This window comes from Pseudomonas sp. Irchel 3H3, from assembly GCF_900187635.1.
Classification (GTDB): Bacteria; Pseudomonadota; Gammaproteobacteria; order Pseudomonadales; family Pseudomonadaceae; genus Aquipseudomonas.
Window position 1 is genome coordinate 129,982 of record NZ_FYEC01000009.1, and the last position, 56,427, is coordinate 186,408.

Annotated in this window: 54 protein-coding genes; 28 read left to right on the top strand and 26 right to left on the bottom strand. The window is 60.8% G+C overall.

What is annotated here, in order from left to right; genetic code table 11:
- Positions 1-130 precede the first annotated feature (130 nt).
- The 4 genes from CKW24_RS12775 to CKW24_RS12790 all read left to right on the top strand — a co-directional run bounded on the left by CKW24_RS12775 (position 131) and on the right by CKW24_RS12790 (position 5,236).
- Entirely contained in the window at positions 131-679 is a 549-nt protein-coding gene (locus CKW24_RS12775) for a fimbrial protein (protein WP_095168420.1), read from the top strand.
- A 94-nt stretch (positions 680-773) separates the two neighbouring features.
- Entirely contained in the window at positions 774-1,529 is a 756-nt protein-coding gene (locus tag CKW24_RS12780; protein WP_095168422.1) for a molecular chaperone, read from the top strand.
- Between the two features lie 37 nt (positions 1,530-1,566).
- Positions 1,567-4,080, top strand: a complete 2,514-nt coding sequence (locus CKW24_RS12785) for a fimbria/pilus outer membrane usher protein (protein WP_095168423.1) — start codon at positions 1,567-1,569, stop codon at positions 4,078-4,080.
- A 73-nt stretch (positions 4,081-4,153) separates the two neighbouring features.
- The gene (locus CKW24_RS12790; protein ID WP_095168425.1) at positions 4,154-5,236 is read left to right on the top strand and encodes a fimbrial protein; all 1,083 of its coding nucleotides are present in this window, start codon (positions 4,154-4,156) and stop codon (positions 5,234-5,236) included.
- Between the two features lie 36 nt (positions 5,237-5,272).
- On the opposite strand, the gene CKW24_RS12795 is transcribed toward CKW24_RS12790, so the two are convergent.
- The 5 genes from CKW24_RS12795 to CKW24_RS12815 form a co-directional block, all read right to left on the bottom strand.
- Positions 5,273-6,769, bottom strand: a complete 1,497-nt coding sequence (locus CKW24_RS12795; RefSeq protein WP_095168427.1) for a hypothetical protein — start codon at positions 6,767-6,769, stop codon at positions 5,273-5,275.
- A gap of 229 nt (positions 6,770-6,998) precedes the next feature.
- On the bottom strand, positions 6,999-9,206 hold the full coding sequence (locus tag CKW24_RS12800) for an autotransporter outer membrane beta-barrel domain-containing protein (protein ID WP_095168428.1): 2,208 nt from the start codon (positions 9,204-9,206) through the stop codon (positions 6,999-7,001).
- Between the two features lie 232 nt (positions 9,207-9,438).
- Complete coding sequence (locus CKW24_RS12805; RefSeq protein WP_095168430.1) at positions 9,439-11,433, bottom strand: hypothetical protein; 1,995 nt, start codon at positions 11,431-11,433, stop codon at positions 9,439-9,441.
- 198 nt (positions 11,434-11,631) lie between these two features.
- On the bottom strand, positions 11,632-12,774 hold the full coding sequence (locus CKW24_RS12810; protein ID WP_095168431.1) for a glycerate kinase: 1,143 nt from the start codon (positions 12,772-12,774) through the stop codon (positions 11,632-11,634).
- A 124-nt stretch (positions 12,775-12,898) separates the two neighbouring features.
- Positions 12,899-14,020, bottom strand: coding sequence for a sugar diacid recognition domain-containing protein (locus CKW24_RS12815; RefSeq protein ID WP_095168433.1), 1,122 nt, complete (start codon positions 14,018-14,020; stop codon positions 12,899-12,901).
- A 166-nt stretch (positions 14,021-14,186) separates the two neighbouring features.
- On the opposite strand from CKW24_RS12815, the gene CKW24_RS12820 reads away from it, so the two are divergent.
- The 3 genes from CKW24_RS12820 (at position 14,187) to rarD (ending at position 17,582) form a co-directional block, all read left to right on the top strand.
- Positions 14,187-15,497 carry an MFS transporter gene (locus CKW24_RS12820; protein ID WP_095168434.1) on the top strand — a complete coding sequence of 437 codons (1,311 nt, stop codon included), beginning with the start codon at positions 14,187-14,189 and terminating at the stop codon, positions 15,495-15,497.
- Between the two features lie 114 nt (positions 15,498-15,611).
- Positions 15,612-16,625 (top strand): aldo/keto reductase, encoded by a 1,014-nt coding sequence (locus CKW24_RS12825; protein WP_095168436.1) that lies wholly within the window; start codon positions 15,612-15,614, stop codon positions 16,623-16,625.
- 75 nt (positions 16,626-16,700) lie between these two features.
- Positions 16,701-17,582: an EamA family transporter RarD gene (gene rarD / locus CKW24_RS12830; RefSeq protein ID WP_095168438.1), complete on the top strand. Its 882-nt coding sequence runs from the start codon at positions 16,701-16,703 to the stop codon at positions 17,580-17,582.
- 63 nt (positions 17,583-17,645) lie between these two features.
- Here the strand turns inward: rarD and hppD are convergent, their stop codons facing one another.
- Entirely contained in the window at positions 17,646-18,722 is a 1,077-nt protein-coding gene (gene hppD, locus CKW24_RS12835; RefSeq protein ID WP_095168439.1) for a 4-hydroxyphenylpyruvate dioxygenase, read from the bottom strand.
- 247 nt (positions 18,723-18,969) lie between these two features.
- Complete coding sequence (locus CKW24_RS12840; RefSeq protein ID WP_095168441.1) at positions 18,970-19,911, bottom strand: DMT family transporter; 942 nt, start codon at positions 19,909-19,911, stop codon at positions 18,970-18,972.
- A gap of 78 nt (positions 19,912-19,989) precedes the next feature.
- Between CKW24_RS12840 and CKW24_RS12845 the strand changes: the two genes are divergently transcribed.
- The 3 genes from CKW24_RS12845 (at position 19,990) to CKW24_RS12855 (ending at position 23,122) form a co-directional block, all read left to right on the top strand.
- Positions 19,990-20,862 (top strand): LysR family transcriptional regulator, encoded by an 873-nt coding sequence (locus tag CKW24_RS12845; RefSeq protein ID WP_095168442.1) that lies wholly within the window; start codon positions 19,990-19,992, stop codon positions 20,860-20,862.
- A gap of 115 nt (positions 20,863-20,977) precedes the next feature.
- Positions 20,978-22,537: a cyclic diguanylate phosphodiesterase gene (locus CKW24_RS12850; RefSeq protein WP_095168444.1), complete on the top strand. Its 1,560-nt coding sequence runs from the start codon at positions 20,978-20,980 to the stop codon at positions 22,535-22,537.
- A 222-nt stretch (positions 22,538-22,759) separates the two neighbouring features.
- Positions 22,760-23,122, top strand: coding sequence for a histone-like nucleoid-structuring protein, MvaT/MvaU family (locus tag CKW24_RS12855; protein WP_095168446.1), 363 nt, complete (start codon positions 22,760-22,762; stop codon positions 23,120-23,122).
- Positions 23,123-23,319: 197 nt separating this feature from the next.
- Here CKW24_RS12855 and CKW24_RS12860 read toward each other — a convergent pair whose 3' ends face one another.
- Positions 23,320-23,880 carry a DUF4946 domain-containing protein gene (locus CKW24_RS12860; RefSeq protein ID WP_095168447.1) on the bottom strand — a complete coding sequence of 187 codons (561 nt, stop codon included), beginning with the start codon at positions 23,878-23,880 and terminating at the stop codon, positions 23,320-23,322.
- Positions 23,881-24,079: 199 nt separating this feature from the next.
- Between CKW24_RS12860 and gloA the strand changes: the two genes are divergently transcribed.
- On the top strand, positions 24,080-24,607 hold the full coding sequence (gene gloA / locus CKW24_RS12865) for a lactoylglutathione lyase (RefSeq protein WP_095168449.1): 528 nt from the start codon (positions 24,080-24,082) through the stop codon (positions 24,605-24,607).
- 409 nt (positions 24,608-25,016) lie between these two features.
- Here gloA and ahpF read toward each other — a convergent pair whose 3' ends face one another.
- Both ahpF and ahpC read right to left on the bottom strand, forming a co-directional pair.
- Positions 25,017-26,579 (bottom strand): alkyl hydroperoxide reductase subunit F, encoded by a 1,563-nt coding sequence (gene ahpF, locus CKW24_RS12870; protein ID WP_095168451.1) that lies wholly within the window; start codon positions 26,577-26,579, stop codon positions 25,017-25,019.
- Between the two features lie 121 nt (positions 26,580-26,700).
- Entirely contained in the window at positions 26,701-27,264 is a 564-nt protein-coding gene (gene ahpC, locus CKW24_RS12875; RefSeq protein WP_095168453.1) for an alkyl hydroperoxide reductase subunit C, read from the bottom strand.
- A gap of 260 nt (positions 27,265-27,524) precedes the next feature.
- Between ahpC and CKW24_RS12880 the strand changes: the two genes are divergently transcribed.
- On the top strand, positions 27,525-28,577 hold the full coding sequence (locus tag CKW24_RS12880; protein ID WP_095168455.1) for a DNA-binding protein: 1,053 nt from the start codon (positions 27,525-27,527) through the stop codon (positions 28,575-28,577).
- On the opposite strand, the gene gorA is transcribed toward CKW24_RS12880, so the two are convergent.
- Both gorA and galU read right to left on the bottom strand, forming a co-directional pair.
- Entirely contained in the window at positions 28,574-29,932 is a 1,359-nt protein-coding gene (gene gorA / locus CKW24_RS12885; RefSeq protein WP_095168457.1) for a glutathione-disulfide reductase, read from the bottom strand. The genes CKW24_RS12880 and gorA overlap by 4 nt on opposite strands.
- 129 nt (positions 29,933-30,061) lie before the next feature.
- The gene (gene galU, locus CKW24_RS12890) at positions 30,062-30,901 is read right to left on the bottom strand and encodes a UTP--glucose-1-phosphate uridylyltransferase GalU (protein WP_019690034.1); all 840 of its coding nucleotides are present in this window, start codon (positions 30,899-30,901) and stop codon (positions 30,062-30,064) included.
- A gap of 211 nt (positions 30,902-31,112) precedes the next feature.
- Between galU and CKW24_RS12895 the strand changes: the two genes are divergently transcribed.
- Both CKW24_RS12895 and CKW24_RS12900 read left to right on the top strand, forming a co-directional pair.
- Positions 31,113-31,301 carry a hypothetical protein gene (locus CKW24_RS12895; RefSeq protein WP_095168458.1) on the top strand — a complete coding sequence of 63 codons (189 nt, stop codon included), beginning with the start codon at positions 31,113-31,115 and terminating at the stop codon, positions 31,299-31,301.
- Between the two features lie 136 nt (positions 31,302-31,437).
- A complete protein-coding gene (locus CKW24_RS12900; protein ID WP_095168460.1) occupies positions 31,438-31,719 on the top strand; it encodes a hypothetical protein in 282 nt (93 codons plus the stop codon).
- Between the two features lie 11 nt (positions 31,720-31,730).
- Here CKW24_RS12900 and CKW24_RS12905 read toward each other — a convergent pair whose 3' ends face one another.
- From CKW24_RS12905 to CKW24_RS12920, 4 genes are all read right to left on the bottom strand, one after another.
- Positions 31,731-31,961: a hypothetical protein gene (locus CKW24_RS12905; protein WP_095168462.1), complete on the bottom strand. Its 231-nt coding sequence runs from the start codon at positions 31,959-31,961 to the stop codon at positions 31,731-31,733.
- A gap of 103 nt (positions 31,962-32,064) precedes the next feature.
- A complete protein-coding gene (locus CKW24_RS12910; RefSeq protein WP_095168464.1) occupies positions 32,065-32,988 on the bottom strand; it encodes a c-type cytochrome in 924 nt (307 codons plus the stop codon).
- Positions 32,985-33,632 carry a cytochrome c gene (locus tag CKW24_RS12915; protein ID WP_095168465.1) on the bottom strand — a complete coding sequence of 216 codons (648 nt, stop codon included), beginning with the start codon at positions 33,630-33,632 and terminating at the stop codon, positions 32,985-32,987. Before CKW24_RS12915 ends, CKW24_RS12910 begins: the two co-directional genes overlap by 4 nt.
- Before the next feature lie 240 nt (positions 33,633-33,872).
- Complete coding sequence (locus CKW24_RS12920; RefSeq protein WP_095168467.1) at positions 33,873-34,223, bottom strand: hypothetical protein; 351 nt, start codon at positions 34,221-34,223, stop codon at positions 33,873-33,875.
- Between the two features lie 209 nt (positions 34,224-34,432).
- Here CKW24_RS12920 and CKW24_RS12925 point away from each other — a divergent pair, with 209 nt between their 5' ends.
- The 5 genes from CKW24_RS12925 (at position 34,433) to ada (ending at position 37,629) form a co-directional block, all read left to right on the top strand.
- The gene (locus CKW24_RS12925; RefSeq protein WP_095168468.1) at positions 34,433-34,735 is read left to right on the top strand and encodes a DUF1883 domain-containing protein; all 303 of its coding nucleotides are present in this window, start codon (positions 34,433-34,435) and stop codon (positions 34,733-34,735) included.
- A 34-nt stretch (positions 34,736-34,769) separates the two neighbouring features.
- Positions 34,770-34,940, top strand: coding sequence for a hypothetical protein (locus tag CKW24_RS28250; RefSeq protein ID WP_095168470.1), 171 nt, complete (start codon positions 34,770-34,772; stop codon positions 34,938-34,940).
- Between the two features lie 110 nt (positions 34,941-35,050).
- Positions 35,051-35,815, top strand: coding sequence for a 2OG-Fe(II) oxygenase (locus CKW24_RS12935; protein ID WP_095168471.1), 765 nt, complete (start codon positions 35,051-35,053; stop codon positions 35,813-35,815).
- Positions 35,805-36,482, top strand: a complete 678-nt coding sequence (gene alkB, locus CKW24_RS12940) for a DNA oxidative demethylase AlkB (RefSeq protein WP_095168473.1) — start codon at positions 35,805-35,807, stop codon at positions 36,480-36,482. The genes CKW24_RS12935 and alkB overlap by 11 nt, the downstream gene beginning before the upstream one ends.
- 85 nt (positions 36,483-36,567) lie before the next feature.
- Complete coding sequence (gene ada, locus CKW24_RS12945; protein WP_095168474.1) at positions 36,568-37,629, top strand: bifunctional DNA-binding transcriptional regulator/O6-methylguanine-DNA methyltransferase Ada; 1,062 nt, start codon at positions 36,568-36,570, stop codon at positions 37,627-37,629.
- Here the strand turns inward: ada and CKW24_RS12950 are convergent.
- Positions 37,626-38,084, bottom strand: coding sequence for a GyrI-like domain-containing protein (locus tag CKW24_RS12950; RefSeq protein ID WP_095168476.1), 459 nt, complete (start codon positions 38,082-38,084; stop codon positions 37,626-37,628). The two genes, ada and CKW24_RS12950, sit on opposite strands and share 4 nt — an antisense overlap.
- 165 nt (positions 38,085-38,249) lie before the next feature.
- On the opposite strand from CKW24_RS12950, the gene CKW24_RS12955 reads away from it, so the two are divergent.
- From CKW24_RS12955 to CKW24_RS12985, 7 genes are all read left to right on the top strand, one after another.
- Positions 38,250-39,314, top strand: a complete 1,065-nt coding sequence (locus tag CKW24_RS12955; RefSeq protein WP_095168478.1) for a nitronate monooxygenase family protein — start codon at positions 38,250-38,252, stop codon at positions 39,312-39,314.
- A 246-nt stretch (positions 39,315-39,560) separates the two neighbouring features.
- Positions 39,561-40,328, top strand: coding sequence for a molybdate ABC transporter substrate-binding protein (gene modA, locus CKW24_RS12960; protein ID WP_095168480.1), 768 nt, complete (start codon positions 39,561-39,563; stop codon positions 40,326-40,328).
- The gene (modB, locus tag CKW24_RS12965) at positions 40,329-41,009 is read left to right on the top strand and encodes a molybdate ABC transporter permease subunit (protein ID WP_095168482.1); all 681 of its coding nucleotides are present in this window, start codon (positions 40,329-40,331) and stop codon (positions 41,007-41,009) included.
- Between the two features lie 3 nt (positions 41,010-41,012).
- A complete protein-coding gene (gene modC, locus CKW24_RS12970; protein ID WP_095168484.1) occupies positions 41,013-42,101 on the top strand; it encodes a molybdenum ABC transporter ATP-binding protein in 1,089 nt (362 codons plus the stop codon).
- A gap of 67 nt (positions 42,102-42,168) precedes the next feature.
- Positions 42,169-43,206, top strand: a complete 1,038-nt coding sequence (locus CKW24_RS12975; protein WP_095168486.1) for a DNA topoisomerase IB — start codon at positions 42,169-42,171, stop codon at positions 43,204-43,206.
- A 144-nt stretch (positions 43,207-43,350) separates the two neighbouring features.
- Positions 43,351-45,003, top strand: a complete 1,653-nt coding sequence (locus CKW24_RS12980; RefSeq protein WP_095168487.1) for an ABC-F family ATP-binding cassette domain-containing protein — start codon at positions 43,351-43,353, stop codon at positions 45,001-45,003.
- A 246-nt stretch (positions 45,004-45,249) separates the two neighbouring features.
- On the top strand, positions 45,250-45,480 hold the full coding sequence (locus tag CKW24_RS12985) for a hypothetical protein (RefSeq protein WP_095168489.1): 231 nt from the start codon (positions 45,250-45,252) through the stop codon (positions 45,478-45,480).
- 45 nt (positions 45,481-45,525) lie between these two features.
- On the opposite strand, the gene CKW24_RS12990 is transcribed toward CKW24_RS12985, so the two are convergent.
- The 9 genes from CKW24_RS12990 to CKW24_RS13030 form a co-directional block, all read right to left on the bottom strand.
- Complete coding sequence (locus CKW24_RS12990) at positions 45,526-46,497, bottom strand: XdhC family protein (protein ID WP_095168491.1); 972 nt, start codon at positions 46,495-46,497, stop codon at positions 45,526-45,528.
- A gap of 1 nt (position 46,498) precedes the next feature.
- Positions 46,499-47,746: a cytochrome c gene (locus tag CKW24_RS12995; RefSeq protein WP_095168493.1), complete on the bottom strand. Its 1,248-nt coding sequence runs from the start codon at positions 47,744-47,746 to the stop codon at positions 46,499-46,501.
- 2 nt (positions 47,747-47,748) lie between these two features.
- On the bottom strand, positions 47,749-48,288 hold the full coding sequence (locus CKW24_RS13000) for a (2Fe-2S)-binding protein (protein ID WP_095168494.1): 540 nt from the start codon (positions 48,286-48,288) through the stop codon (positions 47,749-47,751).
- Complete coding sequence (locus tag CKW24_RS13005; protein WP_095168495.1) at positions 48,281-51,112, bottom strand: xanthine dehydrogenase family protein molybdopterin-binding subunit; 2,832 nt, start codon at positions 51,110-51,112, stop codon at positions 48,281-48,283. The genes CKW24_RS13000 and CKW24_RS13005 overlap by 8 nt, the downstream gene beginning before the upstream one ends.
- 279 nt (positions 51,113-51,391) lie before the next feature.
- Positions 51,392-52,090, bottom strand: a complete 699-nt coding sequence (locus CKW24_RS13010) for an alpha/beta hydrolase (protein ID WP_095168497.1) — start codon at positions 52,088-52,090, stop codon at positions 51,392-51,394.
- Positions 52,091-52,104: 14 nt separating this feature from the next.
- Complete coding sequence (locus CKW24_RS13015) at positions 52,105-52,338, bottom strand: hypothetical protein (protein WP_095168498.1); 234 nt, start codon at positions 52,336-52,338, stop codon at positions 52,105-52,107.
- Between the two features lie 95 nt (positions 52,339-52,433).
- A complete protein-coding gene (locus tag CKW24_RS13020; protein WP_095168500.1) occupies positions 52,434-52,667 on the bottom strand; it encodes a hypothetical protein in 234 nt (77 codons plus the stop codon).
- A 644-nt stretch (positions 52,668-53,311) separates the two neighbouring features.
- Positions 53,312-53,491 carry a ribbon-helix-helix protein, CopG family gene (locus tag CKW24_RS13025; protein ID WP_095168502.1) on the bottom strand — a complete coding sequence of 60 codons (180 nt, stop codon included), beginning with the start codon at positions 53,489-53,491 and terminating at the stop codon, positions 53,312-53,314.
- A gap of 180 nt (positions 53,492-53,671) precedes the next feature.
- Positions 53,672-53,977, bottom strand: coding sequence for a hypothetical protein (locus CKW24_RS13030; RefSeq protein ID WP_143501192.1), 306 nt, complete (start codon positions 53,975-53,977; stop codon positions 53,672-53,674).
- A gap of 252 nt (positions 53,978-54,229) precedes the next feature.
- On the opposite strand from CKW24_RS13030, the gene CKW24_RS13035 reads away from it, so the two are divergent.
- Both CKW24_RS13035 and CKW24_RS13040 read left to right on the top strand, forming a co-directional pair.
- Entirely contained in the window at positions 54,230-55,567 is a 1,338-nt protein-coding gene (locus CKW24_RS13035; RefSeq protein WP_095168505.1) for an MFS transporter, read from the top strand.
- Between the two features lie 236 nt (positions 55,568-55,803).
- On the top strand, positions 55,804-56,280 hold the full coding sequence (locus tag CKW24_RS13040; RefSeq protein WP_095168507.1) for a hemerythrin domain-containing protein: 477 nt from the start codon (positions 55,804-55,806) through the stop codon (positions 56,278-56,280).
- Positions 56,281-56,427 lie beyond the last annotated feature (147 nt).

Genomic DNA, 56,427 nt, shown 5'->3' on the forward strand with positions numbered 1-56,427 from the left:
CGCGCTTTCTAGAATCGCCCCCCATCGAGACACCCGGTGTTCCTCACACCTCACTTCTCAAACAGCGATGCCACGGCATTGTCTCGACCCTTCAACGCCGGGCGCCATTTGACCTAAAAGGATTTACACATTGAAAAAGTCTCTACTCGCACTTTCGTTAGGCCTGACTGCCGGTTTGATCGGCACTTCGGTATTCGCCAACACCGGTACCATCAAGTTCGAGGGCAAGATCACCAGCAGTACCTGCCCGATTCAAATCGTCAACCCGGAAGATGGCCAGGTCGGCGACCTGGTGAAAATGGGCAGTGTCGATTCCAGTCGCTTTACCGCCGCGGGCCAGGAGCATGGCGGTAAACGTTTTGCGCTTCGCGTCAGCGGCGATCCAGGCTGCAACATCACAGCTGGCAGCGTGGCCAATACCACCTTTAACGGTACCGCCGACCCAACCGGCTCCTATTTTGCGGTAACGCCGGGACTGGACGGCGCGAAAAACGTGGTCATTTCCCTCAGGGACAAACTCGGTGCCTCGATCGCACCAGGGGCCGCCTCGGCCGACTATGACCTGAACGTCGGCACAACGACCGACCTGGAGTTCAACGCCTACTACCGGTCGACAGCCACCGCTGTCACTGCTGGCGCGGCTTCGGCCGATGTCCAGTTCATTGTCGCCATCAACTGATACCCGCTCTCGGCCCCTTGCTCACGATCGTGAACAAGGGGCTGCTCACGACAGTCCAGGTCTGCATTTTCTCCTGGGCAAAAGGTAAAGACCTATGTTCGGCTTGATCAAGCAGGCGGCCACTTCCCGCCCGACCCTTGCTGCCTGCATGACTGCGCTCATGCTGACATCCTACCTGCCAGCCAGCCAGGCAGCCTTGACGCTCAATGGTACCCGCGTGGTATTCGACAGCGACAAGCGCAGTGCTTCACTGATCGTCGCCAACCCCAGCGACCGGACTTTCGCGGTACAAACCTGGGTCAACACGGCCGCCGATGATACGACCACCGCAGTGCCATTCATCCCGTCCCCCCCCTTGTTCCGCCTCAATCCAGGCAAGGAGCAGCACATCCAGATCAATGGACTGCCCAATACGCTGCCCACGGATCGAGAGTCGTTGTTTTACTTCAATGTCCAGGAAATCCCCCAGGCCAATGCCAACGAAGGCAATGTCCTGAACATCGCGTTGCGCACTCGCATCAAACTGTTTTATCGGCCCGCCCAACTCAAGGACAACCCCGTCACAAGCCTGAAGCAACTGCAGTGGTCGATCGAACTGGCCAACGGTAAACCGCAATTGCGGGTGAACAACCCAACACCTTTCCATGTGTCCTTCGCCCGCATCGAAGTGAAGGGCAATGGCCAGCAGCTTGCCCTGCATAACGCCGAAATGCTCGCTCCCTTGTCCAGTCAGACCTATGCACTGGACGGCATCAAGCCGCAAGCAGGATTGCAGGTGGAGTTCTCGGCCATCAACGACTACGGCGGCTACACCCTGGCGTTGACCCTGCCGATTCAGACGGCCCCTTGAAACAGTGCCGACTGCGTTCACGGCCAGGAATATACCCATGACTCTATTGCCCGGGCGCCCATGGGCGCCTTTTCGACTCCGCCTTGCCCATTTGTTCGTGACCGGCGTAAGCGGTGCCGCCCTGGTTGAAACCCGGCTCGTTATGGCGGCGCCCACCGTGGAATTTCAATCCAGTTTCATGCGCCAGAGCACAGACCATGCCAGCGACGCGGGGGTGTTGGCCCTCAGTGCGCTGACCCAGGGTAACGACGTGGGACCCGGACGCTATCAGGTCGATATCCAGGTCAATCAGGTGTATTTCGGCCAGCGTGAAATCGAGTTCGTGCTCAGCCCCGAAGATGATCGACTGCTGCCTTGCCTGTCCGCCGACCTGTTGAGTCAGATGGGCGTGCGACTCGACAGCCTGGCGGAGCCTGCACTCACGCAGTCCAGTTGTGTCGATCTGTTGACGCTGATCCCGGGGGCCATCCTCGATTTCGATAGCAGCAAGCTGCTACTGAGCCTTTCCATTCCACAAATCGCCATGCGTCGCGACGTACTCGGTCAAGTCGACCCAGAGCGCTGGGACCACGGCATCAATGCCGCCTTTGTCAGCTACCAGGCGTCCACGCAGCAGGGCAGCAACCGCTATCGCGGCCGCCAGAACAGCGATGACCTGTACCTCAACAGCGGGATCAACCTGGGCGCCTGGCGCTTGCGCAGTAACCAGTCACTGCGCCAGGACGCAGAGGGCGATCGTCAATGGACCAGTGCTTATACCTATGCCCAGCGCGACCTGCCGGGTACTCAGGCCAATCTGACGCTGGGTGAAACATTCACCAGCGGCGATGTGTTCAGAAGCCTGCCGATCAGGGGCGCGCTCATTGCTACCGACCTTGGCATGCTGCCCGATGTTCTGCAGGCCTATGCACCGATTGTCCGTGGCGTCGCGCAAACCCGAGCGAAACTCGAAATTTTTCAGAACGGTTACCCGATCTACTCCACTTATGTCAGTGCTGGCCCATACGAGATCGACGACCTGAGCACCAACGGTGGCAGCGGTGAACTGGACATCGTCCTGACCGAGGCTGACGGCCAGGTCCGGCGATTTAGCCAATCCTTCGCCACCCTCAGTAATCTGTTGCGTGAGGGGGTATGGCGTTACAGCGCCGCCTTGGGTCGCTACAACGGCGCACATGGGCTTGAGGATCCCCTGCTCTGGCAGGGCACCCTGGCAGCCGGCACCGCGTGGAACTCAACCTTGTACGGTGGCCTGATCGCCAGTGACTTCTACCGCGCCGGCAACATGGGAGCGTCCAAGGATCTGGGCCCCTTCGGTGCGTTGTCCCTGGACCTGACCCACTCCAGCGCCGACATCGATAGTCGAGACACCCAGAGCCTGCAGGGCATGAGCTATGCACTGAAGTACGGCAAGTCGTTTGCCACTAACACCAATCTACGCTTCGCCGGCTATCGCTACTCCACCGAAGGCTATCGCGACTTCGATGAAGCCGTCCGCCAACGCAGCCACGACTCGAGCTGGCACGGCAGTCGACGCAGCCGACTGGAGGCTTCGGTCTACCAGAATATCGGCGCGCGCAGTTCGTTGAGCTTGACAATGTCTCATCAGGACTACTGGCAAAACAGCGAAGTGCAGCGTCAATTCCAGTTCAACGTCAGTACTCACTACAAAGGCGTGGGCTACAACCTGTTTGCGTCGCAATCGTTGAACGACACCCGTGGTAATGATCGACAACTTGGCCTGAGCATGACCATGCCCCTGGATTTCGGGCACTCGGCCAACGCGACCTTCGATATCCAGAAGAGCGGCGAGCATTTCAGTCAACGCGCGAGCATGAGCGGCAGCATCGATGAGACTCGGCTGAATTATCAGGCGTCTGTCAGCAACGATAACCACAAGCAGCGAGCGGGGGCGCTTTCTCTCGGTTATCAGGCGGCCTTCGGCAGCGTCGGCGCAGGACTTACCCAAGGCACCGACTACCGCAACCTGTCACTCAACGCCAACGGAGCACTACTGCTGCATGCCGGCGGCATTGAGTTGGGGCCTTATCTGGGGGAAACCACGGCCCTGGTGGAAGTTCCGAACATTGCCGGCGTCGGCATACAGAATGCCACTGGAGTAAAGACCAATGAACGCGGCTATGCGTTGGCGCCTTACCTGCGACCGTACCGGGTCAATCATGTGGTGCTGAAAACCGACGACCTGGGTCCCGAGGTGGAAATCGACAACGCCACGACCCAGCTCGTGCCTCGACGCGGCGCTGTGGTCAAGGCCACATTCCCTGCCCGCTCCGTCACCCGTCTGGTTATCACCGCCCGAACCGCAACGGGCCAACCGCTCCCCTTCGGTGCACAGCTGAGCAATACCGAACACGGCGTAATCGGCATTGTCGGTCAAGCCGGCCAGGTCATGCTGTCAACTGGCATAGAGCCACAAATACTCGATGTGCACTGGGGAGAACAGGCCGAGCCGCAATGTCAGTTGCTCATCGACCCCCAGGCCATGGAACAAGCGCAAGGCTACCGCTTGCAGGAGCTGACATGTCGGTGACTGCGACCACGCCTGAGCACTCAAGAAGAGCCGCAGCCGTCTATACCCACCCGGCCCATTTCGGAGAGACCACATGAAACCATCCATCCGCTGCCTGACCACCGTCCTGGGGCTGGCCGCCAGTTGTCAGGCGCCGTGGGTCATGGCAAACGCCACCAATACATGTGAATGGCGGACCGGCAGCGGGCCCATGACATTTACCCAGGATATGGGCAGCGTCTACGTTCCGCGGGACGCGCCTGTCGGAAGCGTCATTGGCAGGGAACGACAGTTCAAAAGAACCGACAATCGTGAGGGGCTAGCCATACTCTGTGACAACGATGGCAATGTCAGGCTGACGTTCGATGCCCAAAGTACCGCGCCTCCCCTGGATGGGATACTCAATGGCATACCGGGGTTCACCGTCAGGCAGACCAATATCCCGGGGGTGGGCGTCCGGATCTCGCTGGGTTTCCCGTTCGATGGTTCGGCCTCCAACGCATTCACCCCCGACCATGGAGACACCACGGTTCCCTTCAGTGCGCATCACGAGCAGGGCATGGGATCGGCACAGATGAATTTTTCCGTCCTGGAAAGTCACGTCACCCTGATAAAAACCGGGCCGATCGCCCCCGGGCCGCAGACATTCGACAGGACAGAGTTGTTCAGCGGCAGATTCTCGGGAATCCCCGGCAAGGCCTTCAGTGCCGGACTCAGCGGCACCGTGATCCAGGCCCATTGTGGCAGTAACACCGTCAGCGCCGATCCAGTACAACTCGGAGACTGGGACCAGAAGGACTTTACCCATACCGGCTACACCACCGCCGCAATTCCTTTCAGCATCACCCTCAGCGACTGCGAAGCGGATGGCTCGGATGTCAATATCGCCACGGCCAACATCCGCTTCGAGGACGCCAGTGCGCTCCCCTTCGTGGAGTCGGCTCCTGGCGTCTTCGGCCTGACGCCTGATTCCACCGCCAAGGGTATCGGGATACAGATCCTGAAAAGTGATGGTTCAACGCCGGTGGAACTCAATACGGAAGTTCCACTCAAGCCCATCAGTACCAGCGGCACTGTTCTGGACTTTACCGCGCGCTTCTACCAGACCGATCCGAGCAGCGACGTCCATCCCGGCATTGCCAAAGGCGCCCTGAATTTCACGCTCACATACAGATAGCCAGACCCGGCCCTTTAGCCAGGGCCGGCGAACGCTTCAATCGATCAGTGTCAGCAATAACATCGGGAAGTTGGGGGCCAATAAAGAGGGCCATGTCCGCCCGCCGTCAAAACTCACGTAAACCTTCCCAGTCAGGGAATCGTTACGCCGCAGCGTATTGAGAAATGCTTTTGATACTCGAACCTGATTACCCTGGCCGATCCCCCCGATGGCTTCCTGTTCTGTGACCGCGCGCTTGGCGATCACAGGAAGAACAGAGTCCTGTCCATTGGAACCGACACCCGTCATCGTAATCATGATCCAATGGTCCGTTGTCATTAAGGGCCATGTCGTCATCTTGAGAATTGCGCCCTCAGGCGCAACGGTCCGGTAACTCAAGTTTCCACCCCTGAGCCCATTGCATTGAACCGTCGGCAATCGGTTCATGGGCAGGGTTTGAACCCGCAGTTTACGCGGTACAGAGGGTATTTCATTAGCATCCTCATCAATGACGTAGTACTGCACCCACAGGGTTCTACCTATATGGGCAGCCACCGGCCGCATGGGAATCTGGTAGCGCCGTTGCCCTGGATTGATAGGCTGGTCAACCCGATGCGCACCCACCTGGCCGGGCTCCCCCCATTGCACCCAAGCCCGCTCTGGTGGGTAGATAACCGCAGCTTGCGGAATCTCGACAACGACTCCGGAACTTGCCTGCAAGGGGTCCAGTACCTGTTGCTCACCCGCCCCCGTTGCCTTGTCAGTTGAAGGCCAGGGCAATAAACGCGGAATCGGTGTTGCGGCGACATCCAGTTCGACATAGTCGGAATATGCACTTGGATTACCCGCACGATCCAATACCCGGTAACTCACAGAGCGCAAGCCATCCCCACGCCCGCGAATCAACTCGCCAGGAATACTGAGCACTAGCAGGTCGGTGTAGTTTTGCTCGTCCAGCTCGAGAAAACCACCCTCGTCCAGATCCCCGGGACTGCGCCCCCAATACCAGACAATACGATCCCCTGGCGCTGGCGTCGCGAAAACCGGGACAGTGACCTGGAGTCGATCCTCATTGCGATCAAGGTAATAGGCCGTGAGTTGATTGGGCGGGAGAACAGCACTCGGCATGCTCAACCTACTGTCTGGGCTGGCCAACAACGGCGCACGAATGTCGACGGTAATAATCTCGGTGTCCGACGGCTCCGGATTATCTGGATCCCCGGACCAGTTCAGCGCCTCGTAATGCAAAACCCGCACACCGTGAACATTCAGCACTTTGTCGAGAGGAATCTCGACGAACAAATCACTGCTTTCGATAGGCCCTGCGGTCCACACTTTGTATGCAACTTCAGCACCGTCCAGAAACATCCGTACGCTTTCCGGAAACGCAATCGAGGGCAAGGAATTTTTCCAGAGAGGGAAAGTGACCTTCAGGTGCTGACGCCCAGGATCAACGGGAACAAGATTCTTTTCCCCGCCCTCTATGTCTGGAAGCACATCCGGCACGCTGGGGGCGCCAAGTTTTTCCTCTGCATCAGATCTGGATCCGGACATTGTCGCTCTCCCTTACATAGACGCGAAGGGACACAATGCCTACCCGGCAGGGCCTACTTCACATGGACTATATAAACCGGGATTAGACGACAGTTTGACGCTGTCTGATACTGTCAGAGTTGACAGGTAGGCAGGATAAAAATGCAAACGAACCTGTCACCCTCCCCTAAGGCTTGACTGCGCTCGGACACACAATCAAACCAGAGGGGCACAGGCTGATGCCAGGCGATTACCAGCTGTAGCGCACGCCGATGTTAGCCCCCCACGGCTGATCGATCTTGTCACCCTGGCTGTAATCGAAGTCGGCATGGATCGACACCTTGTCAGTCACCGTCATCGCGACCCCGACACCCAGCTCACCGCGGGAACCAGAAAGGTCGTTGTTGAACACATTGCTGTTGACCTTGACTTCGTTGTTCTCGGAGAACTCATGTACATAAGCCGCACGTACATACGGCTGCACAGCCTTGCCTGCACCCAGATTGAAATTACGTCCGGCGGTGGCACCTACCTTGCCCAGCAAGGAGCGAGTGCTATCGCCATCGGCAGCCAAACCGTTGTCCAGATCGTAATCCTTGCCTTGAACTATCACGCCCGACAGCTGGGTATACGGCTCAATAAAATAGCCGTCGTCCAGGGTTATATGCCGGCCGAACTCCACAGAGGCACCAATGCCGCTGTTGTCGTAATCACCTTTGGTTTTTTTGCCGTCGCTCAACTGAACATCGGACGAGTTCTGGAAGCGGTTGTACTTGAGGACGCCGTCAACGTAGTAACCGCTCTCGTCATCCAGCCAGGTGGTGTAGGCACCGACATAATAACTGTCGACCTTACCGCTGGTGCCGCGCCCCAGGTCCAGATCGGACTTGCTGTAACCGCCGAGCAGGCCAACCAGCCATTGCCCATCGCCGATCGGCAGCGGTGCGTCGGCACCGAACGAAATACCCTGCTGAATTTGTTGATAACCGACGCCTGCACTGGCATCGACCTCAAATTTGTTGCCGTAGCCGCGCATCCACCCACCCGCCTTGCCTGCGTCCATCCGCAATTCGCCCATGCGGCTGCGCAACGTGCTGAGTTCGCCGTACCAGACGGTCGGCGCGGCGTTGAACAGTGCCATGACCGATTGAGTACCAGGGCTGACGACGCGTGTCGTGGTGTCCAGATACCAGTTGTTGCTGTCTCGCTGAACCAGATCGTAAGAGAACGCGCCCAGGTCGACCGGACCGCCCTGCAACGTAAAATCGGCGTCGCCGCTGCCGATGCGCACCATGTGCAGATTGCTGGTGTCGGAAGGATCTGCACCGCTACTGCTGACGGCGATGCTGTGATTTCCACTGGCAGCGCCCGTCACGTCGAGGAAGTCGACACTGCCGGTGGCGAAATCGGCACCCATGATGAACGTACCGTTGCCGGACAGGTTGCCGACCGACAAGGTGTAGAACTCATTCACATCACCGAACTTGATTGCACCACCGCTCATCGACAGCGTCGCGATATCACCATCACCCACCATGGCCCAGGTGGCATCGCTATTGACCGTCAGGCGCTCGACATTCTCCAGGTGCCCGGTGAATGTCGCAAAATTTTCCAGCTGCACCGTGGCGGCGCTGCCAGCCTCGACGACCACATTGCCCTCCAGCTGGCTGTTACTCACGAGCAGGTTGGCCAGCCCCCCACCCTTGACTTCAAGCAAGGTGTCGTTGCTGGCAGCCAGGGTGGAGTTGTTGCGCACTTCGATATTGGCGGTGGGCGTACTGATATCGAAACCATCGACGAGGACTGCCGAACCGTTTTGTCCGGTGACGCTCGACTGGTTGTCCAGTATCAGTGTGCCGGGGGCCGAGACTTGCGGGTCGAACACCATCAGCACCCCGTTTTTGCCGCCACTGATTGAACTGCCGTTGGCCGTGACATTGCCACTGGACATCAATAGGCCAAATCCGTCCGCGTTAGTACCGCTGAGGGAAGATCGGGTCAGATTCAACTGACTACGCCCGTTGACGAGGCCACCATTGCGCCCGCCCGAGATCGCACTATCAACCACGCTCACCGTTGAACTGACCGCGCCATTGTCGCCGGCGGACACTCCCGTAGCATCGACACCGGCAACGATCGCGCTGGAGGTAATACTCGCCGTACTGCCATGGACTCCGACACCATCGTTGAAACCACTTGCCGTGACCTGACTGCGATCAAGGTTCAGGGTCGAGCCACTGCGAACCTGGATATCGAAGGTACGTGCATCGATTGCGGTCAGGCTGGACTGGTTGCGAAGTAGATAATTGTCTGGAGAGTTACCTGCACCAATCGTTGCATTTTCATTGTTCATATCCCGCGCAAGCGCGTGCGGACTGACCCATAACAACGGTGCAATGGACAATAGTTTGATCGCGCCAGCCAGTTGGCGCACAGCAAAAGGAGTTATCGAAAACATGAAAGGATCACCACGAAATTAGAGTCGCCAGTAGAATTAGTTCATTGCTTCTCGCGACGAACTTGGCTTGTACTTACAAGGGCGGCGAACAATATCGAGATACAGCCCCACCGAATGTAGGACTAATCCTGTAATGGAGCGGAGTCATCCACAGAATCAGCGATCCACCCGGCCAGGTGCACAAAAGGGGCTGCGTGCCCCTTTTGTGTCCATGTAACGACTTATCGCCTCATTACGGGTGAGGGGGTATCGGGCATGTGCCTGTACCCGTGCCCAACGCGACATTCAACGTCGCGTCCGGCGAAGGTGGCGTCACGCCGCTAACCGTATAGCTGACGATGCCCCGACCAATCTGGTCCGACTCGCCGCCGTACAAGGGCAGGATTTTTGTCGCATACGGCCGCACGATCCAGTCAAGACCGTTAACCACTTGCGCCGCAGTCAGGGGTGGGAAGGTATGTTGCAAATCAGTGCCCACGATGGGGTCGGCAGGGAGCGGACCCGAAGGATCGTAGCCTTTATGCCCCTGCCACTTGACGGTGACTACCACCCCTAACTTCAAGTAGCGGGCGTTGGCCGGAATATGCACCTTGATCCCGAGGCCTTCCACCGGGTCCCAGTCCAACAAGTGACAGAACATGAAGCCACTTGCATTCCCGGGAAACTCCACGACATCCGGGACAATGGTATGGACTTCCACCTTGACCGGCTTGGGCTTGGAATGCTCGGCGTTGATATAGCCAGCACGACGCAGCCAGTAAAACACCGGCAACCCAGGAGCCGTACTGTTACTGCGTTGATCAATCACACTCCACGGGATTGGAAGGACCATCGCCTGACCCGCAACCTCAGTTGTGATGACGTGCACGGGTAGCACAGGCAGGTTGTCCCACATCAAGTGGATTTCATCACCGGCCGTCGGCGAGTCGTACAACGTAAACCTGGCCTCGGCGTCGAAAGTCGCATCCGACAGATTCAGTTCATCCTTAAGGTCCGATTCACCCCAGACTTCAACTTCGTGCAGGTTCGGGTTGGTAATGTCCGGCCAATCTGGGTTAACGGGGCCGATCCTGGAAAAATCCACCTGGACGGTAATGCCTGGTGCGTCGAACGCCCGCAACCCCCGGCGAACCTCATACTTGACCGGGGTGGTTTGCTCGCCTGTAGTCTGGGTGTATTGAGCCAGCAACACCGCCAGCGGAACCTTGACCAACGTTTGCGCACGCGGCACGAGAGGATGGGGCTCGAGTTCCTGAGTCCCCCAGATGAGATGAATTTTGTCGGAGCTCTTGCCGTTGGTCACTGCAGGAATCACCACGGTGACCTCTCGAGTGGCGGCGTCGAGTTGATCGATCAAGCCGTCGTCGTCTGCCAGCGGTACGCTGGGAGGATCCAGAGGAGCAATGGGTAGCGCTCCGAGCGCGACGTTGCGCAGACGCATCCGGGACAACCGGCTCGGGTTGCCGGCCTTGTCGAACAAGCGGTAGGCACAGAAGACCGGGCCATCGCCAGCGTCCTGAATCCACGGCAAGGGAATTTCGAACAGGCGATTCGCAGGAATAGTGACCGGAACCGGAGTAATCGGCACGATGTCTTCCGGGTTGATCGGTTCGACTTTTTGCCAGCCGTAGGAAATCGTGTCGCCCGGCTCATAATCCGTATAAGCGGGTAACTCGACGAACACTTGGTTGCCGTTGGCAGCCAGGTAGGCATCGTTGATTTCATTGGTAGCGAGTATGAATTCCGGCGGATTTTGCAGGTCGTGCGGAGGCGTGCGGTCAATTCTCAGCGGCGTGGTGGTTGACTCTTCGACGAACCCCGGAGCACTCCAGATTTTCAACCTCCATCGAAGATTGAATTTGCCTTCAATCTCCTTATCGAACACATCGAGAGTGACCGCCTTGGGGAAATCCGGACGGTTTTGCGGGTAGGGAAACGGTTGCTCCTTGAGCACTTCCCAGACGCCGCTGCCAACCCTGGCCATTTCAATACGAACCGTGTCAGCCTGGCCGGGGATCGGCACAAGATTATCCCAAGCCGGAATATTCACCACCAGCGGCTGGTCATTGCTCACCGCCGGTCGTAGTCCCTCGGTATCTCCCGGCATCAAGCCGTTCACGGTAAGGGGGTCGAGCGGCCCCGCAGTTGGAGCGTCACGCTGGGCCAACCGTTCGCGATTGGCCCAGCGCACCTGCTCGGCATTTAGCTGCTTGTCTGAACGTGCCATGTGCTTTCTCCAGTACTGTTCATAGTCAACCGTGACCTGAGCCAAGGCGATGAAACCTGTCTGGCAGTTCGAACTTTGAAAGCACTGCACACTACGCCTTATCGTTCTGCCGGACCTGAGCAACCCGGAGCAAATTAGGCACTAGTTTTTTATCTGCCGATAGCTGTCAGAGTTGACAGGTACCCGCTGTGTGGAGGGTCATGCCTGGCGCAACGCCAACCGCCAGACCCGGGCAATATCCCGTGCCCGCTCACGCAATAGTTGCGCGGCATTGGCACACGCCCGAGCCAGGCTTGTTGGCCCGGAAGGTAACGCAAAGGCGGCATCGACCCCCTGTTCATACATCTGCTCGTAACCCTCGCCCAGGGTGCCGGCGATCACGATCACCGGTACACGGTTTTGGCGGGCGATACGCGCCACCCCGAAGGGGGTCTTGCCCCTTAGCGTCTGCGCATCAAAGCAACCTTCGCCGGTGATCACCAGATCGGCTCCCCGCACGGCGTCCGCCAACCCGACCAGTTCAGCCACGACTTCCACGCCCGGACGAAATTGCGCGTTCAAAAACGCCTTGGCCGCAAACCCCAGGCCCCCCGCCGCACCGCTGCCGGGTTCGTCACGCAGGTCCTTGCCTAGCACGTGCGCACAATGATCGGCAAAGTGCCCCAGGGCAAGATCGAGTTGCTGCACCTGCTCAGGCGAAGCACCTTTCTGTGGGCCGAAAATCGCTGAGGCGCCATGGGGGCCGCAGAGTGGATTGTCGACGTCGGCGGCGATCTCGAAACGGACCTCGGCCAGGCGCGAGTCGATGCCCTTGAGTTCAATACGGGCCAGGTCTTCGAGCGCCAGGCCACCGTGACGGATCGCTTGCCCCTGGGCATCGTTCAAGCGCACGCCCAAGGCGTGCATCGCGCCCGCTCCACCGTCATTGGTGGCACTGCCGCCAATGGCCAGGATGATACGTCGGGCACCCGCATCCAGCGCCGCACGAATCAACTCGCCGGTGCCAAAGGTGCTGCTGATGCACGCATCACGCTGCTCCAGCGGCACCAATTGCAGACCGCTGGCTTCGGCCATCTCGATGATTGCAGTGTGGCTGTCGGGCAACCAGCCCCAACGGGCCTCGACCGGCTCGCCCAATGGCCCTTGCACCCGGGTACTGCGCAACTCGCCAGCGCAGGCCGCGAGAATCGCTTCGACCGTGCCCTCACCGCCGTCGGCCATCGGACATTTGACCAACTGCGCATCCGGCCAGACCTCGGCCAGCCCCTGGGCAATGGCATCCGCCACACCAATAGCACTCAGGCTGTCCTTGAACGAGTCGGGGGCGATGACGATCTTCATGTGATTTCTCCGGTTGTTATGCAGAGCATGCTGCCAGTTGCCCCAGACGATGACGCCAGTCCGCTGCACAAGGGTGGAGGGGGTTTATTGTTCATTTCTACAAAACCCAACTCAAGCCCTGCTCCTACACGTCTGCACAGGGCTGGGGTAATAGCTGCACACCGAGGTACAGCGCCAGCATGCCGTCCAGCCGCAGCGGATCGACTCCGCTGAGCTCGGCCACCCGCTCCATGCGATAGCGCAGGCTGTTGCGGTGGATCCCCAGAGCATCGGCACAGGCCTGGCTTTGGCCATCGTGCTCGCACCAACTGCGCAAGGTCGCCAGCAACTGCCCGTTGCTATCCTTGGCGATGACCTTGCGCAAAGGGCTGAGTAGCTCATCCAGCGCATCATCGTTGCGATGGCGCCAGAGCATCACCGGCAGGCGGTAGCGGTTGAGGGTCAACAAACGACTGTGCGGCAATACATCGCGACCGTAGGCCAGCAAGTCGCCAACCCGCCGATAGCAGCGGCGCAAGCCCTGCAGACCGTCGGCCTGGCCACCGACCGCAATGCGCAGGATGTTCCAGCCCAGGCCATCGAGTTTCTCCAGCAAGCGCTCGTTCTCCACCGTATGAGTGGTCGGGCGGCACCACAGCAACGAGGACTTGGCCGAACTTACGCACCAGCTATCGGGGTAGCGCGAACTCAGCCAGGCACTCAAGGCTTCGGCGGTCTGGCCGTTGCCGTGTTCCAGGCCCAATTCAAACAAATAGGGGGTACGTGACAATTGCGGCTTGAGGCCCATTTGCTGGGCTTCGTCGATCAACCGCGGCGAGTCCCCGGCCTCACTGAGCAATAGCGCCAACAGATCATCGCAGCGCTGGCGGCGCCATTGCTGCTCGGCCTGCTGGTTGCGCTGGGCCACCAGCATTTCGGCGGTCATGCGCACCAACTCGGCGTAGGTGCGCAGTTGCTCGGGTTCACCGGTGATGCCGAGTACGCCGATCAGGCGCTGATCGAGCAGCAACGGCAGGTTGATCCCCGGCTGCACGCCCTTGAGGTGCACTGCCGTCTGGGCGTCGATTTCCACCACCCGACCATTGGCCAGCACCAACTGCGCGCCTTCATGCCGGGTGTTGACCCGCTCCGGCTCGCCACTGCCCAGGATCAGCCCCTGGCTGTCCATGACGTTGACGTTGTAGGGCAGAATGGCCATCGCCCGGTCGACGATATCCTGGGCCAGGTCGTGATCAAGTTCGAACATGAGGCGTATTCCTGGAAAAGCTGGGGCTTTGGTTGTTCACCCGCACAGGCGCTTGGCGTAATCGCTGTGCTCAGGCACAAAGACATCCGCCAATGGGTGACCGAGACTCTGCATGCGGTCACGTTACCCTCGCACCGCAAAAAATCATAATAAAGAGAGACCCGCCATGTCACAGAGCGCCGCTGCCACCCTGGCCACCGATGACGATAAAAACGCCGTCTACAAGCGCATTACCCTGCGCCTGATCCCCTTCATCTTCATTTGCTACCTGTTCAACTACCTGGACCGGGTCAACGTTGGCTTCGCCAAGTTGCAGATGCTCGATGCGCTGAAATTCAGCGAAACCGTGTACGGCCTCGGGGCCGGGATTTTTTTCATCGGTTACGTGCTGTGCGGCGTACCGAGCAACCTGGCGCTGACCCGCTTCGGCCCACGGCGCTGGATTGCGCTGATGATGATCACCTGGGGCACGTTGTCCACCTGCCTGCTGTTCGTCACCACGCCCACCGAGTTCTATACCCTGCGCCTGTTCACCGGTGCCGCCGAAGCCGGATTCTTCCCCGGCGTGGTGTTGTACCTCTCGCAGTGGTTCCCGACCTTCCGCCGTGGCCGCATCATGGCGCTGTTCATGTCGGCGATCCCGGTCTCGGGTCTGCTCGGCAGCCCATTCTCCGGCTGGATCCTCAACCACTTCGCCGCGGGCCAAGGTGGCCTCGCCGGCTGGCAGTGGATGTTCCTGCTGCAGGGCATTCCGACGGTAATCCTCGGTGCACTGGCGTACTTTCTGCTCAGTGACGACTTCGCCAGCGCCAAATGGCTCAAGCCGCACGAGCGTGCGGTGCTTGAGGCGGACCAGGCAATCGACCGCGCCAACAAGCCGAAGACGGCCACCGACTCGCTGCTGGCCGTGTTCAAGAATCCGGCGATCTGGGCGTTCGGCCTGATCTACTTCTGCATCCAGAGCGGCGTGTACGCGATCAACTTCTGGCTGCCGTCGATCATCAAGAACCTCGGTTTCAGCGACAACCTGGTGATCGGTTGGCTCAGTGCGATTCCCTACCTGCTGGCGGCGGTGTTCATGCTGCTGGTCGGACGCTCGGCGGACCTGCACAAGGAGCGCCGCTGGCACCTGGTGGTGCCGATGCTGATGGGCGCGCTGGGCTTGCTGATCGCGGTCAACTTTGCCGCTCACCCGGCCATCGCGATTCTCGGCCTGACCATCGCCACCATGGGCGCCCTCACCGGCCTGCCGATGTTCTGGCCGGTGCCAACCGCCATGCTCAGCGCCGGTGCCGCCGCCGGTGGTCTGGCGCTGATCAACTCCATGGGCCAGATGGCCGGCTTCCTCAGCCCGTACCTGGTGGGCTGGGTCAAGGACACCAGTGGCTCCACCGATGCCGCGCTGTATGTGCTGGCCGCGGTGATTGTCGGCGGTAGCCTGCTGGCCTTACGCATGACCCGCACCCTGCGCGTCTGACCCCAGCCACGGTGGGAGCGGGGTCGCCCGCCCCCACCATTGGATAATTGCGGTTGCCCACATCGCCCTTCTGGTATTTGATTGAGCCTTTCCCACCGGTAAAAGGAATTCGTCATGAGCTACCGCACACTGGGCCATTCCGGACTGCAAGTGTCTACGCTGACCCTGGGCACCATGATGTTTGGCGAGCAGACCAGCACCGAAGACTCGCTGCGAATCATCGACAAAGCCTGGGATCAAGGCATCAATTTCATCGACACCGCCGACGTCTACACCAATGGTCGCTCCGAGGAAATCGTCGGCGAGGCGATTGCCGGCAACCGGCATGAGTGGGTGGTGGCGTCCAAGGTCGGCTTTGGCCCGGTGGACGGCCTGCCGAATCGCAGCGGCCTGAGCCGCAAGCACATTTTCAATGGGATCGATGCCAGCCTGACCCGCCTGGACACCGACTACCTGGACATCTATTACCTGCACCGCGAAGACCACAACACCCCGCTGCACGTCACGGTGTCGGCCATTGGCGACCTGATTCGCCAGGGCAAGATCCGCTATTGGGGCCTGTCCAATTATCGTGGCTGGCGCATCGCCGAGGTGATTCGCGTGGCCGAGCAACTGGGCGTCGACCGGCCGGTGATCAGCCAGCCGCTGTACAATATCGTCAACCGTCAGGCCGAAACCGAACAGATCACCGCCGCCAACGCCTACGGCCTTGGTGTCGTGCCCTACAGCCCGCTGGCCCGTGGCGTGCTCAGCGGCAAGTACGCCCCCGACATTCGCCCCGACGCCAACAGCCGCGCCGGCCGCCAGGACAAACGTATCCTGGAGACCGAATGGCGGGTCGAGTCGCTGCGCATCGCCCAGCAGATCCAGGCCTACACCCAGCAACGTGGTGTTGGCATGGTCGAGTTCGCCATTGCCTGGGTCCTGAACAACGCCGCGGTGACCTCGGCCATCGTCGGCCCGCGCACCGAAGAACAGTGGGACGCCTACACCAAGGCCCAGGACGTGAAGATCAGTGCCGAGGACGAAGCCTTCATCGATTCACTGGTGACCCCGGGGCATGCCTCGACACCGGGGTTCAATGATGTGAGCCATTTTGTCTCGGGGCGCAAGGCACTGAGTAGCTGAGGCCATTGCAACGATATTCGTCGCTCAAACCACGTATCCTTCCCCTCTGTTTATGTTCAGTGTCGCGAGGACAGCTTGTCTAAAGGAATTGCTCTATCGGTGTCGGCCTCGGTGCTGTTTGCCGTCATGTATTTCTACACCTCACTGCTGTCGCCGCTCGACGGTGTGGAAATTTTCGGCTGGCGCATGCTGCTGACTGTGCCGTGCATGACGGTGTTCATGCTGGTATCCGGTGAGTGGCAACGGGTGGTGGAGATCCTGCGGCGGCTGGCAGCCAAACCGCTGCTGGTCGGTGGCTTGCTGGTGTCCTCTGCCCTGCTCGGCGTGCAACTGTGGCTATTCATGTGGGCACCGTTGAACGGTCATAGCCTGGATGTGTCCCTGGGGTATTTCCTGCTGCCACTGACCATGGTGCTGACCGGCCGCATCGTCTACGGCGAGCGCCTGTCGTACCTGCAGAAGATTGCCGCGAGCCTGGCGACCCTGGGCGTGCTCAATGAGTTGTACCAGGTGGGCAGCTTTTCCTGGGCGACCATGCTGGTGGCCATCGGTTACCCGACTTACTTCGTGTTGCGCCGACGCCTGGCGGCTGACAACCTCGGCGGCCTGTGGCTGGACATGGCGCTGTTGCTGCCAGTGGCGTACTGGTTCGTGCACAACGGCGCACAAGGCTTCGGCGTGTTCGACCAGTACCCTTGGCTAACGTTGCTGATTCCCGTGCTCGGGATCATCAGTGCCTCGGCCCTGGTGGTCTACATCATCGCCAGCCGCCTGCTGCCGTTCAGTCTGTTCGGGCTGCTCAGCTATGTCGAGCCGGTGTTGTTGCTGGGGGTGGCACTGCTGTTGGGAGAAAGCATCAAGGCGGGGGAATGGCTGACCTACATCCCGATCTGGCTGGCGGTGCTGGTCCTGGTGTTCGAGGGCTTCAAGCACCTGGTGCGCCAACGCAGGCCTTAAGCACACCTGAAACAAATGTGGGAGCGAGCAAGCTCGCTCCCACAGTTTTATCGGTGTAAGGGCTTAGTCCGTGGAGAGAACACCACGGCGCACCTGGTCACGTTCGATCGACTCGAACAGCGCCTTGAAGTTGCCTTCACCAAAACCATCGTCGCCTTTACGCTGGATGAATTCGAAGAACACCGGGCCCATCAGGGTTTCCGAGAAGATCTGCAACAGCAGGCGCTTGTCGCCGGCCTCGGACGAACCGTCCAGCAGGATCCCGCGGGCCTGCAACTCGCCGACCGGTTCGCCGTGGTTCGGCAGACGGCCTTCGAGCATTTCGTAGTAGGTATCTGGCGGCGCAGTCATGAAGCGCATGCCGATGCTTTTCAGGTGATCCCAAGTCTTGATCAGGTCATCGGCCAGGAAAGCAACGTGCTGGATGCCTTCGCCGTTGAACTGCATCAGGAACTCTTCGATCTGCCCGGCACCCTTGGAGGACTCTTCGTTCAGCGGGATGCGGATCATGCCATCGGGAGCGGTCATGGCCTTGGAGGTCAGGCCGGTGTATTCGCCCTTGATGTCGAAGTAGCGGATCTCGCGGAAGTTGAACAGCTTCTCGTAGAAGTTCGCCCAGTAGGCCATGCGGCCGCGGTACACGTTGTGAGTCAGGTGGTCGATGATCTTCAGGCCGGCACCGACCGGGTTGCGGTCGACACCTTCGATGAACACGAAGTCGATGTCGTAGATCGAGCTGCCTTCACCAAAACGGTCGATCAGGTACAGCGGCGCGCCGCCGATGCCCTTGATGGCCGGCAGGTTCAGCTCCATCGGGCCGGTCTCGATGTGGATCGGCTGGGCGCCGAGTTCCAGGGCCCGGTTGTAGGCCAGTTGCGAATCCTTGACGCGGAACGCCATGCCACACACCGACGGACCGTGCTCGGCGGCGAAGTACGAGGCGACGCTGTTGGGTTCGTTGTTGAGGATCAGGTTGATCGCGCCCTGGCGATACAGGTGCACGTTCTTGGAGCGGTGGGTCGCGACCTTGGTGAAGCCCATGATCTCGAAGATCGGCTCAAGGGTGTTCGGGGTTGGCGATGCGAGTTCGATGAACTCGAAGCCCATCAGGCCCATTGGGTTTTCGTATAAATCTGCCATGGTTGACGCCTCATCATGCTTTTAATAATTAACTGATCGTTAGTCGTGAGCACTGCTGAGACGCGCGGGTGGCGCGCAGGAGATGCCTCGCACACTGCGGGCGAGAAAATCACCGTAGATCAATTGGAACCCAAATATCTTCATTGTCGACCCAAGGCTTTTGTGGGCGAGGCTTCTGCTGTCAGAAGACTTATTCTTATATGCGTAAACCGATTCTACACAGCGTAAAACAATTTGTCCGCCTTCTCTATAAAATCCGCCTTTTTGCCGTCGCTGCAAAGGCTTTGTTGCACAGGTAGATACCCAGCAGGATGACCGCCCCGCCCAGGTACATCGCGCCCGTCATCGGTTCGCCGAGCAGCAGCGCGCCGAGGATCACCGCGGTCAGTGGGTTCAACGCGATAAACGCGCCACTGCGGGTGGCGCCAATCCGGCGAATGCCGTCGTAATACCAGATATAGGCCAGCGCCGAACCCAGCACACCCAAGTACAGCAGGCTGATCACTTGTCCCGGGGGCAACTGCGCAAGGACCTGCCACTGGACTTCGCCGCGCACCGCGCAGGTCAGCCATAACATCAAGGTGCCCAGGACCACCGAGTAAGTCACGGTGTGCAGCGGGCCCAGCGCTTGGTTCAGCCCCCTGGAGAACAACGAATAGACACCCCAGCCCAGCACGCAGCCGAGCAGCAGCAGGTCGCCAAGCCAAGCCCCGCCGGTGAACACCGACTGATCGCCACTGACGATCACCAGCCCCGCTCCGCCGAGACACAGGAGGATGCCGACGACCTTGCTGGCACTAAGGCGCTCCTTGAACAGCAACCAGGACGCCAGCCCGATCACTGCCGGGTTCAAGGCGACAATCAGCGATGCGCGGGACGCGTGGATATACTGCAGGCCGTAAAAGAAACACAGGTTGTAGACGTAGATGCCGAAGAACCCCAACAGTCCCAATTGCAGCCATTGCCGGCCGCTCGGCCGAGCCAGGGGGATGCGGGCCAACCCCATGAACAGCAGCAGCGCCAGGCTCGCCAGCGCAAAGCGCAAACTCGCGGCAAACAATGGGCTCAGCGAACCCGCCAGGTAGCGCCCGGCGACGAAAGTTCCGCCCCAGAGCATGGTGACGCTGGCGAGCTTCAGGTACACCGGGACATCCGAACCATGCCAACCACTCTGGACAAGACTTTTCATGCAGGCTCCTGGGACATGACAGGGTTGATGGCTTATTCTTCCCGTCATGATCGATCATCGTAAAATGAGTCTTTACTCATGACCCTGAGCCAACTCGAGATCTTTTCCCTGGTCGCCGAGCTGCAAGGCTTCACCAGCGCAGCCCACCGCCTGGGCATCAGCCAGTCGGCGGTGTCCCATGCCATCAAGGCCCTGGAGCAGGAACTGGGTGTCGAGCTGCTCAGGCGCCAGCAGTCCCAGGTCGAACTCAGCGACATCGGCCAGCAGTTGCTGGTGCGTGCTCGCGCCATGCTCGGCCTCGCCAGCACTCTGCGCCAGGAGGCCGCCGACGCCCGCGGAATGAAAAGTGGCACGCTGCGCATCGGTTCTTTTGGCCCCACGGCGTCGATCGGCCTGCTGCCGAAAATCCTGCCGCAGTACCGGGCGGCCTATCCCGGCATCGAGGTGCACATCGATGAAGGCCCCGACCGGCAGGTGTTGCAGTGGCTGGATGAGCGGCGGATCGATGTCGGTTTCGTGGTGCTGCCCGAAGAGCGTTTCGACACCTTCCCCTTGGTCGAGGACCAGATGGTCGCGCTTATCCCCGTCGGACATGCCCTGGCCAACAGTGACAGCCTGACACTGCGCGAGCTGTGCGACGATCCGTTCATCCTCACCGAGGCCGGTTCTGCAGAACTGGTGACACGCCTGTTCAGCGCGGCACGGCTGAGCCCCGACATCCGTTATCGCTGTTCGCAATTGCTCAGCACCCTGGCAACCGTGAGTCGGGGTGAAGCACTGACCCTGGTTGCCGAACGCTCGCTACCCGACACCCCGCAGGCGCATTACGTGAAGCGGCCGCTGTCTCCGATGGTCAAGCGCCAGGTGGGTCTGGCGGTGCTGGATCAACGCCAATGCTCGCCCGCCACCCTGGCGTTCATCAAACTGGCAACGGGATTGTCCTTGAGTTGAACAACACAATCGCCCAGTGCCATCTATCATCCCCGCTATGCAATCTCTTCATGGAAGGCAAGGCGTTGCCGCACCTGCATTTGAGAGCCCATCCCCGCAGTCCCAGGTTTGCCCAATGCCATTGACCTTAAAGCGCCGGCGTAAAAGCGCCTACCGTAACGCCATCACCGTGCTGGTGGCCCTGGTGCCCGTGGTGCTGGGCGGCGCCATTTTGTACATGCAAGCCGAAAGCCGACTGAGCCAGAGCACGCACCAGACCGCCGAGGAAGCCGTTCGCCAGTTTGACCTGATGCTCGACAACACCGCCCACGCGGCCCAGCTCCTGCTGCCGCTGGCTGGGCAGCCCTGTGCGGACGTCAAGCTGGCCCTGCGTGAGCAAGTGACCCGCCGGCCCTTCGTGCGCTCCACCAACCTGGTGTGGGACAACAATCTGTACTGCAGCTCGTTGTTTGGCGAGTTCGAGGAGAAGGTCGACCCGGGCGAGTACACCCACGGCAAGTTGTGGTTGATGAACGGCAATCCGGTAACGCCCAACACCGCCCTGTTGGTGTACCGCCAGAGCGAGGGCCGACAAGGCGCACTGACCACGCTCGATGGCTACCACCTGAGCAACGTGCTGCGCCTGATCGGGCGCCAGACCCTGTTGTTGCTGCAGGTCGGTGACAATTGGTTGTCGGCCGACGGCCAGGTCCATGAGGGCGCCCTGCCCGAACTGCCGGTGGCACGCAATTACCTGGAATCGTCACGCTATGCCTTTAAAGTGGAGGCCGGATTCCCCGAGGGGGAAACCTGGCGCTACATGGTCAGCGAGTACCCACCACTGTTCAGCCTGCTGATATTTTTTGGCGCCATCGCCGGCACCCTCGCCCACTGGCTGCAAAAACGCTCGACATCACCCAGCCTGGAGTTGCAGCGGGCCATGGAGGCCAAGGAGTTTGTGCCGTACTTTCAACCGGTGGTGCATGGTGACAGCAAGGGTTGGGCCGGCACCGAGGTGCTGATGCGCTGGAACCACCCCAAGGATGGCCTGGTACGTCCAGACCTGTTCATTCCCTTTGCCGAGCACTCGGGGCTGATCGTGCCGATGACGCGCTCATTGATGCAGCAGACCGCCGCAGTGCTCGGCCCGCAAGCCAGTCATTTCGGCGAACGCTTTCATATCGGCATCAACATCACCGCCAGCCATTGCCAGGACCTTGACCTGGTGGCTGACTGCCGCGAGTTCCTGGCGGCTTTCCCGCCCGGCAAGGTCGCGCTGGTCCTGGAGCTCACCGAACGCGAGCTGATCGAACCCACGGCCATCACCCACCAACTGTTCGAACAGTTGCATGGACTGGGCGTGATGATCGCCATTGATGATTTTGGTACCGGCCACTCCAGCCTCGGTTACTTGCGCCAGTTCAATGTGGACTTCCTGAAAATCGACCAGAGTTTTGTCGCAATGATCGGCGTGGACGCGCTGTCGCGGCATATTCTGGACAGCATCATCGAACTCTCCGGCAAACTCGACTTGGGGATAGTCGCCGAAGGGGTCGAAACACTAGAACAGAGTGAATATCTTGCAGGTCATGGGGTGAACTTCCTGCAGGGCTACCTGTATGGCCGACCGATGCCCGCTGGCGAATTCATTATCGAACTGAACAAACACTTGGCGGTTGAGCAAAACGCCCTGTAAAAACCATTACTGAGCGGTCGGCGCACCAAATGGCATCAAACAGCGGAGCTGCGTTACATAAATAAAAAGACATGATTTACTCGGAGTGAATTAACTACTACAATTTTTCCTGCCTGCGCAAGATTGCCAGGTGCGCCACTCTCACCGAGTCGCTTCAAGGCTCTTGGCTTATAGCTTTGTTTGCGGTTGGTCTCAGCCAAACACACTATTGGAGTAAAGATATTGTCCAGACTCGCTGAATTTCGTGCAGCTGAAAAGGCCCTTCAAGAGCAGCTTGCGCAGCTGGAATCACTGAAGAACGACGCCGGGCTGAAGAAAGAAATCGAATTCGAAGAGAAGCTCCAGGGCTTGATGAAAACCTATGGCAAGAGCCTGCGCGACATTATCGCCATCCTCGACCCCAACGCCAAGGCTAGCCTGCAGCCAGCCGCGGCACCCAAGACCCGCCGCGCCCGCGTGGTCAAGGTGTACCAAAACCCGCACACTGGCGAACTGATCGAAACCAAAGGCGGCAATCACCGCGGCCTGAAAGCCTGGAAGGAACAATACGGCGCCAGCACCGTTGATTCCTGGCTGCGTGCTTGAGGGCCATGAACCTCACCCTGAAAAGCCCTGCCAACGCAGGGCTTTTTTATGCCACTCGGATTTTAAGTAACGATGCTCGCCGATCTAGCGGAAAAATCCGCTAACTACCATGGGTCGGCACAATTAACTTTGTAGTTAGTCCTTCCGGCCAAAGAACTGGAAGCCCGCCATTGCGTCGTGAACACTGCAATCTGGAACTAAAGTTTCAAACTTTCACGCAGCGCCTGTATTTCTTTCTGACTTGCTGCGTACGCATCGGCTTGTCCGGCGTAGGAAAAAACATAGGCTTTATCTGCCTCTACCGCGGCCACTAGTGTTTGCGACAATACATGACGCCCGTTCTGGGTAATGGTACAGGTGGTTTCCAGGGCAGCCAGGCGACTCAATGTAGCCGGATGAATCTTGTTGCACACACTCTGGTAGCCGCCCTGAAAGAAGTCCTTCTGGATCGACTTGCGCATTTCCAACAACACCCCCTGCAAGTTGACCACATGCCCGGCCTCAACCTGGGTCATGGTCAACTCCATGACCAGTATCGTGTCACCGTTCTCATCGTTTTTCACTGCGCGCTGGCGTGAAACCTTCGCCGGCGCCTCGCTCGGCGCGGTTTCCAGCGCGGGTTCCAGCGCGGTTTCTGGCTCCAGGGCCTGGACCTGCCATCCATCAGGCCAGGTGATCTCGGCGAGCTGGGGTTGCGCAGCAGCAGCGGCGGCAAACAGACCGGTTAACAGCAACAGGGATCGAATGGTTCGGATCATCAGGCAAGACACTGGCGAGGAAAGGCCCAAAGTCTGACCCCGACCGGGCCCGCAGGCAATAGCCGGAGCTTTGTGCATTGGCCCGGCACCGCCCCTTGCGTATCATTGGCCCACTGCAAGCAAGCCTCGAGCACCGCAAGCCCAAGGACAGCTCCATCGGCTGGAGCGTCGTTTGCCCCACTTATTTTCCGGAGGGCCCATGAGCCTGCACGACCTGAACACCTTCCCCGGCGTCACTGCCCAACCTGACACTGCCACCCAGCAATTCGTGTTCAACCACACCATGCTGCGGGTCAAGGACATCACCAAGTCCCTGGACTTCTACACCCGTATCCTCGGCTTCAGCCTGGTGGAAAAACGCGATTTCCCGGAAGCCGAGTTCAGCCTGTACTTCCTGGCCCTGGTCGACAAAAACCAGATCCCGGCCGACGCGGCGGCTCGTACCGAGTGGATGAAGTCGATCCCGGGGATTCTCGAGTTGACCCACAACCACGGTACTGAGAACGACCCGGATTTCGCCTACCACAATGGCAACACCGACCCGCGCGGTTTTGGCCACATCTGCATTTCGGTACCGGACATCCGCGCCGCCTGCGAACGCTTCGAAGCCCTGGGCTGTGACTTCCAGAAACGTCTGAATGACGGCCGCATGAAGAGCCTGGCCTTCATCAAGGACCCGGATGCCTATTGGGTCGAAATCATCCAGCCAGCGCCACTGCTGGCGTAGGAACAAGCTCAAGCATGGGGTGTAAGGGAAGTCTGCTCGCGATGGAGGTCGGTACATCCAACATTGAGGCTGCCGCCATCGCGGGCTGTGAGCTGGCCTCATCGCGAGCAAGCCGCAAGCGGGCGCTCGCTCCCACACTGATTTTGGCTGTTCACAGATTCTGTATACACCACACCAAACCTGTGGGAGCGGGCTCGCCCGCGATGGCGGTGTGTCAGGCAACATAGATGTTGGCTGTGCTGGCCTCATCGCGAGCAGGCTCGCTCCTACAGTTAACTTGGTTGCTCACAAATTTTGTATACACCCACACCAAACCTGTGGGAGCGGGCTTGCCCGCGATGGCAGTGGATCAGGCAGCATTGATTTTGGACGGGCTCACTCGCAAAAGACAAAGGGGCAGCGCTGTGGTTTAAGCCGGGGCCGAGGTGCGGATCAGGTGGTCGAAGGCGCTCAACGAAGCCTTGGCGCCCTCGCCTACTGCAATCACGATCTGCTTGTACGGCACGGTGGTCACGTCACCGGCGGCAAACACCCCGGGAATCGAGGTTTCACCGCGGTTATCGACGATGATCTCGCCTCGTGGTGACAGCTCGACAGTGCCTTTGAGCCAATCGGTATTAGGCAGCAGGCCAATCTGCACGAAGATGCCTTCGAGCTCGACGTTCAAGGTCTCACCAGACTGGCGATCCTTGTAGCGCAAGCCGTTGACCTTCTGGCCGTCGCCAGTGACTTCAGTGGTTTGCGCACTGGTGATCACGGTGACGTTCGGCAGGCTGTGCAACTTGCGTTGCAAGACCGCATCGGCGCGCAACTGCACGTCGAATTCCAGCAGTGTCACGTGGGCAACGATCCCTGCCAGGTCAATGGCTGCCTCGACCCCGGAGTTGCCGCCGCCGATCACGGCCACGCGCTTGCCCTTGAACAAGGGGCCGTCGCAGTGCGGGCAGTAGGCCACGCCCTTATTGCGGTATTGCTGTTCGCCCGGCACGTTCATTTCGCGCCAACGGGCGCCGGTGGCCAGAATGACCGTCTTGGCCTTGAGGGTAGCGCCACTGGCGAATTTGACCTGGTGCGGTTCGCCGTTCTGGCCTGGCACCAGGGCATCGGCCCGCTGCAGGTTCATGATGTCGACGTCGTACTGCTTGACGTGTTCTTCCAGGGCCACCGCCAGTTTTGGTCCTTCGGTTTCCTGTACGGAAATGAAGTTTTCAATCGCCATGGTGTCCAGCACCTGACCGCCGAAACGCTCGGCGGCAACGCCGGTGCGAATGCCTTTACGGGCCGCGTAGATCGCGGCCGACGCACCGGCTGGGCCACCGCCCACCACCAACACATCAAAGGCTGGCTTGGCGCTGATTTTCTCGGCCTGGCGCTCGATGCCGCTGGTGTCGATTTTCGCGAGGATTTCTTCCAGGCCCATGCGGCCCTGGCCGAAGTTCACACCATTGAGGTAAACGCTGGGCACGGCCATGATCTGACGCTCGTCGACTTCGGCCTGGAACAGCGCGCCGTCGATGGCGACGTGATGAATATTGGGGTTGAGCACTGCCATCAGGTTCAACGCCTGGACCACGTCCGGGCAGTTCTGGCAGGACAGCGAGAAGTAGGTCTCGAAGTGGAACTCACCCTTGAGCGAGCGGATCTGTTCGATCACTTCGGCACTGGCCTTCGAAGGGTGGCCGCCGACTTGCAGCAGGGCCAGCACCAAGGAGGTGAATTCGTGGCCCATCGGGATGCCGGCAAAACGCAGGCTGATGTCGGCCCCTGGGCGGTTGATCGAGAACGATGGCGTGCGTGCATCGGCACCGTTGTCGAGCAAGGTAATTTGGCTGGAAAGACTGGCAACGTCTTGCAGCAATGCGAGCATTTCCTGGGATTTCGCACCGTCATCGAGGGAGGCAACGATCTCGATCGGCTGGGTGACCCGTTCCAGGTATGACTTCAACTGGGCTTTAAGATTGGCGTCCAACATACGGGCGATCTCCTTTGTTCAATTCTAAAAAAAACGCCCGAGCGAATCTCGCCCGGGCGTCTTGAGGGCGGTGCAGCTGACTTAGGTGCGGCGTACCGCCCGGGTATCGCGAGTCACTGACTCAGATCTTGCCGACCAGGTCCAGGGACGGTGCCAGGGTGGCCTCGCCTTCTTTCCACTTGGCTGGGCAGACTTGGCCCGGGTGAGCGGCGACGTACTGGGCAGCCTTGATTTTGCGCAGCAACTCGGAAGCGTCACGACCTACACCGCCATCGTTGAGCTCGACGATTTTGATCTGGCCTTCAGGGTTGATCACGAAGGTGCCACGGTCTGCCAGGCCAGCTTCTTCGATCAGCACGTCAAAGTTGCGGGAGATGACGTGGGTCGGGTCGCCGATCATGGTGTACTGGATCTTGCCGATGGCTGGCGAAGTGTTGTGCCAGGCTGCGTGGGCAAAGTGGGTGTCGGTGGACACGCTGTAGATCTCGACTCCCAGCTTCTGGAATTCGGCGTAGTTGTCGGCCAGGTCTTCCAGCTCGGTTGGGCAAACGAAGGTGAAGTCAGCCGGGTAGAAGAATACGACAGACCATTTGCCTTTCAGATCGGCGTCCGACACTTGTACGAAATCGCCATTTTTGTAAGCGGTAGCGGTGAAGGGTTTAACTTGGCTGTTGATGATAGGCATCGTTGACTCTCCGTCAGGGTTGAAAAGTTGATGAGGTGAATCCTACCCAACCGATTGCCTGATGGCTCATTGGCAAACCTGATGCCGCTCATTGGTTTTCGCTATTAGCCACCACTCTTAATAGAAGAAAACCGTCTCAGCGACGAAATGCCCTCGACCCGCTACACCGAGGTCCGGCGCCGCCAATCGGTACCTAGCCGCGTGATACACTCCGCCCCCATACAAAGTACGTACTACATTACGCAATGGCAGGAGAAAACATGGCTCGGGGCGGTATAAACAAGGCTGTAGTGCAGGCGGCACGCCTGGCGATCCTGGCGCGCGGCGACAACCCCAGCATTGATGCAGTACGTATCGAGATGGGCAACACCGGTTCGAAAACCACTATTCATCGCTACCTCAAGGAGCTGGATGACGAGGTTGCGGCCCGCCAGAGCGAGCCGCAAGAACAGATCGATGACGAACTGAGCGGGCTGGTAGCACGTCTGGCGCAACGCCTGAGGGAACAGGGCCAGGAGCGCATCGATCACGCCCAGGAAGGTTTCGAGCAAGCGCGCAAGGCGCTCGAAAGCCAATTGGCCGAAGCCCTGCAACTGCAGGCACAACTGACTCGCCAATTGGAGACCCAAGGCGCGACCCTGGCCAGTGAGTCCGCAGCCTTGCAAGACACCCGTGCGTCGCTACAGGGCGAACAGACTCGCAATGCCAGCTTGAGCCAGGCCCTCAGCGATTTTGAACTGCGCTTGAATGACAAGGATGAGCAGATCCGCTCACTGGAAGAAAAGCACCTGCACGCTCGCGACGCCCTGGAGCACTATCGCGAGGCCATCAAGGACCAGCGCGAGCAGGAACAGCGGCGCCATGAAGGCCAAGTGCAGCAGATCCAGATGGAACTGCGCCAGGCCCAGCAAAGCGCCATGGTCCGCCAGGACGAGATCACCCAGCTCAACCGCGATAACGAACGCCTGCTGACCGAGAACCGCGGCACCGTGCGTGAGTTGCACCTGTTGCAGGATCAACTCAAGCACAGCGAGACCCGCCAGGCCCAAGCCCAGGAACAGATCCGCCGCCACGAAGCCGAAGCCACCCTGTTGCAGGAACGCCTGCGGGTCGCAGTGCTGGAAAGCACCAGTGCCAAGCAGGCAGCCGCCGAGCAACTGCACGCCAACGCGGAGCTGGAACTGCGAGCCGCTAGCGCCGAAGCCAGCCTGCAGGCACTGCATCTGGCGGTGGCCACGCAAGCTGCGCTGGAGCCGGCGCCGGTCCCGGTCCCGGTTCCAGGCCCGGCTTCTAAGCAGTCGAAAAAACCTTAACCGGCCACTGGCGTGCGCATGGTGACGAACTCTTCGGCGGCCGTCGGGTGCACGCCGATGGTTTCGTCGAAGTCGCGCTTGGTCGCGCCGGCCTTCAAGGCAATCGCCAGGCCCTGGACGATTTCGCCCGCCTCCGGACCGACCATATGGCAACCCAGGACCTTGTCGGTCTTGGCGTCGACCACCAGCTTCATCAGCGTGCGCTCCTGACACTCGGTCAGGGTCAGCTTCATCGGCCGGAATCGGCTTTCAAAAATCTGCACCTCATGGCCTGCCTCGCGGGCCTGTTCTTCCGTGAGGCCAACAGTGCCGATGTTCGGCAAGCTGAACACGGCGGTCGGGATCATCTGGTAATCCACCAGGCGATACTGCTCGGTCTTGAACAGACGACGCGCAACAGCCATGCCCTCGGCCAGGGCCACCGGCGTCAGTTGCACGCGACCGATGACATCGCCAATCGCCAGGATCGACGGCTCAGCGGTCTGGTACAGCTCGTCGACCTCGACGAAGCCTTTCTGGTCGAGCTTGACCGCGGTATTTTCCAGCCCCAGGTTATCCAGCATCGGCCGCCGTCCGGTCGCATAGAACACGCAATCGGTTTCCAGCTTGCGGCCATCCTTGAGGGTCACGCTCAGGCTGCCATCGGCTTGCCGGTCGATGCGCTCGATGTCGGCATTGAACTGCAGGTCCATGCCACGCTTGGTCAGCTCCTCTTGCAGGTGCTTGCGCACCGCACCGTCGAAGCCGCGCAGAAACAGGTCACCGCGATACAGCAAGGAAGTCGACGCGCCCAGGCCGTGGAAGATCCCGGCGAACTCGACGGCGATGTAACCGCCCCCCACCACCAGCACACGCTTGGGCAGGGTCTTGAGGAAAAACGCCTCGTTGGAACTGATGGCGTGCTCGGCCCCGGGGATCTGCGGGATCTGCGGCCAGCCGCCGGTCGCGATCAGGATATGCTTGGCACTGAAGCGCTCACCATTGATCTCTACGGTATGGGGCGCGACGATCCGGGCGTGGCCTTCATGCAGGGTCACCCCGCTGTTGACCAGCAGATTGCGATAGATACCGTTGAGACGGTTGATCTCGCGGTCCTTGTTGGCGATCAGCGTCGCCCAGTCGAACTGCGCCTGGTCCAGACTCCAGCCGAAGCCCGCAGCCTGCTCGAAGTCTTCGGCAAAGTGTGCGCCGTACACCAGCAATTTCTTCGGCACGCACCCCACGTTGACGCAGGTGCCGCCCAGATAGCGGCTCTCGGCCACGCCGACTTTCGCGCCAAAACCGGCGGCGAAGCGTGCCGCGCGTACTCCGCCGGAACCGGCGCCAATCACATACAGGTCAAAATCGTAGGCCATTTCTATCTCCTCGGCAGGGCACCAGCATACCTGCTGGCGCAGTGCGGGTCAGCGCCGCGAACAATACGCGCTTGAAAAATGAAAAAGCCACCAGAAGGTGGCTTTTCAGAACGGGACGCCCAGACGTTATCAGTACGCCTTGCCCGTCTTGTAGAAGTGCTCGAAGCAGAAGTTGGTGGCTTCGATGTAGCCTTCGGCGCCGCCGCAGTCAAAACGGGTGCCCTTGAACTTGTAGGCAATCACGCAACCGTCTTGCGCCTGTTTCATCAGGGCGTCGGTGATCTGGATCTCGCCACCCTTGCCCGGCTCGGTTTCTTCGATCAGCTTGAAGATGTCCGGGGTCAGGATGTAACGACCGATGATGGCCAGGTTCGACGGCGCATCTTCAGGTTTTGGTTTTTCCACCATATTGCGCACGCGGTACAGGTCGTCACCGATCAGGTCACCGGCGATCACCCCGTACTTGTGGGTTTCCTGCGGGTCGACTTCCTGGATCGCGACGATGGTGCAGCGGTACTGCTTGTACAGCTTGACCATCTGGGTCAGGACGCCGTCGCCATCCAGATTGACGCACAAGTCGTCCGCCAGCACTACGGCGAAGGGTTCGTCGCCGATCAATGGACGACCGGTAAGGATCGCGTGGCCCAGGCCCTTCATTTCGGTCTGACGGGTGTAGGAGAACGAACATTCGTCTAGCAGTTTACGGATACCGACCAGGTACTTCTCTTTGTCGGTGCCCTTGATCTGGTTTTCCAGCTCGTAGCTGATGTCGAAGTGGTCTTCCAGGGCGCGTTTGCCGCGACCGGTGACGATCGAGATTTCGGTCAGTCCAGCGTCCAGTGCTTCTTCGACGCCGTACTGGATCAGTGGCTTGTTCACCACCGGCAGCATTTCTTTAGGCATGGCCTTCGTCGCTGGCAGGAAGCGAGTACCGTAACCGGCTGCTGGGAACAAGCATTTCTTGATCATAAAAGTCCTTGAAAGGGCTGTGTGTACGAGTTTCGGCGCAGTCTAATCAGGCGGCGTGCACCTTACAATGCCCCGCACTGGCTAACCGATGCCATCATAGAGAAATAATCTTGAGGATAGTTCCGCAAAGGCTTCACTTTAGACCAGGGAAGACCCTCAGGCACATTTACCGCTATCATTGAGCAATTGAACCAGCCAACGAGGCAGATAGATGTCGGCAGCAAAAAGCGTGAACGGTTACATGATCAACAAGGCCAAAGACGGTCAATGGTGGGTCGACAGCGCCGGTGGCGAAAACATCGCCGGGCCTTTCCCCACTGAAGCCATGGCTATTGAAGTGGCGTCGGTGCTGCAAGACACCCCGCCCGCTCCCAAGCGTCGCGGGGCCAAGCCCGAGTAAGGTGCCTGGTCAAACAGCCCTGCCCTGTGCAGGGCTTTTTTGTGTTTGTCTGTACCGAAATGGCCATTCGCTATAACCTCTCGCTACCAGGCCTTCTCTGCGCCTGACGCCCCTCCCCCCTGATGGCAACGATCCGATGAAAATAACCCTGGCTGTGATGGCGGTACTGGTCTTGAGCGGTTGTGCCACGGCGTCCAAGACGTATCTGGACGATGGCCAGCAAGGCTTGTCGATCGATTGTTCGGGCGAAGCCAATTCCTGGGCCACCTGCTACGAAAAAGCCGATGCGTCCTGCGCCGGTACTGGCTACAAGATTGTCGGCACAGAGGGTACGCCAGCGCTCAAGGAAAGCGACAAGACCCTGGGCGCGGATGTTGGCAACTTCAAGAGTCGCAGCGTAGTGGTGGTGTGTAACTAGGCTCTGGGCCGTTACATGTGAATTTCCGCGAACTTGATGCCCAGGCCGCGTACGGTCTCGACCAGGTCATCCAGATGGGTGAAGGACTCGACCTCGTCGTTGTCGTCCACCAGGAAAAAACTGCGTCCTGCACTTTTCTTGAAAAACACGATCCATTCCCCCGGGGTCGCCGGATTCTGGATCACATGGGTGGCAGAGATGTGACCCTCTGCATGCCGCTCTCGGACTTGCTCACGCTTCATTGCCTGCTCCATTGATGCCAATGCCGCCCAGGGCCCGATGCTGTTCAGTGTGTCTGGTTGAACAGCCGCGGGCCCGGGACGGCACTGTGTCGATGCAGACAGTTTACCGGATGCCTTGGCCAATCAGTACGCCATCAACGGTTTGCCCATACAAATTGACCCCATCGTTGGCATGGAACTTCACTCGGGTCTTCTCTACGGAGCCGTCGATCAGCCGTGGGTCCTGAGGCCGTTCATGGCTGTTGATGAACGCCGCCACGTCCCACGCCTGCTGATCGCTGAGGCTCTGCGCCTTGCCCAGGGGCATGTTGTATTGAATGAACGACGCCGCGGTATTGATGCGGTGCATGCCCGCTCCCCAGTTGTAGGAGTCCTTACCCCAGAGCGGCGGCATCACGTAGTCCTCGCCGACTTTCTGTCCCTGGCCGCTATCACCGTGGCACACCGCACACTGGGCCTTGTAGACCTGTGCGCCCTGGGCGATGTCATAACCCTTGGCCGGTTGCTTGACCTCCGGATAACCGCGCCCGGGCAGTTCGACGCCAATCGGTGCCTTGGTCGCGAGCCAGTAGGCATAAGCCGACAACGCGCTGATTTCCGGGCCGTCGGCCGCTGGCGGTTTGCCGTTCATGCTGAACTCGAAACAACCTTGCAGGCGCTCGGCGAAGGTATTGACCTTGTCGTTTTTCTTGCGATACGCCGGGTACATCGGGTAAGCCCCCCACAACGGCGCAGAGTTGGGTAACCGGCCCTGGTCCAAGTGGCAGTTGCTGCAATTGAGGCCATTGCCGACATACGCCGGGGCCTGGCGCTTGGTGTCGACAAACAGGCTGTGGCCCTGGCGCACCAGCTTGCCAAACGCGTTGTCCGGCAACTCATGCTCGGCCGGTGCCTGGAAATACTCGACTTTTGCGCTAGTGGCTGCCGGGATCTTCAGTTCGGACTGATCGTCCATCACGGTCTGGGCGGCATACCCGTTGAGACTGGCCAGTGCCAGGGCCAATGGGGCGAAGGATAGGAATTTCATGGCTTGGCCTCCTGGCTGCCCAGTGTCGCAAAGTAGTCGGCGACCGCCTTGATTTCGTCCGGGGTCAGGGATTTGGCGATATGCCCCATCAGATCATTGGGGTCGTTGTGCCGGGTGCCGTCACGCCAGGCGTTCAATTGCCCGACCAGGTAACTGGCCGACTGCCCGGCCAGTGGCGGAAACGCCGTGCCCACGCCCACCCCACCGGGGCCGTGACACATCACGCACTCGGGAATCTGCCGGTCCCAGGCACCGCGCAAGGCCAGCCGCGCGCCCGGTTCTGTCGGCGTGGTGTTGCGTGTCACTTGCGGGGTGGCCGGCGCGGGCATGGCCGCCAGGGTGCTGGTAACCGCCTGGATCTCGCCTTCGCTCAGCGCCTTGGCCAGCGGCTGCATCACCGGGCTGACCCGCGAGCCACTGCGAAAGTCCGCCAGTTGTTTACTCAGGTACCCCGCCGACAAACCGGCCAGCCGGGGAAATCCGGCGGCCGGCATGCCCATGCCATCGGCACCATGGCAGGCAAAGCAGGCAGTAGCGGCAGGTAACGCACCACCCTGGGTATAGATTTTCTGTCCGTCGTCGGCATTCACGACGCTGACAGCAATGAGCATCAGGCTGCCCAATACGGTCGGTTTGAAATCCATCTCTAACCCTCTTTTTCTAGTTATAAGCTTAGACTTAGTTTGCATAAGCATATAAAGAGTAAGTGATTGTGACGGCTATCTCAACCGCCCAGGCAATGTGCGTCATCGTTGACGATCATCGCGAGCAGCCTCATTCCACAGGGTGTTCGGTGTCCGTCAATTATGTCCGGGCATAAAAAAGCCCGAGCCGGGAGGGTCCGGGTCGGGCTTGTGGGTGGCATGGCCGCTGGCTGTCCGGCCTTAGCCGGAAATGCACTCGTTGGCGGCAACCCCGATGTCACCCGGACGCATCGGCACATTGGACAGACTCTCGTGCAACTTGATGCTGCTGCCGCCGGAACGCTCTTCGATGTCGAACACCGCTGCCGGGTCGGTTGACAGCTTGCCGGGGACGATGACCCGCACCCCATCCTTGTGCGGTTCCATTTGCACCGCGCCCCGGCTCTTGGCCAGCTTCTCGGCGACACAGTTGGCATATTCCTGCGGCTTCTTCCCTGAAATCACGTTCATGGTGGGCGGGGTCTGATTGATGTCCGAGACTGTCGCACATCCACTCATCACCAATGCCAGCAACAAAACGCCCTGCTTCATACAAATCCTCCAATAAAGACCCTCGGACAGCGCAAATGCGCTTTTTCTCCGGCCTGCCGTGCTTTATGGCGCAAATAATTGCGGATAACTGTTTTTAATTGTCAAACCGGCTCTCAGCGGTCCGCTTTTGCACAGCCTTCGCTGATAAACTGGGCCATCGTCCATGCTATCGTTTTGATTTGCTAGAAAAAGCCCTTCTGGAGGCGCCCATGAAATTTATCCACCAGCGCGAGCACCTCAACGAAGATGACATCGTCGTCATTCAATGCTCGCAAACCTGCAACATCCGCCTGATGAGCGACGCCAACTTCCGCAGCTTCAAGAACGGCGGTCGTCACTCTTACCACGGCGGCGCATTCGACACCTTCCCGGCGAGAATCACCGCACCCAGCACCGGTTTCTGGAACATCACCATCGACACGGTCACCAGCCGGGCGATCAGCGTGACCCGTAAGCCAACGCTGACCCACTCGATCAAGATCGTTCGCCGGTCCAGCTCCAAGTTCAGCTGACACCCCGCCCGCTCCGCGACAGACAGGTACACCCGTGACTCCAACGACCAAGTATGTCATCAAGTACAAACTCAACGGCGAGCGTCGCTTCGAGTTCGCCCAACTGGTAAATGGCACCGAAGACGAGGCCAAGGCCGCGCTGGCCGCGATCCATGGCGACAGCCCGGACGTGATCAGCGATATCAGCGTGAGCAAGGCGCTGTAAGCCGCCCGGCGCTCGGCAATACCTGCACAATTTGACCGCAAGCTGCGGAGTGTTGCCTCGTGTCGAGCGGCCCAGACTGGCCCTCCTCGACCTAGGCCCTGGAGCCGGCAATGCGCGCCTCTTCCCTGCATCCCCCTTTGCCCAACGACCTCGCCGCAGCGCACCAACCGTCGCTGCTCGAACGTATCGACAACCTGCCCTGGCCCTCACTGGAGCACAGTCTCGATCAGGACGGCTGTGCCATCGTCCCCGGCCTGCTGGGTACCCGGGAATGCCAGGACCTGCGGGCGATGTACGACAAGCCCGGGTTGTTTCGCTCCCGGGTGGTGATGGCCAGGCACGGTTTCGGCCGTGGCGAGTATCAATACTTCGACTACCCGTTGCCCGAGCCGGTGCAGCCATTGCGCAGCGCCCTGTATGCGCGACTGGTGCCTTTGGCCAATCGCTGGCAGGCGCGCATGGGCTTGCCCGGCCGCTTTCCCCAGGCACATCCGGCCTTCCTGCAACGCTGCCATGACGCCGGCCAGCGACGTCCGACACCGCTGTTGCTGCAATACGCTGCAGGGGACTACAACTGTTTGCACCAGGACCTGTACGGCGAGCATGTATTTCCCCTGCAAGTGGCGATTCTGCTGTCAGCGCCCGAGCTAGACTTCACGGGAGGTGAGTTGGTGCTCACTGAACAACGCCCGCGGATGCAGTCACGCCCCATGGTGATGCACCTGGAACAAGGTGATGCGCTGATTTTTGCGGTGCATCAGCGCCCGGTGGCCGGGGTGCGCGGCGACTACCGGGTCAACCTGCGCCATGGCGTCAGTCGCCTGCACAGCGGTCAACGACATACCTTGGGAGTGATCTTCCACGATGCACAGTGAGCCCTTGGGCCCGACCACCCTCGACCTGTTTGCCGACGCCGACCAGCAACCGGCGCGAACCGAACAGCTCGGCCTCCAGGCATTCGTGCTGCGCGGCTTCGCCCTACCCTGGGTGCCGCGGCTGCTCGCGGCACTGGAGCAAACGCTGAAGGCAGCCCCGTTTCGCAACATGCTCACCCCCGGCGGCTTCACCATGTCGGTCGGCTTGAGCAATTGCGGCGTACTGGGCTGGACCACCGATCGCAGCGGCTACCGCTACACCCCGCTCGACCCTGTCAGCGGCCGGCCCTGGCCACCGATGCCGGAGGTGTTCCGGGAGTTGGCACAATGCGCTGCGAGCGAGGCCGGATTTGCCGATTTTGCCCCCGATGCCTGCCTGATCAACCGCTACCTGCCAGGGGCGAAGATGTCGTTGCATCAGGACCGTAACGAAGCTTCCTACGAGCCGCCCATCGTCTCGATCTCCCTGGGCCTGCCAGCGATGTTCCTGTTCGGCGGCATGCAACGCAGCGACAGGAGCCGGCGGGTGCCGTTGTTTCACGGCGACATTGTGGTCTGGGGCGGCGTCGATCGTTTGCGTTATCACGGGGTGCTGCCGCTCAAGGACGGACTGCATCCGCAATTGGGTGCCCAGCGCATCAACTTCACCCTGCGCACTGCCGGCTGAAACCACGAATTCGAGCGCAAGCCGCCGGGTGCCCTGTGTCGTCGCAGCGGTTACCCTGAGGCAAATCTTCACAGGGTGGCGCGTGATGTCCCAAGCCAAACACAGTATCGAGCAAGACCCGCGCTGGGCAGCGGTCGTGGCCCGCGACCCGCGCGCCGACGGGCAGTTCGTCTACGGGGTCAAGACCACTGGGATCTACTGCCGCCCCAGCAGCCTGGCGCGCCTGCCCAAACCACAGAACGTGGTGTTCTTCGACACTGAGGAGCAAGCCCTGGCCGCGGGTTTTCGCGCCAGCAAGCGGGCCGCGGCGGACCAGTCCCTGGTCGCCACCCAGCATGCGACCCTGGTGGCTGCTGCGTGCCGGCAGATCGAGCAGGCCGAGAGCCCACCCAGCCTCGGCGAGCTGGCGGCGAGCGCAAACCTGAGCCCGTTTCATTTTCATCGGGTGTTCAAGGCCATCACCGGTCTCACGCCCAAGGGCTACGCCACCGCCCAGCGTTCGCGGCGGGTGCGTGAACGGCTGGAGTCCGCCGACTCCGTGACCGCGGCGCTATACGACGCCGGCTTCAACTCCAACAGCCGCTTTTATGAATCTGCCGACCATTTGCTCGGCATGAAACCCAGCGACTACCGCGCTTCGGGGCAGAACACCGAAATCCGCTTTGCCGTCGGCCAATGCTCCCTGGGAGCAATCCTGGTGGCGCGCAGTGAACGTGGGGTGTGCGCGATTCTCCTCGGCGACGACCCCAACGCACTGGTCGAAGACCTGCAGCAGCGCTTTAGCCAGGCAACGTTGATCGGCGCCGAGCCGGACTTCGAGCATTGGGTGGCCCAAGTCGTCGGGTTTATCGAAGCGCCCGCCCTCGGCCTGGACTTGCCGCTGGATGTGCGTGGCACGGCCTTTCAGGAGCGAGTATGGATGGCCCTGCGCGAGATTCCGCCGGGCAGTACCGCCAGCTACGCCGAAATCGCCCAGCGGATCGGAGCGCCCAAGGCCTTTCGCGCGGTGGCCCAGGCCTGCGGCGCCAACCACCTGGCGGTGGCGATTCCCTGCCACCGGGTGGTACGCAGCGACGGCGAGCTCTCGGGCTACCGCTGGGGGGTGGAACGCAAGCGGCAATTGCTCGCGCGGGAAAACCAGCCCTAGAAAATCCCGATGTGCACCGCCACGCTGTCGGGACCGGTGTAGGCCTCGAAGTCAGTGGCGAAGCGGCGCTTGATCTGTGGATGCGCCTCAAAGTACTCCCACACCCGGCCCCAGGCCTCGATCACTGCGCCCGGCATCGCACCCTGGGCATCGAACACCAGGTATTGCCCGCCTTGCACCTCAATGCTTGGGTATTCAGTCGCGGGCTCACTGACCCTGACCCCGGCCAGCACATCAAACGAGCCGCTCGCGTCCGACTCATAGTTGCTGTACACGCCATACACCAGGGAGTCGGGGGTTTTACCCGGTATTTTTTCGTACAGGCCTTCGCTAAAAAAACGCCCCCACATCGGTCCGATACGCGCAGTTGCCGCCTGTTGCTCGGCCGCGTTGAGCGTGCGCACGCGCAAACCCGACACATTAAACGGCAGCACTTCCAGTTGTTTGATGCTCATGAACCCATCCTCCTTGATCAAACTGTTAAAAAATTCATCACCGACGTTACACGAGAAGTTTATGATTTTCGCCCTCGGCGACGGCTTCTACCCAAAGACCGCCAATGGCTGGCAGTTGAAGATGCCAAGCCCTCCCACCCGATTTTCAACCGGAGCGCACTGCTGATGAGCCAATGGCCAGACACTCGCATTCTTGACCTGCTCGGCATCGAGTTGCCGATCATCCAGGCCCCCATGGCCGGCGCGACCGGCTCGGCCATGGTCATCGAGGCCAGCAACGCCGGCGGTCTGGGCTCGATGCCGGCCGCGATGCTGAGTGTCGAGCAGTTGCGCGAAGAACTGACGATCATCGGCCAACACAGCCAGCGTCCGTTCAATGTGAACTTCTTCTGTCATCAACCGCCGGTAGCCGACGAGTTACGCGCGCAGCAATGGAAACAGCTGCTGGAACCCTACTACCGTGAACTCGGGGTGGATTTCGAGGCGCCGACGCCGGTCTCCAACCGCGCGCCCTTCGACGCTGCCGCGTGTGCGGTGGTCGAGGAATTTCGCCCGAAAGTGGTGAGCTTTCACTTCGGCCTGCCGGAAAAATCCCTGCTCGAACGGGTCAAGGCCACCGGCGCCAAGGTGCTGTCGTCGGCGACCACGGTCGATGAGGCAATCTGGCTGCAACAGCATGGCTGTGACGCGATCATCGCCATGGGCTACGAGGCCGGCGGCCATCGCGGGATGTTCCTCAGCGAGGACCTGAGCAGCCAGGTCGGTACCTTGGCCCTGGTGCCGCAGGTGGTCGACGCGGTCAGCGTGCCGGTGATCGCTGCCGGCGGCATTGGCGATGCCCGCGCGATTGCGGCGGCGTTCGCCCTCGGCGCCTCGGCCGTGCAACTGGGCACCGCCTACCTGTTCACCCCGCAAGCCAAGGTCAGCGCCTCGCACTACCGCGCCTTGCGGACCGCCAAGGACAGCGACACCGCGCTCACCAACATTTTCACCGGGCGCCCGGCCCGCGGCATTATCAATCGGGTGATGCGCGAACTCGGCCCCATCTGCGCCCAAGCCCCGGCCTTCCCGCTGGCCGGTGGCGCGTTGCTGCCGTTGCGCGCCCAGGGCGAAGCGGACTTCAGCAACCTGTGGGCCGGCCAAGCCGTGCACCTGGGCATCGAACTGCCCACCGGCGAACTGACCCGGCGCCTGGCCGAAGAAGCGCTGGCTCTGCTGACCCGCCGCTAAGGTCCCGTAGCAGCTGCCGCAGGCTGCGTTGGGTTGCGCAGCGCCCCCCAGCGGGTATTGCCAACTCCAACGAACGGCCTGCGGCCGTTAACGCAGCCTCGCGGGCTCGGCAGCTGCTAAAGGCGCGGCGCGGCAAGAAAATTGTATACAACGTTGTGATCATCGCGCCTTGAAGAGTTCCGTTCGTCGTTGATTCGCTATATATTCCGCTATATAGCGTTTCACCACCTCTCTCGGAGCCGCTTCATGACTATTCGTGTCTCACGTTTCGCACCTACTTGCCTGGCGTCCCTGATCGCCGTGTTGGCCCTGGGTTCGGCACACGCCGATGAGGTCCAGGTGGCGGTGGCGGCCAACTTCACCGCGCCGATCCAGGCAATTGCCGCCGACTTCGAGAAAGACACCGGGCACAAGCTGGTGGCCGCTTATGGCGCCACGGGCCAGTTCTATACCCAGATCAAGAACGGCGCGCCGTTTGAGGTGTTCCTGGCGGCGGACGACAGCACTGCGCAAAAACTCGAAAACGAAGGCGACATCGTCAAGGGCTCGCGTTTCACCTACGCCATCGGCACCCTGGCGCTGTGGTCAGCCAAAGCGGGTTACGTCGATGCCAAGGGCCAGGTGCTCGCCGACAACCAGTACCAGCACCTGTCCATCGCCAACCCGAAAGCCGCGCCCTACGGCCTGGCCGCGACCCAGGTCCTGGCCAAGCTGGGCCTGACCGACAAGGTCAAGGCCAAGATCGTCGAAGGCCAGAACATCACCCAGGCCTACCAGTTCGTCTCCACCGGCAATGCACAAATCGGCTTCGTCGCCTTGTCGCAGATCTATAAAGACGGCAAAGTCACCGGCGGTTCGGCGTGGATCGTGCCGGCCGAGATGCATGATCCGATCAAGCAGGACGCAGTCATCCTCAACAAAGGCAAGGACAACCCGGCCGCCAAGGCCCTGGTTGACTACCTCAAGGGCCCTAAAGCCGCGGCCATCATCCAGTCCTATGGTTACCAGCTCTAAATGACCTTATCGAGTGCCGATTTCGCCGCCATCTGGCTGACCTTCAAGCTGGCGTCCCTGACGACCGTGATTTTGCTGATCATCGGCACTCCCATCGCGTTATGGCTGTCGCGCACCCGCTCCTGGTTGCGCGGCCCGGTCGGGGCAATCGTCGCCCTGCCCCTGGTGCTGCCCCCCACCGTCATCGGCTTCTACCTGCTGCTGACCCTGGGCCCCAACGGCTTTCTCGGCCAGTTCACCCAGGCCCTGGGCCTGGGCACACTGACCTTCAGTTTTACCGGCCTGGTGATCGGCTCGGTGATCTACTCCATGCCTTTCGTGGTCCAGCCGCTGCAAAATGCCTTTTCAGCGATCGGCACTCGCCCGCTGGAGGCGGCGGCGACCTTGCGCGCCAACCCTTGGGATACCTTTTTCACGGTGATCCTGCCCCTGGCGCGCCCCGGCTTCATCACCGCCGCAATTCTCGGTTTTGCCCACACCGTGGGTGAGTTCGGCGTGGTGCTGATGATCGGCGGCAATATCCCGGACAAGACCCGGGTGGTGTCGGTGCAGATCTACGACCACGTCGAGGCCATGGAGTATGCCCAGGCCCATTGGCTCGCCGGGGCAATGCTGGTGTTCTCGTTCCTGGTGTTGCTGGCGCTGTATTCCAGTCGCAAGACCAAAGCCGGCTGGAGCTGACCGATGAGCGACGCGATTCACGTACGCCTGCAACTGCACTACCCGGACTTTTCCCTGGACGTCGACCTCGACCTGCCCGGGCGCGGCGTGACTGCACTGTATGGCCACTCGGGTTCCGGCAAGACCACCTGCCTGCGTTGCATCGCCGGGCTGGAACGCGCCGAACAGGGCTTTGTGCAGATCAACGACGAAGTCTGGCAAGACAGCCACAACCAACGGTTCGTGCCACCCCACAAGCGCGCGCTGGGCTACGTGTTCCAGGAAGCCAGCCTGTTTCCCCACCTGTCGGTGCTGGCCAACCTGGAGTTCGGCTGGCGGCGCATTCCTCGTGCGCAACGCCGGGTCGACATGGCCCACGCCACTGAGTTGCTGGGGATCGGCCACCTGCTCGATCGCCATCCGCAACACCTCTCCGGCGGTGAGCGCCAGCGCGTCGGCATCGCCCGGGCGTTGCTCACCAGCCCGCGGTTGTTGCTGATGGACGAGCCCCTGGCGGCCCTGGATTCCCAGCGCAAAAGCGAAATCCTGCCGTACCTCGAACGGCTGCACGACGAACTGGAAATCCCGGTGCTCTACGTCAGCCATTCCCAGGATGAGGTCGCGCGCCTGGCCGACCATATCGTCCTGCTCAGTGCCGGCAAGGCCCTGGCCAGTGGCCCTGTGGGCGAAACCCTGGCTCGGCTCGACCTGCCGCTGGCCCTGGGCGACGATGCCGGCGTGGTGATCGACGGCCAGGTCACCGATTACAACCTCGACTATCAACTGCTGACCCTGCAACTGCCCAACAGTCAATTGAGCGTGCGCGTGGCCCATCTACCGCTGGCCCTGGGCAAGCAACTGCGCTTCAAGGTCCAGGCCCGCGACGTCAGCCTGAGCCTGCACGCCGGCGAACAGAGCAGCATCCTCAATCGCCTGCCGGTGACGGTGGTCAGCGAAATTGCCGCCGACAACACCGCCCATGTGCTGGTGCGCCTGGACGTCGCCGGTACCCCCCTGCTGGCGCGCATCACACGCTTTTCCCGGGACCACCTGCAGCTGCATCCGGGCCAGGCGTTATGGGCGCAGATCAAGGCCGTGGCCGTACTGGCGTAAACCCTTTGGCACGACCGCCGACGCCTGCGGTCAATGGCTATACCAGCCCGCCCAAGGACGCTGCGCCATGCCGGATCTCACCCCAGCCGACTCGCTGCCACCGGACCTGCACTATGTCGATGACACGCAGCCGGGCATCCGCCGCAAAATCCTGCGCGGCAAGTTCTGTTATCTCGATGTGGCTGGCCAGCGCATTACCGACCCCGCGCAAATCAAGCGCCTCAACGCCCTCGCCGTGCCTCCCGCCTACACCGACGTGTGGATCTGTGCCGATCCCCAGGGCCATCTGCAGGCCACCGGCCGCGATGCACGGGGGCGCAAGCAATACCGCTATCACCCGCGCTGGCGCGAAGTGCGCGATGGCGACAAGTATTCGCGCCTGCTGGAGTTCGGCCTGGCACTGCCCAAGCTGCGCCGCCAGCTAGAGGCGCAACTGGCAAGCCCCGGCCATGGCCGCGACAAGGTCATGGCCACGGTCATCAGCCTGCTCGACACCACCCTGATCCGCGTCGGCAACAGCCAATATGCGCGGCAGAACCGCTCCTACGGCCTGACCACCATGCGCACCCGGCACGTGTCGCTGAACGGCAGCGCGATCGCCTTCCAGTTTCGCGGCAAGAGCGGCATCGAACACCAGATCACCGTCAAGGACCGGCGCCTGGCACGGATCATCAAGCGCTGCCTGGAACTCCCCGGGCAAGACCTGTTCCAGTACCTGGACGAACAGGGACAACGGCGCACCGTGACCTCCTCGGACATCAACGCCTACCTGCATCAACTGACAGCGGGCGACTTCACCGCCAAGGATTACCGCACCTGGGCCGGCAGCAGCCTGGCCCTGTCAGCGCTGCGCGAGTTGCCCTGGGAGTCGGCGACCGACGCCAAGCAACACATCGTAGAGATGGTCAAGCGCATCGCCAAGGAGCTGGGCAACACCCCAGCCGTGTGCCGCAAGTGCTACATCCACCCCGCCGTGCTCGACAGTTTCTTGCTCGGCACCCTGGCGCAACTGCCCAAGCCGCGCCAACGCAAGCGCCTGAGCCGCGAAGAGGTCGGGCTGATGATGTTCCTGCAAACCCTCTCGCAAAAGCCACAAGACTTGTAAGGCCTTGCCGATCTACGCTAGGCTGGCCACCTTTCCTGCAGCAGGACGATCGTTCGCCGTGAACAACTAAGCCTTTCAAAAATGTATGCGCAACAAGCCGCCTCGGGCACTTGTTGGCCTTTTTCGACATTTTTTGGAGGTGCTATGACTCACGTCACGCGTCTGCCTGCACTCGTTAGCCTGAACCAACTCAGCTTCCAGTTCGCCGATGGCGAGCACCTGTTCGACGCCCTGGATTTATCCCTCGACCAACGCCCGACGGCCATTGTCGGCCGTAACGGCAGCGGAAAATCGGTACTCGCCCGATTAATCAGCGGCCTGCTGCAACCCAGCGCCGGAACCTTGAACTGCCACGCCAGCGTCGCCTATGTGGCGCAGGAACCCCTGTACGTCGACGGCCAGACCGTCGCCCAAGCAGCAGGCATCGCCAGTACACTCGATGCGCTGGCCCGCCTGGCTGCCGGCAATGCCTGCGCCCAGGACCTGGACGACGTCGCCGAGCGCTGGGACCTGGCCGAGCGCTTTGCCTCCATGCTCGCCCAGGCCGGCCTCACCGGGCTGACTGCGCAGCAGCCGATGGCCGCCCTCAGTGGTGGTCAACGTGCACGGATCGCCCTGATCGGCGCCTTGGTCAGCCAGGCCGAGTTGTTGGTGCTGGATGAACCGAGCAACCATCTGGACGCTACGGGCCGGTGCTGGTTGATGGCGCAACTGGCGGCCTGGCGCGGCGGCCTGATCCTGGTCAGTCACGACCGAAGCCTGCTCGACAGCGTGCAACGCATCGTCGAACTGTCGCCCTTGGGGGTACAGGTATTCAGTGGCAACTACACGGCCTACCTGCAACAGCGCACGGTGGTGCAAGCGGCGGCGCACGCGGCACTGGAGCACAGTCGCAACCAGCGCCGTCGAGAACTGCAACGCCTGCAGCGCGAACACGACACGATTTCGCGGCACGCCGCCGGGTCGCGCAAACACGCGCAGACCGCCAATGTCTCACGCTTCGAACGGGCCACCATGAAAGGCCGTGCCAGCGAGATCATGGGCCATGTGCGACAGGCCCACCAAGCCTGCAAAACCGAGCTCAACGCGCAGGTCCACGAGGCCCATGCCCGAGTGATTCACGATGAGCCAGTGCTGATCCCCTTGCCGGGCACCGCGCTGCCCAACAGCCGGCGAGTCATTACCCTGGTGGCTGCGCAGTTGCCATGGTTACCCCGGCAAACGCCGGGCAGCCGGCTCGACCTGACGCTGGCAGGGCCGGTGCGGGTGGCGCTCAGTGGCCCCAACGGTTGCGGTAAATCGACCCTGCTGAAAATGCTCGCCGGTCACTGCGCCGCCGTCAGCGGCGAGTGCCAGACCCACGTACCCAGCGCCTACCTGGATCAACACCTGGCGTTGCTGGACCCCGAGCGCTCGGTGGTCGAGCAGTTGAATCTGCTGGACACCCCGCTGTCCGAAGGGGCGGTGCGCAGCCGCCTGGCTCACTTGCAGCTGGATGCCCGACGCGTGCACCTGCCCACGGGCCAGCTCAGCGGTGGCGAGCGCCTCAAGGCCGCCCTGGCGATCGCGTCGTGGGGCAATACCCCCGCGCAATTGCTGCTGCTCGACGAACCCACCAATCACCTCGACCTGGACTCCGTGCAGGCCCTGGAACAGGCCTTGCGCGGTTTTGTCGGAGCGCTCATCGCCGCCTCCCATGACGCCGAGTTTCTCCAGGCCCTGCAACCCACCCACCACCTGCACTGGACCGCGCACGGCTGGCAGTTGCAAGACGGCGGCCCGGTGCTGCCGGGCTGAATCAGGCGACGAACAGCACGTGGGGTTTTTGCAGGTTTGGCAACCGGATCTATAGTTGATGGGGGGCAACGATCCAGTTCCAGGGCGGGGTCTATACTTGGAGCGATGAACACGATGACAACGCGGTGGATCAGATGCCGCGCGTCATCGTTGACGTCCATCGCGAGCAGGCCGCAAGCGGGCGCTCGCTCCTACAGGGGTTGTGTTGTCCTTTGCCAACCTTCTCGACTAATGGAGGTGTTTTCCATGTCCGAAAAAGAGTCCATCACCACCCTGCTGACGTTGCTCGACTCGCGCCAAACGCGCCTGACGGCGGCGTGCAAGGAAATCGCCGATTGGGTCGACAAACATGACGGCCATCCGACGGCGATGAAAATCCGCGACCGCCTGCAAGATATCGAGAAGGACGCGCCGCTGATCCAGAACGCGCTGACCTCGCTCAAACCGCTGGATCGGCCCCTGCCACGCTTCCGCTGAGCCGAGCGCTTTGAGGGCCGTGTGTCGTTGGCTGACTGCCCTGGATCAGAGTTGATCGCGGGCAATACCGCTGCGAATCCGCAGAATGTCGGCCAGCACCGCCAAGGCGATCTCCGCCGGAGTCTTGCTGCCCAGGTTCAGGCCGATGGGTGCGTGAATCCGCGCCAGCTCGGCCTCCCCCAGACCACCGATCCGGCGCAGGCGCTCGAAGCGTTTCTGCGAGGTTTGCAGGGAACCCATGACCCCGATGTAAAACGCCTCGGTGCGTACGGCTTCCATCATGGCCAGGTCGTCGATACGCGGATCATGGGTCAAGGCGACCACCGCCGTGTCGCTGTGGCAACCGCCCTGGGCAATGAACACCGATGGCAACTGACGGCGAATCTCCACATGCTCCAGCACCACTCCCTCCAGCACTTCCTCGCGCGGATCACAGAGGATCACCTCGAACCCCAGGCCGACCCCGAACTCGGCGCACGCATGCGCCACGCTCGAGTAACCGGCGAGCAACAGCCGTTGAGCCGCCCCGACACGCAACCGCACCCGATCGATTTCGCGCTCGATGCGTGGCCCGTGCTCGCGGTCGACCAACAGGCCGCGGGCGCCACTTTGCAGGTCGACTTCACGGATCAGCCGGCGCTGGCCCAATAGCGCGGATTCCAGCTCACGCAGGTGCGCCTGGACTTCGCAATCGGGTTCGAGCCTTTCCACCAGTACATCCAGCAGTCCGCCACAGGGCAGTTTGACCTGGGAGCGCGGATCATCGCCCTCGCCGTAGCGCACCACGCTCACGGCCTCGGCAAACAAGCCTTCGGCCATGCGCTCGAGAAAATCGTCCTCGACGCAGCCACCGGACAGCGAACCGATCCAGTGCCCGCTGTCGTTGACCGCCAGCATCGAGCCCGGCGCGCGAGGCGCCGAACCGTAGGTGCTGAGCACACTGCACAACCACACACGCTGGCCCGCGCTGGACCAGGCCAGCGCGCGCCGTATCACTTGCAGGTCAAGATGCTGCATGTCAGTGCGCCTTGTGCTCCGCGGGAGCCTCTGCCTTCAGTTGTTCGATCTGGCTGATCAGCAGGTCAGCCGGTTGCCCGCCCCAGGCCTGACGCAGGTAGTTGATCAGGTCGGTGGATTGCTGCGTGCTCAACTTGTCGGCAAAGCCCGGCATCGGCTGCATGCGCTCGAAACCCGAGAACTGCTGCTCGCCAATCCCATCCTCGATCACCCGCAACAGGTTGCGTGGATCTTCCAGGCGCAAGGTGGTGTTGCCTTGCATCGCTACGGCGATGTGCGGTTTACCTTCACCATTGCCGCCGTGGCAGCCGGCGCAGACGTTCAGGTAGTCCTGGCGACCGCGCTGGGCGCTGGCAGTGAGCTGGTCCGGCGTGACCTCGCTGAGCACCTTGGGTTGCGGTGGCAACTCGCCCAGCAGGAAGGTGGCCATGGCCTTCAGGTCCGGGTCGCTGAGGTGCTGGGTGCTGTTGTGGAACACCGGGAACATCTCGTTGAACATCGTGCCCTGGGCGCTCATGCCGTGCTTGAGGAACGAGCTCAGGTCCTGGTGGTTCCAGCCGCGAGCCGCCAGGTCATCGGCCAGCAGGCTCGGCGCCAGGTAGCCGTTGAGCAGGCCGCCGGTCATGCGTTTGTCCTGCTGCATGGCGCCGGGCAAGCCGCGCGGGGTGTGGCATTCGCCACAGTGACCGAGCACGTCGACCATGTACTGGCCGCGCTGCCACGCCTCGCCCTTGCCTTCGGCCGGGGCCAACTTGACGTCCTTGCCATAGAGCATGTTCCAGCCCATCAGGCCCAGGCGCACGTTGAACGGAAAGCTCAGGCTGGTAACCGGTGCCGCGCGATTGATCGGCGCGATGGTCTTGAGGTACGCGTGGATCGCGTCGGAATCGGCACGGGGCATCAGGTGATAGGAGGTGTACGGCATCGCCGGGTACAGGTTGGCACCGTCGCGTCGCTTGCCTTCGGTCAAGGCGGCGAAGAACTCGTCATCGCTGTACAGGCCGATACCGTGCTCCTTGTCCGGCGTGATGTTGGTGCCATAAATGGTGCCGAACGGCGAGACGATTGGCAGGCCGCCGGCATACGGCGCGCCACCGGGTGCGGTGTGGCAGGCCATGCAGTCGGCCGCCCGCGCCAGGTATTCGCCCTGCTTGACCTGCTGTGGGTCTGCTGCCAGGACCGCTTGGCTGGCCAGCAGCGCAACCGCCAGGCCCACGGCACTGGCAACGCCGCTAAGTAGTCGGTTCATGCTCAACCCTCCTTGACCAGGCCAAGATCGTTGAGCACGTTGCGCGTGGCGCTGTAATAGCGCACGTAGCCGGTGCAGCGGCAGATGTGGTGACCGAGGCTGTCCTCGATCACCGCTTCCAGCTGGCTTTGCTTGATCGGCTGGCGCTGCAGTTTTTCCACCAGCACTGTCGCGGCATTGACGAACCCCGGCGCGCAGTAGCTGCACTGGAACGCGAATTCGTCGACGAAGCGCTGCTGGATCGGGTTCAGCTCAGTGACCTTGCCCGCCTCGTCGCGGGTCGCATGGCCCTCGATAGTGCGGATCTTCTTACCCTCGAAGTAGTGCGCGCCGGTGATGCAGGTGCGCACTTCCTCGCTGGTGCCGTCGGGGTTGTCGACGATCACCACACAGGCGTGGCAGATGCCCTGGCCGCAACCCAGGCGCGAGCCGGTAAGGTTTCGGTATTCGTGCAGGTAGTCGATCATCGGCAGATCATCAGGGACCTCGACGGGACCGACGGTTTGACCATTGAGGGTCATTTGGAGCGGACGGTTAGCCATTGAGGGCCTCCTTGATGCGCGCTGGAGTGATAGGCAGGTCACGGACCCGTTTACCGATGGCGTGGGCCACGGCGTTGGCGATGGCGCCCACTACCGGGATCATCACCACCTCGGCGATGCCCTTGGAGGGGTCGCTCGGCGACAACGGCGGGAGGATCTCCGAGGTCTGTTTCCACACCGCGACATCCTTGGCCCGCGGCAGACGGTAACGGTTGAAGTTCCAGTCACCCTCCCCTGGCCCACCTTCGTACAACGGCATTTCTTCCAGCAACGCGTGGCCGATGCCCATGGCGATCCCGCCCTCGAGCTGGCCCTTGACCAGTTCTGGCACCAGCACCCGGCCGCATTCCAGCCAGGAGTGATGGTTGAGCACTTGCACCTCGCCCGAACCTTTGTTGACTTTCAGCTCGACGATGGTCGCCACCGGGCTGTAATAGGTAACGGCGGCGTTGTTCAATTGCGTGGCCGGGTACACCACGTTCTGGCGGTCCAGCAGGTGGAAACCAGCGGTCTTCATCTGCGCCTTGATTGCCTGCGGCGCACCATCGCCATACTTCACGGCCAGCGCATCAAGCGGCAGGCGTTCGCGCACACCATTGATGTTGTACTCGGCCTCGGCCCAGCTCCAGCGGTTGAAACCATGCACCGTGGCGCCGGTCACCAACCCACGTTCATGGGCACGCTTGGCCAGCACTGCCAATGGCAGCGGTTCCATGCCGTTGGCCGTCAGCTTGCCGTCGACCCAATGGGCATCTTCACGGCGTACCACGTAGGGGTTGGCCTGGCCGCCAAATGGCCCCTGGCGCCAGATTTCCACGGCGGCAGGCCACAGGCCGTGGTTGAACAGCACGCGCGCCGCTTCGCGGGTGGCGTGGCTGAAGTAGTAGGCCGAGTTGGTGGCCGACGATGCCGAGGCAATCTTGCCGACCCAGCGTGGGTTGCGCAGCACGCTATCCTGCTCGGCCTGGCTCATGATGTAGGGGTTGCCGCTGCTGGTCAGCTGCAGCTCGTCCCACTCGGTTTCACCGGTCTTCACTTCGCTGGCCGGGCTGCCGAGGAAGTCGGCGACCACCAGGGCCTGGGAGGTGGACATGCCAGTGCCGATCTCGATGCCGATGTGGCGCAGGGTGATATGCCCTTGGGCGGTGAACTCGATGCTGGCCATCGGCGCTTCCGAACCGGTGCCGAAGTCTTTCTGACAGATGGCAAAGCCGATCCCGTACCAGTTGTCGGGGTCCTTGGCATCTTCGGCCAGTTTCAAGGCGTTGCGATTTTTCCACAGGTCGAAACCGGCAGCCTTCTCGAGAATCTCGTGCAGGCGCAAGGCCCCGGCCGGCACTGCGCCCTGGGTGTTTTTCATGCCCGAGAGCAACACGTTTTTCTTGCGCAGGTCGATGGCATCGATGCCGAGGCGATCGGCGATTTCGTCGACCATCATTTCGGTCGCGGCCATGCTCTGCAAGGTGCCGTAGCCGCGCATGGAGCCGGCTTCAACGCCGCGCGAGTGGTAGGCAGTCACTTGCAGGTCGTTCTGTGGCATGTAATAGATCGACTGCGCCGCCGTGGCACCGACTGCCGCCACTGAAGGGCTGTAGTTGATCCGGCCACCGCCGTCGACGGTCATGTCGGCGCGGAAAATCTTGAAGCTGTGATCCTGCTTGTCGACCGCCAGTTGGTAGCGGATGTCGAACGGGTGGCGCTTGATCCCGCTCTGGAACTGCTCGTAGCGGTCGTTTGCCAGGCGCACCGGCACACCGTTGCCATACAACGCTGCCAGGGCCGCGTAGTAGACAAAGATGTTGTGGTCCTTGGAGCCATAACCCACGGTGTAGCCGGGGTGCATGTTCAGCGCGGCAAGGCCGAAACGCGACGGCGCGATCATCTTCGCGGTTTCCGAGGCAGCTTCCAGCGGGCACTGGGTCGCGACCACAAAATGCAGGGTCTTGGTCGCCGGGTCGTACCAGCCGTTGCCATTGTCCGGTTCCAGGGCCGCAGGCTCGATGGACGGCGTCTTGTAGCGCTCGTCAAAGACCATCCAGCCGTCCGGCGGGGTTTGCAGTTGCTGCTGCATGCGGTCGGCATAAAACAGCCCGCGCTCGGTCAGGTTGCCGTGCACGTTGGGCTGGGCATTCCATACCGGGCGGCGTTCGCGAATCATCGGGAACAGGATCGAGTCCTTGAGGCTGGCGAATTCGTCTTCGTCGGCCGAAGTCGCACCGCCCACCCGCACGTAGCGGAAGCTGCCATAGGGGTCGCGGGTATAAAGCGGCGCCTGGGCACCGTAGCGGATTGCTTTGTCATTGAACTTGAGCTTGTTCTTGGCCTGGCGGAAACGCTCGAAGTCGTTCCAGATCAGAATCGCCACCGGGTGGCCGATGAACATCGGTACCTTGCCGGTCGGCAGCAACGGATCGGGGGCGTGGTCTTCCGGGAAGACAATGCCGTCCTGCTCCAGGTCCTGGGCGGTGACGATACGATCGGGTTGCAGGTCGGCGCCCAGCAGCGCCAGGTCGAACCCTTCATAGATGCGGTCGGCACGAATGGTCTTGAGCAGCATCGCGTGGCCCTGCTGCTGGGGCCAGCCCGGCATGTCCTTGGCACGGATGTCGCGGGCAAAAACCTTGCTGCCGCAGACCTTGGACAGCGAGTCGTTGCGCATGCGGGCCTTGCCGTTATTGCCAAGCCATTGCTCGGACGGCACGGTCACGCTGTTTTCCATCAAGGCAGCCAGCGCCTGGGAGCTGAGCGGTGTCAGCGTCACGCTGACGCCAGCGATCAACCCGCCCTGCAGGAAGGAGCGCCGGGATATGTCACGGTTGGACATGGATCATCCTCTGGACGGCTATGAAATCCGTCCATGTCGTTATGGTGTTCTGGAAAATTCAGGTCATACAGAAACCCTTCCTGAAGATGCGAAGGGCCGACAAACCGAAAAAGTTGACCTAATGGTTAACTTTATCGAATTTGTCCGGCCTGGGCAAAAGTAATAGTAGTTGCAAGCTGAAATTTGTCCGGGCGTGGGACATGGAGGAGCAGTCGGCCGCCGCAAGCGGGCACCGCAAGCAGGCACCGCAAGCGGGGGACCACTCCTGCGGGGGAAGTCTCAGTCTTGACTGATGGTGCTGGCGGCCTGGTCGATCAACGCGGCTACTTCGACTGGCATCGAGGCCAGCGAGGCGTGACTGGCCTTGAGGGTGATCACTGCCTTGGCGTTCAAACGCGCCGCCATGCGCGTCTGGTTTTGCGGCGAGATCATCCGGTCCTCGCTGGAAATCTGATACCACGAGGGTTTGTGTTGCCAGGCCGGATCAGTGACGGTGTCGCCGAAGGTACTGGCCAACGGGGCCTTCTGCGTGATGCCCATGACCAGGCCTTCGCTGGCCGGCAGGTCCTGGCAGAAGCTCTGGTGATACAGCTCAGGCTTGACCCACAGGTAGCCATCGCTGTCGGGGGCCAGGTTGGCCGCAGCCTCTGGCAAGTGTTCCTGGGTGATGCCGCCGGGGCTCTCACCCGCCTGCGGGGCAAAGGCGGCGATAAACACCAGGCCGGCGACATTCGGCTGGTTGCCCGCCTGGGAAATCACTGCGCCGCCGTAGGAGTGACCCACCAGCAACACCGGTCCCGGCTCCTGCGCGATCATCTTGCGAGTGCGCTCGGCATCGTCGGCCAGTGACGTCAGCGGCAGTTCCACCGCGCGAATCCGCGTATGCCCCAGGCGCAACAGCTCGCCAATGACTTTGTTCCAATGTGCCGCACCACCCCAAAAACCATGGACCAGCACAATCGTCGGTTTAGCGCTCATCAGGTAACTCCCGCTCAGGTGCTCAGATTGATTTTGTGAGCCTTGACTTCATTGGCGTAGCTGACCAGCCGCGCCTCGGTTTTCTCGAATACCTCGCACATCCTCAGCAACGCCTGCGCATCCACCGGGTTGCCGGCCTGGTGCAGTCGCTCGGCAATGGCCTTGATGTCCACCGCTGACCAGCGCAGGTCCGATGCAATGCCTTGCAGGTCGCGCCGCAGTTGCTGTTCCGGCTTGTTGAGTAACATGACAATGACCTCCGTCTCTGGGTACGACTGGATAAGGTGCACGGGAAAACTGTAGCACCTTAATCGCCCGACTTGATCGCGGCTGGATACGCGTGTCATTGCGCTTGGATTCGGAAATCGCGGAACAACTCTTCCTTGATGATCAACAGGGCATCCTCGTAGTACCGCTCGCCGCGGGCTTCGCTCAAGGGTACGCGCCTGATGCTCATCTCAGCACCGGCGGGCCTGTGCTCGCAGGTGAGGAAGAACTGCGCAGTCTGCGGGTCGAATTCCAGGTAATAGAACAGCTCGCGCCCTTCCCGGTGCCAATAGCCAATTTCTCTGCGCATCAATGACCCATCCACCTGTTCAAGTGCGGTCATTCTAACGGGAGAGCTGGCTGAGGAAGGGCGACGGGAGAGAAAGTGATCAATGAGCCCTTTGCGCGTTGCGCGAGCAGTTGGCCAGAGGCGCAGCAATTGACCCGAAGGGTGGCATCGGACTCATTGATCGTTGCCCAGCACAATGTTGGGCGATTTCCATTTGAGCAAATGGACATGCAGTGCACGTCGCGACGTCGACCCACTGTGTGCGGGGCGACTGCCGTGCAGCTACTTTTTTAGCAGAGGGCCATGGGACGGTCTAATAACCTTTTGTCCTGGCCTTATGGAGCCTGGGAATATCAACCACCGGGTTTGAAGGTCAAATTTCAGGCAAAAAAAAGCCCAAGTAGCTGATGGAAACTTGGGGCTTAAAAATGCATAAACCGTGGTGGTGAACGCGGGGCAATATTAACCCGACCTGACGACTTGTAACAAGATATTTACATGTAGAAAAATGAAATAATTTTTAGCTAAGTGCTTAAATAACCACACTTTTTTTACGTAAAAGACGGATTGCCGATCGTCAAAAATGCCAGGGACACGCAACGCCGGGCAGCGGCTCGGCGGTCAAGACAAGACCGCGGCCACGGCTGTACGCCGAACCCAACGAACTACTGGATAGAATGTCTCAGTGTTGTTACCGGATGGCTGCTGGACGCTTCCAGATAGTCTTTTATGAGCTTACGAATGACTTGCGAAGTGGTCAGGTCAGAGAGCGCAGCAAGATCTTCAAGTTCTTTCTTGGTCGGTTGGTCAATCAATATGGTCAGGCGTGCAGTTCTATTGGGCATTTTACGATCCTTGTGACCTGCGCAGCGATGTGGAGGCTGCGAGCGGAATTCCAGTTCCTGGTTTAAATGATAAATACAATATTCTTAAGCCCAGTGGACCATAGTCCAAACCTCGGGTATTGCCCAACTTTCTGCGCGAAACACCGGATCGGTGCCCGCATACTCAGGCGCGCTGTGGCTTCAACGCTTGGTGCAGATCGGACTGTTGGCGTGAGTCATCGCGCGTTCGGCACCCATGCTGTAGTAATGCATGGGACCTGCGCTGCAGAGCGTTTCCGGCAGGCCCCAAGGGTCCTCAGTGATACGGCTTTCGACCACCAGGCAGCCAGTGGCTTCGTAGGTCCCGACAAAAACCACCTCGACTTTGCCCTCGCGCTTGCCAGAGGCAATTTCCGAAACACGGCCGTTTTCATGGTAAACCGTCACAAAATGCGCATCCGGGTATTGCTGCATGAACAGCTGATACACATTGGATCTTATATACATCTAACAACTCCTGGCTCAAGCACCCACTAGTTGCCAACAGTAGCGCGACTTCGCGGTTAATTTCCACCCACTAACTTTGCTACTAACTGACAAAGTAGAGTAACCAGGCATTACTCAACCAAAACAGCGTCATACCCACAGGGTATGGTACTGCACCCATTTGATATTAGACGCCCGCCCCCTCGGGCTTTAGCGTGACGCTCAGCAGGTGCGCCTGAAAAAACTACAACTAGAAAGCACTCGGAGCCCCCCATGAGCAGTCACTACTCAATACCCGAACTGATCGATGACTCGCGCCTCAGCGCCTTTCAGTGGCGGATTTTCACCCTGTGCTTCCTGGTGGCGATCCTCGATGGATTTGATACCCAGGCCATTGCCTTCACCGGGCCGTCGATTATCCAGGCCTTTGGGCTAGGTCCCGGGGCTCTGGCGCCGATTCTCACCGCGGGCATCGTCGGCATGGTGCTGGGCGCCATGTCGCTGGGGCTGCTCGGCGACAAGCTGGGCCGACGCCCGACCATCATCGGTGCCGTGGCGCTCTTTGGCTGCGCCACCCTGGCAACCGCATTCGCGCAAACCACCGAGCAGATCCTGGTTCTGCGCTTTATCGCCGGTCTCGGCATGGGCGGTGCGACCCCAGTGGTGCTGTCGCTGGCGGCGGAATACGGGCCGGCGAAAAACCGCGGCACCATCATGACCACCGTCCTGCTCGGCCTGCCTGCCGGCGCGATTCTCGGTGGATTGCTGGCGGCCAAAATGCTCCCGGTGATTGGCTGGCAGGGGATTTTCCTGGTCGGTGGAATCACCCCGCTGGTGCTGCTGGCGGTGCTGATGATCTGGCTGCCGGAGTCGCTGCACTTTCTCACCCGCCATCGCCTTGGCAGCCAGCGCGCGCGGATCGAACGTATTGTCGCCACCATCAGCGGACGTCAAACACCGGCAGACAGCACCTTCAGCGTGCCCGAAGTCGAGGTCAAGACCAGCGTCAACTCATTGTTCAGCGGCGGCCTGGCGCGCACCACCTGCGGCATCTGGACCATCTACCTGTTCAACTGGGTCGCCTGGTTCATGTTCCTGTCCTGGTTGCCAACCGTGCTCAAGGCCACCGGACTCCCCGCCGAACAGGCGCCCATGGGCACTGTGGCGGTGAACACGGTGTTCGTGGTCTGCGCGATTCCGCTGGCGATCATCCTGCCGAAAATCAACGCTCGCCTGTTGCTGCTGGCGCTGTTCCTGTTCGGCATCGCCATCAGTTGGGGCCTTGCCAATAGCGGCACCAACTGGTCGCTGGTGTTCATCCTCGCCGGCGCCGCGGGCCTGGGCATCGGCGGGCAGCAGATCGTGCTCAACTACATGGTCGCCCAGGCCTACCCCACCGCCTTGCGGGCCACCGCCACCGGCTGGGCGATTGCCTTGGGTCGGGTCGGCGCCATCATTGGCTCGGCGAGTGGCGGCTGGTTTCTCGAACATGGCGGCCCATCGGGCTACTACAGTGCGCTGATCGTGCCACTGGTGATCGCAACCGCCGGGTTGCTGATCATCCGCAGCCAACCCCAGGCCGTGCCCGCGCACTCGCCAGTGTCACACTGACTGACGTAGGGCGTGTCGAACATCCAGTCCCAGACGACAGTTGGGCTATTTGCATGGCGAAACCCACTATTTCGTGCAAGCTGCATGGCATCACGCGCCCAGCCGACACATATACCTTTGATTTTACATGACTAATTAAATCATCCCGCTGGCACAGGCCCTGCAACCTCTATTGGGAGTTTGCGCGCTAGGCACAGACCTACCGCAATGCCCCCGTGACCAAAGAGGTGACCTGCATGAACGCCATTGACCTGTTGCAAGCTGACCACGAACGCGTCAAAGCCATTCTCACCCAGCTCAGTGAGTCGACCGATCGCGCCGTGAAAAAACGTACCGAACTGGTGGTCAAGCTGGAGATGGAGATCGCCATCCACACCCGCCTGGAAGAGGAGATCCTGTACCCGGCGTTCAAGAAAGCCGGGGGCAAGGAGCAGGACGAAATGTACTACGAAGCCAAGGAAGAACACCGCACAGTCGATTCCCTGGTATTGCCCGACCTCAAGCTGACCGACCCCACCACCCCGGAATTCGCCGGTCGGGCCAAGGTAGTCAAGGAACTGCTGGAGCATCACATCGAGGAAGAAGAAACCGAGATGTTTCCCCAGGCGAAAAAGCTCTTGGGCAAGGCCACACTCGAAGAACTGGGTAAACAGATGGAAGCCATGAAGGCCCAGTACAAAAAAGACCTAAGCGCCGGCAAAATCGCCGCCTGACCGCCGGCAGTGCTGGCCCAGCCGTCATGCGTTGGGCCAGACTGCCCCTCTGTGCGCGAACAGTTAATAGGGTCGCATGCAATTCAGTCACAATTGTTTAACGCAACTCCCCCACCATTCGTCGCGTAGCGATAAGTCATGGGGTTA

Excerpts from the sequence above, each read along its gene's own strand:
- CKW24_RS12780 (WP_095168422.1), top strand. The coding sequence starts at position 774 with ATGTTCGGCTTGATCAAGCAGGCGGCCACTTCCCGCCCGACCCTTGCT.
- CKW24_RS12785 (WP_095168423.1), top strand. The coding sequence starts at position 1,567 with ATGACTCTATTGCCCGGGCGCCCATGGGCGCCTTTTCGACTCCGCCTT.
- CKW24_RS12790 (WP_095168425.1), top strand. The coding sequence starts at position 4,154 with ATGAAACCATCCATCCGCTGCCTGACCACCGTCCTGGGGCTGGCCGCC.
- CKW24_RS12795 (WP_095168427.1), bottom strand. The coding sequence starts at position 6,769 with ATGTCCGGATCCAGATCTGATGCAGAGGAAAAACTTGGCGCCCCCAGC.
- CKW24_RS12800 (WP_095168428.1), bottom strand. The coding sequence starts at position 9,206 with ATGTTTTCGATAACTCCTTTTGCTGTGCGCCAACTGGCTGGCGCGATC.
- CKW24_RS12805 (WP_095168430.1), bottom strand. The coding sequence starts at position 11,433 with ATGGCACGTTCAGACAAGCAGCTAAATGCCGAGCAGGTGCGCTGGGCC.
- CKW24_RS12810 (WP_095168431.1), bottom strand. The coding sequence starts at position 12,774 with ATGAAGATCGTCATCGCCCCCGACTCGTTCAAGGACAGCCTGAGTGCT.
- CKW24_RS12815 (WP_095168433.1), bottom strand. The coding sequence starts at position 14,020 with ATGTTCGAACTTGATCACGACCTGGCCCAGGATATCGTCGACCGGGCG.
- CKW24_RS12820 (WP_095168434.1), top strand. The coding sequence starts at position 14,187 with ATGTCACAGAGCGCCGCTGCCACCCTGGCCACCGATGACGATAAAAAC.
- CKW24_RS12825 (WP_095168436.1), top strand. The coding sequence starts at position 15,612 with ATGAGCTACCGCACACTGGGCCATTCCGGACTGCAAGTGTCTACGCTG.
- hppD (WP_095168439.1), bottom strand. The coding sequence starts at position 18,722 with ATGGCAGATTTATACGAAAACCCAATGGGCCTGATGGGCTTCGAGTTC.
- CKW24_RS12840 (WP_095168441.1), bottom strand. The coding sequence starts at position 19,911 with ATGAAAAGTCTTGTCCAGAGTGGTTGGCATGGTTCGGATGTCCCGGTG.
- CKW24_RS12845 (WP_095168442.1), top strand. The coding sequence starts at position 19,990 with ATGACCCTGAGCCAACTCGAGATCTTTTCCCTGGTCGCCGAGCTGCAA.
- CKW24_RS12850 (WP_095168444.1), top strand. The coding sequence starts at position 20,978 with ATGCCATTGACCTTAAAGCGCCGGCGTAAAAGCGCCTACCGTAACGCC.
- CKW24_RS12860 (WP_095168447.1), bottom strand. The coding sequence starts at position 23,880 with ATGATCCGAACCATTCGATCCCTGTTGCTGTTAACCGGTCTGTTTGCC.
- gloA (WP_095168449.1), top strand. The coding sequence starts at position 24,080 with ATGAGCCTGCACGACCTGAACACCTTCCCCGGCGTCACTGCCCAACCT.
- ahpF (WP_095168451.1), bottom strand. The coding sequence starts at position 26,579 with ATGTTGGACGCCAATCTTAAAGCCCAGTTGAAGTCATACCTGGAACGG.
- ahpC (WP_095168453.1), bottom strand. The coding sequence starts at position 27,264 with ATGCCTATCATCAACAGCCAAGTTAAACCCTTCACCGCTACCGCTTAC.
- CKW24_RS12880 (WP_095168455.1), top strand. The coding sequence starts at position 27,525 with ATGGCTCGGGGCGGTATAAACAAGGCTGTAGTGCAGGCGGCACGCCTG.
- gorA (WP_095168457.1), bottom strand. The coding sequence starts at position 29,932 with ATGGCCTACGATTTTGACCTGTATGTGATTGGCGCCGGTTCCGGCGGA.
- galU (WP_019690034.1), bottom strand. The coding sequence starts at position 30,901 with ATGATCAAGAAATGCTTGTTCCCAGCAGCCGGTTACGGTACTCGCTTC.
- CKW24_RS12895 (WP_095168458.1), top strand. The coding sequence starts at position 31,113 with ATGTCGGCAGCAAAAAGCGTGAACGGTTACATGATCAACAAGGCCAAA.
- CKW24_RS12900 (WP_095168460.1), top strand. The coding sequence starts at position 31,438 with ATGAAAATAACCCTGGCTGTGATGGCGGTACTGGTCTTGAGCGGTTGT.
- CKW24_RS12905 (WP_095168462.1), bottom strand. The coding sequence starts at position 31,961 with ATGAAGCGTGAGCAAGTCCGAGAGCGGCATGCAGAGGGTCACATCTCT.
- CKW24_RS12910 (WP_095168464.1), bottom strand. The coding sequence starts at position 32,988 with ATGAAATTCCTATCCTTCGCCCCATTGGCCCTGGCACTGGCCAGTCTC.
- CKW24_RS12915 (WP_095168465.1), bottom strand. The coding sequence starts at position 33,632 with ATGGATTTCAAACCGACCGTATTGGGCAGCCTGATGCTCATTGCTGTC.
- CKW24_RS12920 (WP_095168467.1), bottom strand. The coding sequence starts at position 34,223 with ATGAAGCAGGGCGTTTTGTTGCTGGCATTGGTGATGAGTGGATGTGCG.
- CKW24_RS12925 (WP_095168468.1), top strand. The coding sequence starts at position 34,433 with ATGAAATTTATCCACCAGCGCGAGCACCTCAACGAAGATGACATCGTC.
- CKW24_RS12935 (WP_095168471.1), top strand. The coding sequence starts at position 35,051 with ATGCGCGCCTCTTCCCTGCATCCCCCTTTGCCCAACGACCTCGCCGCA.
- alkB (WP_095168473.1), top strand. The coding sequence starts at position 35,805 with ATGCACAGTGAGCCCTTGGGCCCGACCACCCTCGACCTGTTTGCCGAC.
- ada (WP_095168474.1), top strand. The coding sequence starts at position 36,568 with ATGTCCCAAGCCAAACACAGTATCGAGCAAGACCCGCGCTGGGCAGCG.
- CKW24_RS12950 (WP_095168476.1), bottom strand. The coding sequence starts at position 38,084 with ATGAGCATCAAACAACTGGAAGTGCTGCCGTTTAATGTGTCGGGTTTG.
- CKW24_RS12955 (WP_095168478.1), top strand. The coding sequence starts at position 38,250 with ATGAGCCAATGGCCAGACACTCGCATTCTTGACCTGCTCGGCATCGAG.
- modA (WP_095168480.1), top strand. The coding sequence starts at position 39,561 with ATGACTATTCGTGTCTCACGTTTCGCACCTACTTGCCTGGCGTCCCTG.
- modB (WP_095168482.1), top strand. The coding sequence starts at position 40,329 with ATGACCTTATCGAGTGCCGATTTCGCCGCCATCTGGCTGACCTTCAAG.
- modC (WP_095168484.1), top strand. The coding sequence starts at position 41,013 with ATGAGCGACGCGATTCACGTACGCCTGCAACTGCACTACCCGGACTTT.
- CKW24_RS12975 (WP_095168486.1), top strand. The coding sequence starts at position 42,169 with ATGCCGGATCTCACCCCAGCCGACTCGCTGCCACCGGACCTGCACTAT.
- CKW24_RS12980 (WP_095168487.1), top strand. The coding sequence starts at position 43,351 with ATGACTCACGTCACGCGTCTGCCTGCACTCGTTAGCCTGAACCAACTC.
- CKW24_RS12985 (WP_095168489.1), top strand. The coding sequence starts at position 45,250 with ATGTCCGAAAAAGAGTCCATCACCACCCTGCTGACGTTGCTCGACTCG.
- CKW24_RS12990 (WP_095168491.1), bottom strand. The coding sequence starts at position 46,497 with ATGCAGCATCTTGACCTGCAAGTGATACGGCGCGCGCTGGCCTGGTCC.
- CKW24_RS12995 (WP_095168493.1), bottom strand. The coding sequence starts at position 47,746 with ATGAACCGACTACTTAGCGGCGTTGCCAGTGCCGTGGGCCTGGCGGTT.
- CKW24_RS13000 (WP_095168494.1), bottom strand. The coding sequence starts at position 48,288 with ATGGCTAACCGTCCGCTCCAAATGACCCTCAATGGTCAAACCGTCGGT.
- CKW24_RS13005 (WP_095168495.1), bottom strand. The coding sequence starts at position 51,112 with ATGTCCAACCGTGACATATCCCGGCGCTCCTTCCTGCAGGGCGGGTTG.
- CKW24_RS13010 (WP_095168497.1), bottom strand. The coding sequence starts at position 52,090 with ATGAGCGCTAAACCGACGATTGTGCTGGTCCATGGTTTTTGGGGTGGT.
- CKW24_RS13015 (WP_095168498.1), bottom strand. The coding sequence starts at position 52,338 with ATGTTACTCAACAAGCCGGAACAGCAACTGCGGCGCGACCTGCAAGGC.
- CKW24_RS13020 (WP_095168500.1), bottom strand. The coding sequence starts at position 52,667 with ATGCGCAGAGAAATTGGCTATTGGCACCGGGAAGGGCGCGAGCTGTTC.
- CKW24_RS13025 (WP_095168502.1), bottom strand. The coding sequence starts at position 53,491 with ATGCCCAATAGAACTGCACGCCTGACCATATTGATTGACCAACCGACC.
- CKW24_RS13030 (WP_143501192.1), bottom strand. The coding sequence starts at position 53,977 with ATGTATATAAGATCCAATGTGTATCAGCTGTTCATGCAGCAATACCCG.
- CKW24_RS13035 (WP_095168505.1), top strand. The coding sequence starts at position 54,230 with ATGAGCAGTCACTACTCAATACCCGAACTGATCGATGACTCGCGCCTC.
- CKW24_RS13040 (WP_095168507.1), top strand. The coding sequence starts at position 55,804 with ATGAACGCCATTGACCTGTTGCAAGCTGACCACGAACGCGTCAAAGCC.